This window comes from Mycobacterium sp. 1165196.3 (genome assembly GCF_001673415.1).
In the GTDB taxonomy this organism is placed as follows: domain Bacteria; phylum Actinomycetota; class Actinomycetes; order Mycobacteriales; family Mycobacteriaceae; genus Mycobacterium; species Mycobacterium europaeum_A.
Genome location: NZ_LZLU01000223.1, coordinates 1 through 56589 on the forward strand (window position 1 = coordinate 1; position 56589 = coordinate 56589).

The 56589-nt window shown below is 67.3% G+C and carries 53 protein-coding genes, 3 tRNA genes and 3 pseudogenes (1 of these 59 only partly in view); 32 read left to right on the forward strand and 27 right to left on the reverse strand.

Going from position 1 to position 56589, the window contains the following annotated elements; all coding sequences use genetic code 11:
• Nucleotides 1-70 precede the first annotated feature (70 nt).
• From A5659_RS22435 to A5659_RS22485, 11 genes and pseudogenes are all read left to right on the forward strand, one after another.
• Nucleotides 71-199, forward strand: a pseudogene (locus A5659_RS22435) (LLM class flavin-dependent oxidoreductase); the annotation flags it as partial.
• Nucleotides 196-1365, forward strand: coding sequence for a sulfotransferase (locus A5659_RS22440; protein ID WP_067184353.1), 1170 nt, complete (start codon nt 196-198; stop codon nt 1363-1365). The pseudogene A5659_RS22435 and the gene A5659_RS22440, both read left to right, overlap by 4 nt.
• Nucleotide 1366: 1 nt before the next feature.
• Complete coding sequence (locus A5659_RS22445; RefSeq protein ID WP_066861687.1) at nt 1367-2170, forward strand: sugar phosphate isomerase/epimerase; 804 nt, start codon at nt 1367-1369, stop codon at nt 2168-2170.
• Between the two features lie 2 nt (nt 2171-2172).
• Nucleotides 2173-3381, forward strand: coding sequence for a DUF1214 domain-containing protein (locus tag A5659_RS22450; protein ID WP_067184357.1), 1209 nt, complete (start codon nt 2173-2175; stop codon nt 3379-3381).
• A gap of 49 nt (nt 3382-3430) precedes the next feature.
• Nucleotides 3431-4345: an alpha/beta fold hydrolase gene (locus A5659_RS22455; protein ID WP_067184361.1), complete on the forward strand. Its 915-nt coding sequence runs from the start codon at nt 3431-3433 to the stop codon at nt 4343-4345.
• A gap of 15 nt (nt 4346-4360) precedes the next feature.
• A complete protein-coding gene (locus A5659_RS22460) occupies nt 4361-5173 on the forward strand; it encodes an LLM class F420-dependent oxidoreductase (RefSeq protein ID WP_067184365.1) in 813 nt (270 codons plus the stop codon).
• 120 nt (nt 5174-5293) lie between these two features.
• Nucleotides 5294-6035 (forward strand): annotated as a pseudogene (locus tag A5659_RS22465) (GntR family transcriptional regulator).
• 50 nt (nt 6036-6085) lie between these two features.
• Nucleotides 6086-7900, forward strand: a complete 1815-nt coding sequence (locus A5659_RS22470; RefSeq protein ID WP_067184367.1) for an ABC transporter substrate-binding protein/permease — start codon at nt 6086-6088, stop codon at nt 7898-7900.
• Nucleotides 7897-8646, forward strand: a complete 750-nt coding sequence (locus A5659_RS22475) for an amino acid ABC transporter ATP-binding protein (RefSeq protein ID WP_066861708.1) — start codon at nt 7897-7899, stop codon at nt 8644-8646. The genes A5659_RS22470 and A5659_RS22475 overlap by 4 nt, the downstream gene beginning before the upstream one ends.
• 64 nt (nt 8647-8710) lie before the next feature.
• On the forward strand, nt 8711-9214 hold the full coding sequence (locus A5659_RS22480; RefSeq protein ID WP_066861711.1) for a MarR family winged helix-turn-helix transcriptional regulator: 504 nt from the start codon (nt 8711-8713) through the stop codon (nt 9212-9214).
• A gap of 59 nt (nt 9215-9273) precedes the next feature.
• Nucleotides 9274-9945 (forward strand): SDR family oxidoreductase, encoded by a 672-nt coding sequence (locus A5659_RS22485; RefSeq protein ID WP_067184369.1) that lies wholly within the window; start codon nt 9274-9276, stop codon nt 9943-9945.
• A gap of 6 nt (nt 9946-9951) precedes the next feature.
• On the opposite strand, the gene leuS is transcribed toward A5659_RS22485, so the two are convergent.
• A complete protein-coding gene (gene leuS / locus A5659_RS22490) occupies nt 9952-12861 on the reverse strand; it encodes a leucine--tRNA ligase (RefSeq protein WP_067184373.1) in 2910 nt (969 codons plus the stop codon).
• A 183-nt stretch (nt 12862-13044) separates the two neighbouring features.
• Here leuS and A5659_RS22495 point away from each other — a divergent pair, with 183 nt between their 5' ends.
• Together A5659_RS22495 and A5659_RS22500 are read left to right on the forward strand one after the other, a co-directional pair.
• On the forward strand, nt 13045-14220 hold the full coding sequence (locus A5659_RS22495) for an LpqN/LpqT family lipoprotein (RefSeq protein WP_067184424.1): 1176 nt from the start codon (nt 13045-13047) through the stop codon (nt 14218-14220).
• A gap of 56 nt (nt 14221-14276) precedes the next feature.
• A complete protein-coding gene (locus A5659_RS22500) occupies nt 14277-14618 on the forward strand; it encodes a hypothetical protein (protein ID WP_066861720.1) in 342 nt (113 codons plus the stop codon).
• A gap of 21 nt (nt 14619-14639) precedes the next feature.
• Here the strand turns inward: A5659_RS22500 and A5659_RS22505 are convergent, their stop codons facing one another.
• Complete coding sequence (locus A5659_RS22505) at nt 14640-15248, reverse strand: YqgE/AlgH family protein (RefSeq protein ID WP_156748789.1); 609 nt, start codon at nt 15246-15248, stop codon at nt 14640-14642.
• Between the two features lie 97 nt (nt 15249-15345).
• Between A5659_RS22505 and A5659_RS22510 the strand changes: the two are divergent.
• Together A5659_RS22510 and A5659_RS22515 are read left to right on the forward strand one after the other, a co-directional pair.
• Nucleotides 15346-16678, forward strand: a pseudogene (locus tag A5659_RS22510) (MFS transporter).
• Nucleotides 16679-16728: 50 nt separating this feature from the next.
• On the forward strand, nt 16729-17502 hold the full coding sequence (locus A5659_RS22515) for a TIGR03084 family metal-binding protein (protein ID WP_067184377.1): 774 nt from the start codon (nt 16729-16731) through the stop codon (nt 17500-17502).
• A gap of 90 nt (nt 17503-17592) precedes the next feature.
• On the opposite strand, the gene A5659_RS22520 is transcribed toward A5659_RS22515, so the two are convergent.
• Both A5659_RS22520 and A5659_RS22525 read right to left on the reverse strand, forming a co-directional pair.
• Nucleotides 17593-17910: a DUF2710 family protein gene (locus A5659_RS22520; RefSeq protein WP_066861731.1), complete on the reverse strand. Its 318-nt coding sequence runs from the start codon at nt 17908-17910 to the stop codon at nt 17593-17595.
• Between the two features lie 75 nt (nt 17911-17985).
• Nucleotides 17986-19698 carry a DUF5632 domain-containing protein gene (locus tag A5659_RS22525; RefSeq protein WP_067184380.1) on the reverse strand — a complete coding sequence of 571 codons (1713 nt, stop codon included), beginning with the start codon at nt 19696-19698 and terminating at the stop codon, nt 17986-17988.
• An 82-nt stretch (nt 19699-19780) separates the two neighbouring features.
• Between A5659_RS22525 and A5659_RS28280 the strand changes: the two genes are divergently transcribed.
• Nucleotides 19781-19924, forward strand: a complete 144-nt coding sequence (locus A5659_RS28280) for a hypothetical protein (RefSeq protein WP_170880091.1) — start codon at nt 19781-19783, stop codon at nt 19922-19924.
• Between the two features lie 24 nt (nt 19925-19948).
• On the opposite strand, the gene A5659_RS22530 is transcribed toward A5659_RS28280, so the two are convergent.
• From A5659_RS22530 to A5659_RS22555, 6 genes are all read right to left on the reverse strand, one after another.
• A complete protein-coding gene (locus tag A5659_RS22530) occupies nt 19949-20260 on the reverse strand; it encodes a DUF2694 family protein (RefSeq protein WP_066861738.1) in 312 nt (103 codons plus the stop codon).
• Nucleotides 20257-20574, reverse strand: a complete 318-nt coding sequence (locus A5659_RS22535) for an ESX-1 secretion-associated protein (RefSeq protein WP_066861971.1) — start codon at nt 20572-20574, stop codon at nt 20257-20259. Before A5659_RS22535 ends, A5659_RS22530 begins: the two co-directional genes overlap by 4 nt.
• 50 nt (nt 20575-20624) lie before the next feature.
• Nucleotides 20625-22073: a DUF4226 domain-containing protein gene (locus tag A5659_RS22540; protein WP_067184385.1), complete on the reverse strand. Its 1449-nt coding sequence runs from the start codon at nt 22071-22073 to the stop codon at nt 20625-20627.
• A 135-nt stretch (nt 22074-22208) separates the two neighbouring features.
• Nucleotides 22209-22571: a DUF4226 domain-containing protein gene (locus A5659_RS22545; protein ID WP_066878880.1), complete on the reverse strand. Its 363-nt coding sequence runs from the start codon at nt 22569-22571 to the stop codon at nt 22209-22211.
• A 48-nt stretch (nt 22572-22619) separates the two neighbouring features.
• A complete protein-coding gene (locus A5659_RS22550; protein WP_067184389.1) occupies nt 22620-23444 on the reverse strand; it encodes a C40 family peptidase in 825 nt (274 codons plus the stop codon).
• Nucleotides 23437-24225, reverse strand: coding sequence for a helix-turn-helix domain-containing protein (locus tag A5659_RS22555; protein WP_066861754.1), 789 nt, complete (start codon nt 24223-24225; stop codon nt 23437-23439). Before A5659_RS22555 ends, A5659_RS22550 begins: the two co-directional genes overlap by 8 nt.
• A 143-nt stretch (nt 24226-24368) precedes the next feature.
• Here A5659_RS22555 and A5659_RS22560 point away from each other — a divergent pair, with 143 nt between their 5' ends.
• The 4 genes from A5659_RS22560 to A5659_RS22575 all read left to right on the forward strand — a co-directional run bounded on the left by A5659_RS22560 (nt 24369) and on the right by A5659_RS22575 (nt 27635).
• Complete coding sequence (locus A5659_RS22560; protein WP_067023793.1) at nt 24369-24785, forward strand: WhiB family transcriptional regulator; 417 nt, start codon at nt 24369-24371, stop codon at nt 24783-24785.
• A 93-nt stretch (nt 24786-24878) separates the two neighbouring features.
• Complete coding sequence (locus tag A5659_RS22565; protein WP_066861762.1) at nt 24879-26261, forward strand: acyl-CoA dehydrogenase family protein; 1383 nt, start codon at nt 24879-24881, stop codon at nt 26259-26261.
• A 62-nt stretch (nt 26262-26323) separates the two neighbouring features.
• A complete protein-coding gene (locus tag A5659_RS22570) occupies nt 26324-27319 on the forward strand; it encodes a pirin family protein (protein WP_067184392.1) in 996 nt (331 codons plus the stop codon).
• On the forward strand, nt 27306-27635 hold the full coding sequence (locus tag A5659_RS22575; RefSeq protein ID WP_067184395.1) for a GNAT family N-acetyltransferase: 330 nt from the start codon (nt 27306-27308) through the stop codon (nt 27633-27635). The genes A5659_RS22570 and A5659_RS22575 overlap by 14 nt, the downstream gene beginning before the upstream one ends.
• A 36-nt stretch (nt 27636-27671) precedes the next feature.
• Here A5659_RS22575 and A5659_RS28710 read toward each other — a convergent pair whose 3' ends face one another.
• From A5659_RS28710 to mbtM, 4 genes are all read right to left on the reverse strand, one after another.
• Nucleotides 27672-28148, reverse strand: coding sequence for a hypothetical protein (locus tag A5659_RS28710; protein ID WP_231997980.1), 477 nt, complete (start codon nt 28146-28148; stop codon nt 27672-27674).
• A complete protein-coding gene (locus A5659_RS22585) occupies nt 28148-30067 on the reverse strand; it encodes a glycohydrolase toxin TNT-related protein (protein WP_067184398.1) in 1920 nt (639 codons plus the stop codon). Before A5659_RS22585 ends, A5659_RS28710 begins: the two co-directional genes overlap by 1 nt.
• Before the next feature lie 193 nt (nt 30068-30260).
• Nucleotides 30261-30851: a GNAT family N-acetyltransferase gene (locus A5659_RS22590; protein WP_067139977.1), complete on the reverse strand. Its 591-nt coding sequence runs from the start codon at nt 30849-30851 to the stop codon at nt 30261-30263.
• Nucleotides 30852-30888: 37 nt separating this feature from the next.
• Entirely contained in the window at nt 30889-32451 is a 1563-nt protein-coding gene (gene mbtM / locus A5659_RS22595) for a long-chain-fatty acid--ACP ligase MbtM (protein WP_067139980.1), read from the reverse strand.
• Nucleotides 32452-32840: 389 nt separating this feature from the next.
• Here mbtM and A5659_RS22600 point away from each other — a divergent pair, with 389 nt between their 5' ends.
• A complete protein-coding gene (locus A5659_RS22600) occupies nt 32841-33299 on the forward strand; it encodes a DinB family protein (RefSeq protein ID WP_067184431.1) in 459 nt (152 codons plus the stop codon).
• A 115-nt stretch (nt 33300-33414) separates the two neighbouring features.
• On the opposite strand, the gene A5659_RS22605 is transcribed toward A5659_RS22600, so the two are convergent.
• Both A5659_RS22605 and A5659_RS22610 read right to left on the reverse strand, forming a co-directional pair.
• On the reverse strand, nt 33415-33852 hold the full coding sequence (locus A5659_RS22605; protein WP_067184401.1) for an Imm63 family immunity protein: 438 nt from the start codon (nt 33850-33852) through the stop codon (nt 33415-33417).
• A gap of 96 nt (nt 33853-33948) precedes the next feature.
• Nucleotides 33949-34031 (reverse strand) — tRNA-Leu (locus A5659_RS22610).
• Between the two features lie 252 nt (nt 34032-34283).
• Between A5659_RS22610 and A5659_RS22615 the strand changes: the two genes are divergently transcribed.
• From A5659_RS22615 to pknB, 7 genes are all read left to right on the forward strand, one after another.
• On the forward strand, nt 34284-35942 hold the full coding sequence (locus A5659_RS22615) for a DUF3662 and FHA domain-containing protein (RefSeq protein ID WP_066878896.1): 1659 nt from the start codon (nt 34284-34286) through the stop codon (nt 35940-35942).
• Between the two features lie 124 nt (nt 35943-36066).
• The gene (locus A5659_RS22620; protein WP_007771646.1) at nt 36067-36534 is read left to right on the forward strand and encodes an FHA domain-containing protein; all 468 of its coding nucleotides are present in this window, start codon (nt 36067-36069) and stop codon (nt 36532-36534) included.
• Nucleotides 36531-38036 (forward strand): PP2C family serine/threonine-protein phosphatase, encoded by a 1506-nt coding sequence (locus A5659_RS22625; protein WP_066861784.1) that lies wholly within the window; start codon nt 36531-36533, stop codon nt 38034-38036. Before A5659_RS22620 ends, A5659_RS22625 begins: the two co-directional genes overlap by 4 nt.
• A complete protein-coding gene (locus A5659_RS22630; RefSeq protein WP_066861786.1) occupies nt 38033-39442 on the forward strand; it encodes an FtsW/RodA/SpoVE family cell cycle protein in 1410 nt (469 codons plus the stop codon). The genes A5659_RS22625 and A5659_RS22630 overlap by 4 nt, the downstream gene beginning before the upstream one ends.
• Nucleotides 39439-40917 carry a D,D-transpeptidase PbpA gene (pbpA, locus tag A5659_RS22635; protein ID WP_066861789.1) on the forward strand — a complete coding sequence of 493 codons (1479 nt, stop codon included), beginning with the start codon at nt 39439-39441 and terminating at the stop codon, nt 40915-40917. Before A5659_RS22630 ends, pbpA begins: the two co-directional genes overlap by 4 nt.
• Nucleotides 40914-42197 carry a serine/threonine-protein kinase gene (locus A5659_RS22640; protein ID WP_066861792.1) on the forward strand — a complete coding sequence of 428 codons (1284 nt, stop codon included), beginning with the start codon at nt 40914-40916 and terminating at the stop codon, nt 42195-42197. Before pbpA ends, A5659_RS22640 begins: the two co-directional genes overlap by 4 nt.
• Entirely contained in the window at nt 42194-44074 is a 1881-nt protein-coding gene (pknB, locus tag A5659_RS22645; RefSeq protein WP_066861795.1) for a Stk1 family PASTA domain-containing Ser/Thr kinase, read from the forward strand. The genes A5659_RS22640 and pknB overlap by 4 nt, the downstream gene beginning before the upstream one ends.
• Here the strand turns inward: pknB and A5659_RS22650 are convergent.
• Nucleotides 44052-44738 (reverse strand): aminodeoxychorismate/anthranilate synthase component II, encoded by a 687-nt coding sequence (locus tag A5659_RS22650; protein WP_066861798.1) that lies wholly within the window; start codon nt 44736-44738, stop codon nt 44052-44054. The genes pknB and A5659_RS22650 overlap by 23 nt on opposite strands.
• A gap of 48 nt (nt 44739-44786) precedes the next feature.
• Nucleotides 44787-45530, reverse strand: a complete 744-nt coding sequence (locus A5659_RS22655; protein WP_067184404.1) for a DUF881 domain-containing protein — start codon at nt 45528-45530, stop codon at nt 44787-44789.
• 129 nt (nt 45531-45659) lie between these two features.
• Between A5659_RS22655 and crgA the strand changes: the two genes are divergently transcribed.
• Entirely contained in the window at nt 45660-45941 is a 282-nt protein-coding gene (gene crgA, locus A5659_RS22660; RefSeq protein WP_066861804.1) for a cell division protein CrgA, read from the forward strand.
• 155 nt (nt 45942-46096) lie between these two features.
• A complete protein-coding gene (locus tag A5659_RS22665; RefSeq protein WP_066861807.1) occupies nt 46097-46522 on the forward strand; it encodes a PH domain-containing protein in 426 nt (141 codons plus the stop codon).
• Between the two features lie 23 nt (nt 46523-46545).
• Here the strand turns inward: A5659_RS22665 and A5659_RS22670 are convergent, their stop codons facing one another.
• Nucleotides 46546-47094 (reverse strand): peptidylprolyl isomerase, encoded by a 549-nt coding sequence (locus A5659_RS22670; RefSeq protein WP_066861810.1) that lies wholly within the window; start codon nt 47092-47094, stop codon nt 46546-46548.
• A gap of 160 nt (nt 47095-47254) precedes the next feature.
• Here A5659_RS22670 and cwsA point away from each other — a divergent pair, with 160 nt between their 5' ends.
• Nucleotides 47255-47689 (forward strand): cell wall synthesis protein CwsA, encoded by a 435-nt coding sequence (gene cwsA / locus A5659_RS22675; protein ID WP_066861813.1) that lies wholly within the window; start codon nt 47255-47257, stop codon nt 47687-47689.
• A 1-nt stretch (nt 47690) separates the two neighbouring features.
• Here the strand turns inward: cwsA and A5659_RS22680 are convergent, their stop codons facing one another.
• Nucleotides 47691-48905, reverse strand: a complete 1215-nt coding sequence (locus A5659_RS22680; RefSeq protein WP_067184407.1) for a cytochrome P450 — start codon at nt 48903-48905, stop codon at nt 47691-47693.
• 196 nt (nt 48906-49101) lie between these two features.
• Here A5659_RS22680 and A5659_RS22685 point away from each other — a divergent pair, with 196 nt between their 5' ends.
• Nucleotides 49102-49665: a TetR/AcrR family transcriptional regulator gene (locus A5659_RS22685; RefSeq protein WP_066861819.1), complete on the forward strand. Its 564-nt coding sequence runs from the start codon at nt 49102-49104 to the stop codon at nt 49663-49665.
• A gap of 4 nt (nt 49666-49669) precedes the next feature.
• Here A5659_RS22685 and A5659_RS22690 read toward each other — a convergent pair.
• The 7 genes from A5659_RS22690 to recF all read right to left on the reverse strand — a co-directional run.
• A tRNA-Ala gene (locus tag A5659_RS22690) sits at nt 49670-49742 on the reverse strand.
• Between the two features lie 148 nt (nt 49743-49890).
• Nucleotides 49891-49964: transfer RNA gene (locus tag A5659_RS22695), tRNA-Ile, on the reverse strand.
• 71 nt (nt 49965-50035) lie between these two features.
• Nucleotides 50036-50929, reverse strand: coding sequence for a DUF3566 domain-containing protein (locus A5659_RS22700; protein WP_066878909.1), 894 nt, complete (start codon nt 50927-50929; stop codon nt 50036-50038).
• 78 nt (nt 50930-51007) lie between these two features.
• The gene (gene gyrA / locus A5659_RS22705; RefSeq protein WP_066861826.1) at nt 51008-53527 is read right to left on the reverse strand and encodes a DNA gyrase subunit A; all 2520 of its coding nucleotides are present in this window, start codon (nt 53525-53527) and stop codon (nt 51008-51010) included.
• Between the two features lie 50 nt (nt 53528-53577).
• Nucleotides 53578-55611, reverse strand: coding sequence for a DNA topoisomerase (ATP-hydrolyzing) subunit B (gyrB, locus tag A5659_RS22710; RefSeq protein WP_066861829.1), 2034 nt, complete (start codon nt 55609-55611; stop codon nt 53578-53580).
• 256 nt (nt 55612-55867) lie between these two features.
• Nucleotides 55868-56419 (reverse strand): DUF721 family protein, encoded by a 552-nt coding sequence (locus tag A5659_RS22715; protein WP_066861832.1) that lies wholly within the window; start codon nt 56417-56419, stop codon nt 55868-55870.
• On the reverse strand, nt 56416-56589 hold the 3' portion of the coding sequence (recF, locus tag A5659_RS22720; RefSeq protein WP_067184410.1) for a DNA replication/repair protein RecF. It continues 984 nt past the right edge of the window; only the last 174 of its 1158 coding nucleotides appear in the window; the start codon falls outside the window, past its right edge — the gene reads right to left on this strand; its stop codon occupies nt 56416-56418. The genes A5659_RS22715 and recF overlap by 4 nt, the downstream gene beginning before the upstream one ends.

The following is a 56589-nucleotide window of genomic DNA, read 5'->3' on the forward strand; positions in this document are numbered from 1 at the left end:
GTCCACGTAGGTCTTGACGATCTTGGCGACCTCTTTCGGTGTGCCATGCGGCACGACGGCCAGCACCATCTCGGGCCTGCGCGTGCCGAAAATACTCGACTACGGCGCCATGGCCGGGTTGAAATACGCACAGGCTTCGGCCGCGAATGTCCTTGCGGCCGAGGATGAGCTGGTGCGCCTCTGCGGAGGCCCGTCGTGACAGCACGTCTGGACGCCGCGGAGATGCTCGCCGCCGCCGAGGCCGAAACCGGGTTGCGCGACTACGGCGACCCCACCCTGCCGGAACGCTTCGCCGTGGCCGTCGACCACCTCAACGGCCTGGGCATGGATGCCGACGGCCGTTTCGAGGCCGCGCAGGTGTGTCGCTGGCTGCTGACGTCGCGCCTGGAGCTCATCGAGGACCGCAACCGCTACCCGATCGGCGCCGAAGTGATCGAGTCGCCGATGTTCGTCACCGGCGAACCACGCTCGGGGACAACGCTTATGCACGCCCTGATGTCGGTTGACCCGAACGCCCGCGCACTGCGCTTCTGGGAGGTGATGTACCCGTCACCGCCGCCGGGCCTAGCCGCGCCCGATGACGACCGCCGGGCGCGGGCCGACGCCGACTGGCGTGAGATCAACGCCAAGATGCCGAAATGGCTGCACAGTCACCCTTACAACGACATGCTGGGCGACGGGCTGCCCGAAGACGAACGAACCTGGGCGTTCGACTTTCGGGTGATGACCCCCACCGCGTGGTGGCGGGTGCCCATGCAGTCGCTGGTCGGCGGACTGGCCACCGACCCGGCCGCACAATACCGGTTACACAAGGCCATGCTGCAACAACTGCAGTACGCCCGCCCGCGAAAGTACTGGGTGCTGAAGGGTTTCCACGGATTCCGCCTCAAGGAGATGTTCGACACCTACCCCGACGCCACCCTGGTCTGGCTGCACCGCGACCCGGTTCAGGTCGCCGCATCGCGCACCATGATGATGGCCGACATCGCCGAGGGCATGGTCGGTCCCGTCGACCTGCACGCCTTGGCCAAGATGCACCTGGAGCTGACCCGCGCCAGCGTCGCCAACACGATGAGCAACCCCTGGGTCGACGACCCGCGCATCCTGCACGTCCGGTACACCGATTTCATTGCCGATCAGATTGCGACGGTGCAGCGCTACTACGCATTCGCCGGACGTCGGGTCACACCCGAAGCCGAATCCGCCATGCGCGACTGCCTGGCCCACAACCGCGGCGACCGATACGGCAAATTCCGCTACTCCACGCAACTGCTGACCGACATCGGCGAAGACCTCGATGCGCTGCACGCCGAATTCCGGCCCTTCCGTGAGCGATTCGGCGTCCAGATCGAGAACCGCGGCTGACATGGCGGCGACGCACAAACGGCTGTCGGTGCACAGCGTCACCTTCTACGGTGAGCCGCTGACCACGCTGGAGGCCCACTGGGCGGCGCTGGGAGTGTCGCGGCTGAGCATCCTGGACAGCCAGGTCCTTGATCCGCAACTTCCAAAGCTTCTGCAGCGCAACGACTATACGGTTGAGGCGGTCTGCCACATCTTCGGTGATGGCCGGCTGGACACCCGCGCAGAGGTGGCGCGCGACGCGCTGCTGACGGTGATCGACGCCGCGGCCGCGGTAGGGGCGCGCGTGATCTACATGTTGACCGGGGGTCGGGGCGCACTGGCCTGGCAGCACGCCGCCGATCGCTTCTGCGCCATGATCGCACCCTGCGTGGAGCACGCGAAGCAGGCGGGCGTGGCGCTGGCGATCGAGAACGCGTCGAGCCTCTACGCCGACATTCATCTCGCCCACACCCTGCGCGATACCGTCGCCCTGGCCGAGATGAGCGGGCTCGGCGTCTGCATCGAGCTGTTCCACTGCTGGGCGGAGGGCGATTTCGAGGCAATGGTGCAGCGGGCATTGCCACGAACCGAGCTCATCCAGCTCAGCGACTACGTGCTGGGCGACCGCGCGCTGCCGGGTCGCGCGGTGCCGGGCGACGGCGCGATTCCAATCGAAGCGTTCGTCGCCCAGGCGCTGGCCGGCGGCTATGCACATGGATTCGACCTGGAACTGATCGGTCCCCGCATCGAAGCGCAGGGCCGCCTGCAGTCCGCGCGACGAGCGTGCGACGTCATCGGGGCGATGCTGCAGAGATTGGGCGCGTGACAATGGGTTTCGGCGAAGGCTCCGACGACGCGGCGCTGCAATCGGCGTGGACCGATTTCTGCGCCCGGCTGCAACGCGCGGGCGAACAGGTCTTCAAAGACGCCAACCCCGCCGCCGCGCTGCAGCGCGTTGACGCCTACCGGTTCCTCACGCAGAACCTCGGCCAGGCCTTCGATCTGGCCCTCGAAACCCGCGACACCGGTTACCCGGTGCTGCACACCTTCTGCGGCCCGACCCGCAAGCTCGGCGGCGACTGCGCCGACTTCACCTATCAACAAGCCTGGATCGACGGGCAGTCGACCTATCGGCTGACCGGCACCCGCGGCACCTCGCGGTTTTTCAACGTCACCGTCCAAGGGCGGCGCACACCCGGCCCGGGCGTCTTGCACGAACCGTTCGGCGACACCCCACAGGCCAACCTGCTCGGCCATCAACTCGACGTCGGCGCCGACGGGCGATTCGAGCTGTACATCGGCGGCCCGGAGCGCGGGCCGAACTGGCTGCCGACCACGCCGGAGTCACGAAAGTTATTCATCCGGCAGGGTTTTGACCGCTGGGATGAGTCGCCGGCGCAGCTTCGCATCGAACGCGTCGACATGGACTCCCCTAAGCCGTTGCCCACGCCCGCCGACATGGTCGAGGCGATGAGCTGGGCCGGTGATTTCGTCACCGGCCTGATGTCCGATTGGCCCGAGTTCCCGTTCAAATACGGGGGTGTCGATGCCGAGCACCCGAACGCCTTCCCGCGTGTCGGAGCGACCGACGCCGACAGCAAGCGCGGGCGCGCCGCCGCCAACATGTATTGGGAGCTGGCGCCCGACGAGGCGCTGATCGTCGAATTCGCTGCGCACGACGGGCTGTGGATGTTCACCAACATGGGCGTCTTCTTCAACAGCATGGATTACCTATACCGGCCGGTGAGCTATACGCCGAGCCGCACCAAGATCGACCACGACGGCCGGATCCGGCTGGTTATGGCTCACCGTGATCCCGGCGTGCACAACTGGCTGGACACCCAGGGCTTCGAGCGCGGCAACCTGACCTACCGGCACATGCTCGAGGGCGAGCCCGCCGTGCTGGACACCCGGGTGGTCAAGCACGCCGACCTGCTCGGCGCCCTGCCCGTGGGCACCGCCATGGTGGGCGCATCGCAGCGCGCCGCCGCGATGTGGGAACGCTTCCACGGCATTCGCCGCCGTTACGTCCTCTAGCCCGGTGGTGGCGGCCCGCCCCTAGACGCCGGGTCTAGGGTCAAAGATCGTGACCGAGATCTCCGAAGACGAACTGGCCGGGCTTTCCGAATTCTCGCTGCTGTCCGAAAACGCCGAGCAGGCCGGGGTCTCCGGCCCGCTGCCCGACGGCGAGCGGGTCGAGTCCGGCACGGGCGAAGCCAGGATCAGCGCGCTGCGCTGGGGCAGCACCGCCCCGCGGATCGTGTTCCTGCACGGCGGCGGGCAGAACGCGCACACCTGGGACACCATCATCGTCGGCCTCGGCGAGCCCGCGCTGGCGGTCGACCTGCCCGGCCACGGCCACTCCGCCTGGCGCGAGGACGGCGACTACTCCCCGCAGCGCAACGCCGACGCCCTGCTGCCGATCCTGCACGAGCATGCGGCCTCCGCCGACCTCGTCGTCGGCATGTCGCTGGGCGGGCTGACGGCGATCCGGGTGGGCGCGGTGGCGCCCGAGCTGGTCGATGAGCTTGTGCTGATCGACGTCACTCCGTCGGCGCTGCAACGGCATTCCGAGATGACCAAGGAGCAGCAGGGCACCGTGGCGCTGATGCACGGGGAACGCGAGTTCCCCAGCTTCCAGGCCATGCTCGACTTGACGGTCGCCGCCGCGCCGCACCGCGAGGTGAAGGCGCTGCGCCGCGGCGTCTTTCACAACTCGCGCAAGCTGGACAACGGCAACTGGACGTGGCGCTACGACGCCATCCGCACCTTCCCCGACTTCGCCGGGCTGTGGGACGATGTCGACGCCTTGTCCGCGCCCGTGACGTTGGTGCGCGGTGGCTCATCGGGATTCGTCAGCGACGAGGACGCGGCCGAGCTTGCCCGTCGCGCAAGGCATTTCCGCTCGACGCACGTCGTGGAGAATTCGGGCCACTCCGTGCAGAGTGACCAGCCGCGCGCGCTGATCGACATCCTGCGTGGGGTGCTCGACGCGCGCTGAGCCTACGGTGGTCCCATGACCTCTGAGTTCGGAATCCGCATCGGTGTCCAGCTACAGCCGCAACACGCTCCCCAGTACGGCCAGATCCGCGACGCGGTGCGCCGCTGCGAGGACATCGGCGTCGACATCGCCTTCAACTGGGACCACTTCTTTCCGCTCTACGGCGACCCCGACGGCGCACACTTCGAATGCTGGACGATGCTCGGCGCCTGGGCCGAGCAGACCTCGCGCATTCAGATCGGCGCGCTGGTGACCTGCAACTCCTATCGGAATCCGGAGCTGCTGGCCGATATGGCCCGCACCGTCGACCACATTTCCGACGGCCGGCTCATCCTGGGTATCGGTTCGGGTTGGAAACAAAGGGACTACGACGAGTACGGCTACGAATTCGGCACCGCGGGCAGCCGCCTGGACGACCTGGCGACCGCACTGCCCCGGATCCAAAGTCGGCTGACCAAACTGAACCCGGCTCCCACCCGCGACATCCCGATCCTCATCGGCGGTAAGGGCCGGCGGAAGACCCTGCGGATGGTCGCGGAGTACGGCGACATCTGGCACGGCTTCACCACCGTCGACACCTACCCGGCGGCGGCCGCCGTGCTGGAAGAGCATTGCGCGGCCGTCGGGCGCGACCCGTCCACCATCGAGAGGTCGGCCGGCGTCGAGGACAACAGCGGAGTTCGTCGCGGCGAGGGCCTCGACGGGTTGATCGCCAACGCCGAAGGCCTCACCGCGCTGGGGGTAACCCTGCTGACCGTGGGCGTCAACGGCCCGGACTACGACCTGACCGCCGCCGAAGCGCTATGCAAGTGGCGCAATAGTCGTTAAACCGGCCGCGCCGCGTTCGCCCCAGGTTCATTGGCCAAACACCGAAACACGCGCGGCAATTCATGAGAAACTCTCACCGCCAGATGGTCAAACCCGGTGGGAAAGAGACGCAACAAAACGATGCCGAAGAAATACGGGGTCAAAGAAAAGGACCTGGTTGTTTCGCACATTCTCCACCTGTTGTTGACCGGAAAGCTGCGCAGCGGGGACCGCGTCGACCGCAACGAAATTGCACTGGGCCTCGGAGTGAGCCGGGTGCCCATTCAAGAGGCGTTGGTCCAACTCGAACACGACGGCATTGTGTCCACGCGTTACCACCGGAGGCGCCTTCGTCGAGAGGTTCGATGAAGCCACCGTCCTCGAGCATCACGAGCTCGACGGGCTGCTCAATGGGATTGCGTCCGCACGCGCGGCCACCAATCCCACGCCGCGGATCATCGGACAGCTGGATTCGCTCATGCGCTCGCTGCGCACCGCCAAGGATTCGCGCGCCTTCACCGACATCGCGGCCGAGTATCGGCGCACCGTCAACGACGAGTACGCCGGACCGCGTCTGCACGCCACCATCCGCGCCTCACAGAACCTCATCCCCCGCCTCTTTTGGACCACCTATCAGGGCGGGCGCGACGAGATGCTGCCGTTCTACGAGGATGAGACCTCGGCAATACACCGGCGTGACCCCGAAGCCGCGCGGGCGGCGTGCGTCGACCGTTCCTACCTGATGGCCCAGACCATGCTCGCCGAACTGTACCGGCGGCGGGTCTTCACACCACCCGACGATGTCAGCCGGGTCGTCGCCGGGCCACTGCAGGTAATCGCCGACGCCGACACGATCTGCGGCGAAGCGTCGCTGGCGCTGTAGAACCGACGCTGACCGGGCCGCGTCGCCGTTCAATCGTTACGGTGACACTGATGAGTTTGCGCGTGGTCCGGCACACCAAGCGCCGCGGAAGGGCCTTCGCCCTGGCCGCGACAATTCTCATGGTTTGCGGGCTCGCGCTGGCCGGACCGATGCCGCCCGCTGCCGCGGACTGGAATCAATGCGCGCCGGCCGGGGTGGAGAGCGCCCGGGCCCTGCCCAAGGACGTGACCGACAACCCGACCACCGGTGAGGACGACCGCGACACGACGGCGTCGGTCGAGCCACTCGGCGCGGTCGACGCCGGCGCCTTGGGCCTCGGGGTGCCGGGAGTACTGACGGTCGGCACGCTGTCGGACGCCCCACCCAACATCTGCATCAACCCCACCGGCGAGTTCAGCGGCTTCGACAACCAACTGCTGCGCGCCATCGCCGACAAGCTGGGTCTGCAGGTCCGCTTCGTCAGCACCGACTTCTCCGCGCTGCTGGCCCAGGTGGCGTCGCGGCGCTTCGACGTCGGTTCGGCAGCGGTGAAAGCCACCGACGCCCGGCGGCGCACGGTTTCGTTCACCAACGGCTACGACTTCGGCTTCTATTCGCTGGTGGTGCCGCCCGGGTCCGCCATCCATAAATTCACCGACCTCGCGGCTGGCCAACGCATCGGCGTCGTGCAGGGCACCGTCGAGGAGTCGTACGTCGTCGACGTCCTGCACCTGCAACCGGTGAAGTACCCCGGCTTCGCCACCTTGTACGCCAGCCTCAAGAGCCGCCAGATCGATGCGTGGGTGGCGCCGGGAACCCTCGCGGCGACCGTCATTCGCCCGGGCGATCCGGCGGTGGTCACCGCAAACACCTACAGCCCAGGCAATTTCGTGGCTTACGCGGTCGCTCAGGGCAACAAGCCATTGATCGACGCGCTCAATTCCGGGCTGGACGCCGTCATCGCCGACGGCACCTGGGCGCACCTGTACAGCCAGTGGGTGCCGCGGTCGCTGCCGCCCGGCTGGAAACCCGGCTCCAAAGCCGCGCCCCTCCCCCAGTTGCCGGACTTCGCCGCGATCGCCAAACAACACCGCTCATCGGCGGGGCCGCCCGCCCCGAAATCACCACTGGCCCAGCTGGGTGATTCGTTCTTCGACTGGGACATGTACCGGCAAGCGATCCCGATGTTGTTCACCACCGGGTTGCCCAACACCCTGATCCTGACCAACAGCGCCCTCGCGATCGGTCTGGTGTTCGGCATGGTGCTCGCGATGGCCGGAATCTCGCACCGGCGCTGGATGCGCTGGCCGGCGCGGGTGTACACCGACATCTTCCGCGGCCTGCCCGAAGTGGTGATCATCCTGCTCATCGGGATGGGCATCGGCCCATTGGTCAGCGGCCTGACCAACAAAAACCCGTACCCGCTCGGCATCGCCGCACTGGGACTGATGGCCGCCGCCTACATCGGCGAGATCCTGCGCTCCGGGATCCAAAGCGTCGACCCGGGACAACTGGAAGCGTCCCGGGCCCTTGGCTTCAGCTACGTCACCGCGATGCGGCTGGTGGTGGTACCGCAGGGAATCCGGCGCGTCCTGCCCGCCCTGGTCAATCAGGCCATCGGGTTGCTGAAGGCCTCCGCGCTGGTGTACTTCCTCGGCCTGATCGCCGATCAGCGAGAGCTGTTCCAGGTGGGACGGGATCTCAACGCCCAAACCGGCAGCCTGTCACCGTTGGTGGCCGCCGGCCTCTTCTACCTGCTATTGACCATTCCGCTAACGCATTTGGTCAACTACATCGACAACCGCCTTCGCCGCGGACGACGGGCCGCCGCGCCAGCAGACGATGCCGACATGCTCGTGACGACGTTCGGCCAGGAGATCACGTGACCTCCGGCATCCACGGGCGTGCGTCAGTGTCGCTGGCGGCCAACGACGTTCACCAAACTCTGGGCGGGAGCAAGGTGCTGCGCGGCGTCGACATCGAGGCACCCGCCGGCAGCACCGTGGCGATCATCGGGCCATCCGGCTCGGGCAAGTCGACACTGCTGCGCACGCTCAACCGCCTGTATGAGCCTGACAGCGGCGACATTCTGTTGGACGGCAGGTCGGTGCTGCGCGACGATCCCAACGAGCTCCGCCAGCGGATCGGCATGGTGTTCCAGCATTTCAACCTGTTCCCGCACCGCAGCGTGCTGGACAACGTGGCGATGGCGCCGCGGAAGTTGCGCCGCCTGCCCGCCGACGAGGCGCGCGATCTGGCGATGGCACAACTGGACCGAGTTGGCCTGAAGCACAAGGCCGCTGCACGCCCCAGCATGCTGTCCGGCGGCCAACAACAGCGGGTGGCGATCGCGCGCGCGTTGGCGATGGCTCCCCAGGTGATGTTTTTCGACGAGGCGACCTCGGCGCTGGATCCGGAAATGGTCAAAGGAATACTGCAACTCATTGCCGACCTCGGCGCCGATGGCATGACAATGGTTGTGGTAACCCACGAAATGGGTTTCGCGCGGTCGGCGTCCGACGCCGTGGTGTTTATGGATCACGGCAAGGTTGTGGAATCTGGACCGCCCGAGCAGATATTCGAAGCGGCCGAGACCCAACGGCTGCAGCGGTTTTTGTCCCAAGTGCTTTGATCCCACTAACTGGTGGGCAATAGCTCCCTCGTAAGCGCCTCATATCGGGATAGACTCCCGATTTATGGCGGACAGCGAAACGAACCCGGCCGAGGTAGCCGAGCTCGCCGAAGGTTTGCACCGGGCGCTGTCCAAATTATTTGCGATTCTCCGCCGCGGCGACCCCAGCGGCGCGGCCGCCGGCGAGCTGACCCTGGCGCAATTGTCGATCCTGGTGACCCTGCTCGACCAGGGCCCGATTCGAATGACCGATCTCGCCGCACACGAACGGGTGCGAACCCCCACCACGACCGTGGCGATCCGGCGCCTGGAAAAGATCGGGCTGGTCAAGCGTTCCCGCGACCCGTCCGACCTGCGAGCGGTGCTCGTGGACATCACGCCACGGGGGCGGGCCGTTCACGGCGAGTCGCTGGCCAATCGGCGCGCCAGCCTGGCCGCAATGCTGAGCCAGCTCCCGACCTCCGACCTCAACACCCTGATGCAGGCGCTGGCGCCGCTGGAACGGCTGGCCTCCGGCGATCCGACATCCGGACCCGCCGGCGTGCCGCCCGCGCGCAAAGAAGCCTGAAAAACTTTTCCTCTCAATGGTTTTCGCCTGCGATTGCGGCTGTCGGTAAACTGCCGGGCATGCCCAATGCACTCATCACCGGCGCCGGCGGCGGTATCGGTTCGGCCATCGCCGCGGCGCTGGCCCCCACCCACACCCTGCTGCTGGCCGGCCGACCCTCCGATCGGCTCGACGGGGTCGCCGAGCGGCTCGGCGCCACCACCTTTCCGCTGGACCTCACCGACTCCGGCGACATCGAAGCCGCCTGCGAAATCGTGGACGAACTCGACGTGCTGGTGCACAACGCCGGATTGGCCATACCCGGCAGCGTTTCGGACTCGCATATCGACGAGTGGCGTGCCACCTTCGCCGTGAACGTCTTTGGGCCGGTAGAACTTACGCTCGCGCTGCTGCCGGCGCTGCGACGGGCGCGCGGCCAGGTGGTGTTCATCAACTCCGGCGCCGGGCGCACCGCCTCGCGGGGCATGGCTTCCTATTCGGCCAGCAAGTTCGCGCTGCGCGCCTTCGCGGATTCGCTGCGCAGCGACGAACCGGAGTTGCGGGTGACGACGATCTATCCGGGCCGGACCGACAGCGATATGCAGCGCGAACTCGTCGAGTTCGAGGGCGGCAGCTACGACCCGGCCAACTTCGTGAAACCCGAAACGGTCGCGGCCGCCGTCGTCCATGCGGTGAACACCCCGCCCGACGGCCACGTCCACGAACTGATGCTGCGACCCACCGGGCGCTAGTCGGCGCTAGACGACCAGGTTGACCAGCCGGCCGGCGACCACGATCACCTTGCGCGGGGTGGCGCCCGCCAGGAACGCCTGGACCTTTTCATCGGCGAGCGCGGCGGCCTTCAGCGTGTCCTGATCGGCATCGGCGGCCACCATGACTCGGCCGCGGACCTTGCCGTTGACCTGGACCGGGTACTCCACGGTGTCGTCGACCAGAAAAGCGGGATCGGCGATCGGGAACGGACCGTGCGCCAGCGGGGTCTCGTGACCCAGGCGCAGCCACAGCTCCTCGGCCATATGCGGGGCCAAGGGCGCCAACATCAACACCAGCGGCTCGACCGCCGCGCGTGGCACCGCGTCGCGGTGCTCCTTGGTGAGATGGTTGGTGTATTCGATCAGTTTGGCCGCAGCGGTGTTATTCCGCAGTGCCGCATAGTCTTCCGCGACGCCGGCGATGGTCCGATGCAGCACTCGCAGCGTCCCGGTCGCCAACTCCTGGGCGGGCCCGTCGACCACGCGGGTGTCGCCGGTCTGCTCGTCGACGACCAGACGCCACACGCGCTGCAGGAAACGGTGGGCTCCGACGACGTCCTTGGTGGCCCAGGGCCGGGACGCCTCCAGCGGGCCCATCGACATCTCGTAGACCCGCAGGGTGTCGGCGCCGTAGTCGTCGCAGATCTCGTCGGGTGAGATCGAATTCTTCAGGCTCTTACCGATTTTGCCGAACTCTTGGAAGACTTCGACCTCTCCCCCGGGCCCCGGATAGACGAAACGGCCGTCCCGCTCGACCACCTCTTCGGCCGGCACGTACGACCCTCGCGCGTCGGTGTAGGCGAAGGCCTGGATGTAACCCTGGTTGACCAGCCGGCGATAGGGCTCGCGAGAGCTCACGTGGCCCAGGTCGTACAGGACCTTGTGCCAGAACCGCGCATACAGCAGATGCAGCACCGCGTGTTCGGCGCCGCCGACGTACAGGTCGACACCACCGGGATCCTGCGGCCCGTGCTCGGCCGGGCGCGGACCCATCCAGTAGGCCTCGTTTTCCAAGGCGGCGAACCGCTCCGAGTTGTGCGGATCGGTGTAACGCAGTTCGTACCAGGAGCTGCCGGCCCACTGCGGCATCACGTTGGTGTCCCGGGTGTAGGGCTTCAGGCCGTCGCCCAGATCCAGCTCGACGTGCACCCATTCGGTGGCCTTGGCCAGCGGCGGTGAGGGCTCGCTGTCGGCGTCATCGGGATCGAACAGCACGGGTGAGTAATCCGGCACGTCGGGCAGTTCGACCGGCAGTGCGGCCTCGTCGAGTGCGTGCGCACGCCCGTCGGCGTCGTAGACGATGGGGAACGGTTCGCCCCAGTACCGCTGGCGCGCGAAAAGCCAGTCGCGCAGCTTGAATTCGACGCGTGCCCAGCCGCGGCCTTCGGACTCCAGGCGTGCGGTGATCTTTTCCTTGGCCGCTGCCACATCCAGACCGTCGAGGTAGCCGGAGTTGACCAGCACCCCGTCACCGGCGTAGGCCGCCTCCGAAATATCGCCGCCCGCAATGACTTCCACGATGGGCAGGCCGAACTCGTGGGCGAAGTCCCAGTCGCGCTGGTCGTGACCCGGGACCGCCATGATGGCCCCGGTGCCGTACCCGGCCAGCACGTAGTCGGCGATGAAGATCGGCACCGGTTTGCCGTTGGTGGGGTTGGCGGCGTAGCTGCCCAGGAAGACACCGGTCTTCGCCTTGCTCTCCTGACGTTCGAGGTCTGACTTCGACCCGATCGCCTGCCGGTAGGCGGCGACGGCCGCACCGGGCGTCTCAGCGCCATACGTCCAGCGCGGGTCGGTGCCGTCCGGCCAGGCGGTGGCGACCAGCTCGTCGACCAGGTCGTGTTCGGGGGCCAGCACCAAGTAGGTGGCGCCGAACAACGTGTCGGGCCGGGTGGTGAACACCTCGATGTCGACCGTCTCGCCATCGGCCTTGGTCGCCGCGAACAGCGCCTTAGCACCGGTGGACCGGCCGATCCAGTTGCGCTGCATAGTCTTGACCGGCTCCGGCCAGTCCAGCACTTCGAGGTCGTCGAGCAACCGATCAGAGTAGGCGGTGATTCGCATCATCCACTGCCGCAACCGTTTCCGGAACACCGGGAAGTTGCCGCGGTCGCTGCGGCCGTCGGCGGTGACCTCTTCGTTGGCCAGCACGGTGCCCAGACCGGGGCACCAGTTCACCATCGAGTCGGCCCGGTAGACCAGCCGGTGGCCGTCGATCACGTCGGCCCGCTCCCCCGCCGAGAGCCCGGCCCAGTCTCGGCCGTCCTCGAGGCGGCGGGCCCCGGAATCGAACTCGGCGACCAGCTCCGCGATGGGACGGGCCTTGTTGGCGGCGGTGTCGAACCAGGCGTTGTAGATCTGCAAAAAGATCCACTGGGTCCACTTGTAGAACTCGACGTCGGTGGTGGAGAAGCTGCGCCTGCTGTCGTGAGCGAGACCCAGGCGTCCCAGCTGGCGCTTGAAGTTGACGACGTTGGCTTCGGTCCGGGTGCGCGGATGGGTGCCGGTCTGCACCGCGTACTGCTCTGCCGGCAGCCCGAAGGCGTCGAACCCCAACGCATGCAACACGTTACGGCCGGTCATCCGGAAATAGCGGGCGTACACGTCCGTCGCGATGTAACCGAGGGGGTGCCCGACGTGCAGGCCCTCCCCCGACGGGTACGGGAACATGTCCTGCACGAACAATTTGTCGTCCGGCACCGGGGATCCGTCTTCCGGCGCCAGCGAACCGACCGGGTTGGGCACGTTGAAGGTGCCGAGCTTCGCCCAGTTCTCCTGCCACACGCCCTCGATGCGACCCGCCAGCGCCGCCGTGTAGCGATATGGCGGCGCGTCGGAGTCGGGCGTGGCGGCGCCGGAGTTGCTTGCCGGCGAGGTGGTCGGGGAGTCGGTCACCTGAACAGGGTATAAGGGCGACACGGCGAGTACGCCGGCCACAGGTTGGTCTCGGTTCCGTTGCGCGCCGATCAGAGGTTCATCCCAGGTGTGTTTCGAGCCTATTCACCGCCTTTGACCTCTAGTTACAGTCAGCCCCTATCGACGGCTTCTGGTAGGCAGCCATTGGAAGGACCGACGCAGATGATTGAGATCGTCCCCGTCCACCGGGCACTCCTCGGCGGTATGGTCGCTGGCCTCATGGGCCTGGCGGTTGTTGCGGGCGGCACGGCATCGGCAGACCCGTTGCCCCCAGCGCCTGCGCCCGTCCCCGCGGTTCCCGCGCCGGCACCGCAGAACCTCGGGCCCGAGCTGGTGCCGCCGAGCAGATATCTCGCGGCCCCGCCCGCCGGCAACCAGATCGTCCCGCCGGCTACCGCCACGGCCCCCGGAACGACGGCCCCGGCGGTCACACCGGCGGCGCCGGCTCCGGCTCCCGCGACGTCGGGAACGATCCGCGAATTCCTGCAGTCCAAGGGCGTGAAGTTCGAGCCGCAGAAGCCGCAGGGCTTCAAGGCGCTCGACATCACCCTGCCGGTGCCCGCCCGCTGGACCCAGGTGCCCGATCCCAACGTGCCCGATGCGTTCGCGGTGATCGCCGACCGGCAGGGCAGCAGTATCTATTCCTCGAACGCGCAGGTCGTGGTGTACAAACTGGTCGGCGCCTTCGATCCGAGGGAGGCCATCACCCACGGTTACGTCGACAGCCAGAAGCTTCCGGCGTGGCAGCCGACCAACGCGGCGATGACCGACTTCGGCGGCTTCCCGTCGTCGATCGTCGAGGGCACGTACCGCGACGGTGACCTCACCCTCAACACGTCGCGGCGCCACGTCATCGCCACGTCGGGGCACGACAACTACCTCGTGTCGCTGGCGGTGACCACCGATCGCGCGGTGAGTGTCGCCGACGCACCGGCCACCGACGCCATCGTCAACGGATTCCGGGTGAGCGCACCCGGTGCGACCGCGCCGGCCCCGGCCCAGGCACCCGCCGCGTCGCCGGTGGGATTGCCGGCTCAGGCGCCCGCCGCCGCCCCGGTCGCTCCGGCACCGGTCGCGGCTCCCGTGGCCCCGGTCACCCCGGCGCCGGTCGCGGCTCCCGTGGCCCCGGTCGCCCCGGCACCGGTTACGGCTCCCGTGGCTCCGGTCGCTCCGGCGCCCGGCGCGGCGCCGCTGGTACCGCTCGCCCAGACCGCGCCGGCGGCTCCCGTCGGACTGCCCGCGCAAACGCCGACGTTGACCCAGCAGCACGCTCCCAGCCTGCTGGCCATGGTGCCGGGCCTGCCCCCGCTGCCGAACTTCTCGTTCCTGCAGCACTGAGGACGCCTCGCCGAGCCGGATTCGCGGGTCGGTCACCCGGCTCGTATTGTGACCCCATGCTGATTGCGGGCGTGCTGTGCATGTGTGCGGCGGTGGCCTCGGCGGGGTTCGGCACCTGGTCGCTGGCGCACAACCAAAACGTCGGTGCCACTGCGTTGGCGCTGCGCGCGATGGCGCCGACCCAGTTGGCGGCGGCGGTGATGTTGGCCGCCGGCGGCGCGGTCGCCATGGCCGCCGTCCCGGACACCGCACTGGTGGTACTCATCGTGTGCGTGGTGGGCGCGCTGGGAACGCTGGCCGCGGGCTCGTGGCAGAGCGCCCGCTTCGCGCTGCGTCAGGAAGCGGCGGCGCCCGCCTGCGCCGGCAGCTGCGTCGGCTGCACGCAGTCGTGCCCCTGAACGGAAACCGGGGGAGCGGCCCTAGTTGCGGCTGATGTCGATGGGGTGGGTAGCCAGCAGCGACAGCGGCAGCGGCTGGCGCCGCAACACCTGGCCCCACAGGTCGGACCTCGGTCCGACCAGTACGTCGGATGGCAAGGCGGACAACACAATCCAGTCGTCGCGTTCGATCTCGCCTTCGAGCTGACCGATAGTCCAGCCCGAGTAGCCTGCGAAGATCCGCACCCCTTCGACCAGCGGCGCGATCAGCTCGGGGTCGGCGTCCAGATCAACCATGACCACCCGGCCGTCCACGTGCCGCAAGCCCGGCACGTCCCCGGGATCGGCGCCGACGCGCAGCGTCGCCAGGCACAGCGCTGCGTCGCGCTTCACCGGTCCGCCGATGAACATCGTCTTCGGCTTGGCCGAGAGCTTCGTCCATTGCGGCAACACGTTGTAGACCGCGGTTTCGCTGGAGCGGTTGAGCACGACACCCAGCGTGCCTCCGTCGTTGTGCTCGACGATGTAGATCACGCTGCGCCGAAACGTCGGCTCGAGAAGATCGGTGTTGGCGAGCAGCAAAGTGCCCGCGCGCACCCGTTGCGCGGCGGGTGCTACGTAGTCCTCTGGATCCTCCTGCGGGGGCACCACACCATCATCGCATCCGGTGCATCGTGGCCCAGGGCAATCGCGGGGGTAGGCCCCGGAGATTTGTACTGTGGTTGGGACCGCTCTGATCGCGCGAGCTTTGCCAACCCCAATCCTGGAAGTCGGTTTCGGTGATCCCCACCCGGATGCAGTCCAGCGCACCCGTCGAGATTTGGCGGTCGGTGCGCGGTTTGCCCGATTTCTGGCGGCTGTTGCAGGTGCGCGTGGCGAGCCAGTTCGGCGACGGCTTGTTTCAGGCGGCGCTGGCCGGGGCGCTGCTGTTCAACCCGGACCGGGCCGCGGATCCGCTTTCCATCGCGCGCGCCTTCACGGTTCTGTTTCTGCCGTATTCGCTGCTGGGCCCGTTCGCCGGCGCGCTGATGGACCGTTGGGACCGGCGGCTGGTGCTGGTCGGCGCCAACATCGGCCGGCTGATCCTGATCGCCGCGATCGGCACCATCCTGGCGGTGCGCGCCGGTGACCTGCCGCTGTTGCTGGGTGCGCTGTTCGCCAACGGTTTGGCCCGGTTCGTCGGGTCGGGCCTGTCGGCGTCGTTGCCGCATGTGGTGCCGCGCGAGCAGGTGGTGACCATGAATTCGGTCGCCACCGCGTCCGGGGCCATCGCGGCCTTCTTCGGCGCGAACTTCATGCTGGTGCCCCGCTTCATCTTCGGCGCCAGCGACAAGGGCGCGTCGGCGATCGTGTTCATCACCGCGGTTCCGGTGTCGATCGCGCTGCTGCTGTCGTGGCGGTTCGGTGCCCGGGTGCTGGGCCCCGACGACACCTGGCGGGCGATCCACGGGCCGGTCATTTATGCGGTGACCACCGGTTGGCTGCACGGTGCGCGCACGGTGGCACAGCGCCCTACGGTCGCCGCCACCCTGTCCGGCCTGGCCGCCCACCGGATGGTCGTCGGCATCAACTCGCTGCTGGTGTTGTTGCTGGTCCATCACATGCCAAACCTCAAGGGCGGGGGATTCGGCACGGCCTTACTGTTCTTCGGCGCCGCGGGGCTGGGCGCCTTTCTGGCCAACGTCCTGACGCCGCCGGCGATACGCCGGTGGGGGCGCTACGCGACGGCCAACGGCGCGTTGGCGGCGTCGGCGATCATCGAGGTCGCCGGCGCCGAGCTATTGGTTCCGGTGATGGTCGCGTGCGGCTTCTTGCTCGGCGTCACCGGGCAGATGGTCAAGCTCTGCGCCGACACCGCGATCCAGATAGACGTCGACGACGCCCTTCGCGGGCACGTGTTCGCCGTGCAGGACGCGCTGTTCTGGGTCGCGTTCATCGTTTCGATCACGGTGGCCGGCATCTTGATTCCCGATGACGGGCACGCGCCCGCGTTCGCGCTGTTCGGCTCGGTGCTGTACCTGGTCGGGCTGGCCGTGCACGGCGTCATCGGGCGCCGCGGCGAGCAAGCGAACGATCGCTAAGGTACAGACGTGCTTTGTCCGACGGCCGTACCCGACAGTCTGCGGCTCCGATGACCGGCCCCGCGCCCATGGTCGACGACCTGCGTGCCGAAAGCGACGCGCTCGACGAGCTGGTGGCGCCGTTGCCGCCCGAACGCTGGGCCGATCCGACTCCAGCGCCCGGCTGGACCATCGCGCATCAGGTCGGCCACCTGCTGTGGACCGATCGAGTCGCGCTGATCGCGGTCACCGACGAGCCCGGCTTCACGGAGGTGTTGGCGGGCGCGGCCGCGGATCCGACGGGCTTCGTCGACAAAGGCGCCGAAGAACTGGCGGCCCTGACGCCCGCCGAACTGCTCGCCGACTGGCGGGTCACCCGGGGACGGCTGCACGAGGCGCTGCTCACGGTCGAAGCGGGCCGCAAACTTCCGTGGTTCGGCCCACCGATGAGTGCGGCATCGATGGCCACTGCGCGGCTGATGGAGACCTGGGCGCACGGCCTCGATGTCGCCGACGCGCTGAGCGTGACGAGGCCGGCGACTGAACGCCTGCGGTCGATCGCTCACCTGGGGGTCCGCACCCGCGATTTCGCCTTCGCCGTCAACAACTTGGCGCCGCCGCCCGAGCCGTTCCTGGTCGAGCTGCGCGGACCCGGCGGCGACACCTGGTCGTGGGGGCCGCCCGATGCCGAGCAGAGTGTCCGCGGGTCCGCTGAGGATTTCTGCTACCTGGTCACCCAACGACGCCCGCTGAGCGCGCTCGACATCACCGCCGAGGGCGACGACGCTCAGCGCTGGTTGCGAATAGCTCAGGCTTTCGCGGGTCCTCCCGGCGCCGGGCGATGAGCGCGTGAAACGCGCGAAGAGAGCCGGCGCCCATCAACCCAAGCGCCGGGCGATGAGCGCGTGAACTGGCCGATGAGCGCGTGAAACGCGTCAGTGCAGGGGACCGCCGTAACTCGCCTGGTTCTCCGCCTCGGCTTCCTCGCGCAGCGCGGTGATCGCGAGGTTCAGGCGTTCGGCCAGCTCTCCGTGGCCGTACCCGGTCATCACCCCGGGATGCAGAGTCAGCTCGAGCAGCCGGCCGTCGGAATTCGCGACCGCATAGACGTCGCCCAGGTCGACGCTGTAGGTGACGGCTTCGGCCTGCGCCACAAGGGCTTCCCACTTGTCGGCCGCCTCGCTCAGTTCCCGAAGAACCGATTCGACGAGATCCTTCTCGCTGAGATTCGCGCGACTGCCCGAACCCGCCACCCTGACAGTATCGTCGAGCCCTCCGACCAGCGTCAATTCAGACGCGGACAGCTGTGCAGCAGACCTGCCGGGCGGTCACGCGGCGAGCTTTTGGTACCACGCGAGGTGGTAATTCGCCGACACCGAGTCGCCGCTGGCAATGCCCTCGGTGGCGGCCATCAGGAGGCACTTGAGCAGAAGCGCGGGATTGACGTTCGGATACTGAACGAGGAGCTGGTAGCGGGCGGTATCGAGATGGACCCGCAGCACGTCGACCTCCTGGTCGACGACGACGGTTCCCGCGGCAGCGGCTTCCGCCAACCGGGGCACGATCTTGGGCAGGTCGTCACGCCCGCGCGTAGTCGCACTCAGCACGCTCGCCAGATCATCGATGACGGGCAGTGCCCGCGGCTCCCCCGACGATCGGGTGGCGGCGAAATCGACCGAGCGGCGCAATGAATCACCGGGAGTGTATGTGACGACGCGGACCGTTTCGCCGATCAGCGCGGCGACCCTGCCGCTGCGGCGCTCGGGTTCCAGCAGCCGAACTCCGGCGGGAAGGCTGATGCCTGAGGGTATCCATCCGTGAGCGAGATCGGTGACCAACACCGTCGTGCCGTCGGCGCGATCTCCGATCGCCCAATTCAGGCGTGGCTCCTGCCGCACCACGAATTCGAGCAGCCGGTTCAGCCGCTGGTCGTCGAATCCCTTTGGTGGTGAAGGCTTTTCGATGTGTGGCCGGGCCGCGCCGAAGGCGGCCGTCTCGGGCTCGACCTCGGCCGGGGTGGCATCGGCGGTTGCCGGGGTGGCATCGGCGGTTGCCGGGATGGCATCGGCGGCGGCCTCCCGCGGCGCCTCGGGCTCCGCGCTGGCGGTGACCGGCTCGTCGACGATCGCGTGGTGGCGGCCGGAGTCGGCCGGCTCGGGTGCCCGTTCGGGTGCACGCTGCACCGGCGCCCCGGGCGCCGGCTCCGCCTGCGTGATCACCGGAATGACCTGCGTCTGTTCGAGGTGGGATGCGTCGGTGGTCCCGACGGGCTCGTCGTCGGAAGTGGCCGGCTCGCTGGCCCCCTCCGGTTCGTCGCGAACGGCGGGCGGCTCGACCACCGCGTGATGGCGGCCGGAGTCGGCCTCGTCCGAAGGCGGCTCGGGTGCAGACCCCGGTGGCGCTGGCAGAACCGGCTCGGACCTGATCACCGGGATGACTTGTGTGTCGTCGAGGTGGGACGCGTCGGCGGGTTCCCGCCGAGCCGCCTGCGGCGATGCACTTTCGGCGACCGGGTCGGGCGCGGACTGGCGACGACGACGCCTTGGTGGTGTCGGATCTAGTCGACCCGGCGCGGGCGCTTCGGGGACGGCCCTGACCTCACGGATTGTGGGCAGCACCTGCGTCTTGTCCAGGTCCGCGCGGGGCGGCTCCGGCCGCGGTGGGGGAGGAGCGGGGGGTCGGGCTCCGCTCTTCACGGCATGCAGGTAGCGGGTCGTCGATTCGACTCGGCGCACGGCGCGAGCCCGGGCCTCCTCGATGACCCGCGCCTCGGCCGCCTGGCGCGACGGGTCGGTCATGCCCGCCCGCTTGAGTAACTTCAGTTCGTCGTTGGCGGCGTGCGCAATTCGTTGCAGGTCGGCCTTGAGATGTTCAGCGAGAGTTGCCGTTTCGGCCGTCACCGTCGACAACTCGGCAGGCCACAGCCCGCCTGTCACCCAAGGGGTGCAGTCGATAGGAGAGCTGAAAGCCGGCGTCGCCAGTGATTCCCGGGTAGCTCTCCGGAGGCGCTGGCGCGCCGACATCCGACCGAAGACCGCCACCGGCTAAGCGTACCGGGACCCAGCCGACGACTTGTGCGGTCAGTGAATTGTGCGTTCGCAGGGCCCTGGGTAGCGTGAGGACATGGCTGATTCTGCACTGCAGCAGCAACTCGACGAGGTCCGCACCTTGCTGGCTCGCGCACGAGAGTTGTTCGGCCCCAACCCGGTAGAGCCGCCGACCGGTATCGCGCCCGATCCCAGCGTCGCCAAGCCGTGGCTCCGCTAGGCCGGCGGCGCGCATGACGGCCCGCTAGATCGCGCCGTTGCGGCGACGCAGTTTGTGCGCCAGCAACTTTTCGATGGCCGCGTCGAGGTCGCGCGGGGTCGGAACCTCCGCGGAGGGCGTATGCCCGGCGGCGACGATCTCGTCGCGAATTTCCAGCAACGCTTTGAGGCATGAGACGTCGGCGGTCAGCAGAATGCCCTGCGCCAGCGTCTCGGCATCGGTTTCCATCGCCTCTTCGCTCAGCGCGACGCTGTGCATGTAGCCGCCGCGGCAGGAGCGGACGAGGATGTGTCCACTCGGGTGAACAGTGTCGAAAGCGGGATTCGCGTCGGTCATCGACCGCGGTCGACGATGTCGCCGAACTTCCCGGCCGCCTCCTGCTCGTGCTGTTCCCACATCGCCGCCGAATCGGTCAGCTTGTCAGCCAAATCGGCGTGGTCGGCAGCTTGCTGCTCGTAGCACTGGCGTCGAAGTTCCAGCAGCTCACGGCCCGCGTCACGCAGCTCGCTGAAGATCGGCCCGAGCGAATCGAGGCTCTCTTGGATCGCGGGGTGCGACGACGGGACGGTACGCAGGTACTCCGAGGTGTCCTGGTGGTGCGCGGCAGCCTGACGTAGGTGCGCAGGCACTACATGAATCGAATCTGCCATCCGCTGTCTCCTGTTGACGACCGCCGGCACTGCCGACGAGTTCATTTTTGTCAGGTGGTCGACGAGGTCGCCGGCCGGGTAGGTGTCGGTGGGTCAGGCTTGGCCGGCGTCGCTGGTGCCGCGGTCGCCGCCGGCGGATGCTCCCAGCCTAGGAAGCTCGGCCCGCTCACGGTGGCGATGCGTTGAATTTGGCCGTCGAGAAGCGCCTTGCCGGGGCTGAGGGCCAGCGCGTGACGATCGGTGAACATCCCGATATCGCCCGGCGTCACCTGCAGGGAATCGATGGGGCTCGGGACCGCGGTTCCCGGCGGGGGGATGATCATTCCCTGCTGTTGGAAGGCCTCCGCTATCGGGGTGCCGGCGACGGCGGCCTTGATCGCGGCGGCCAACTGCGGGCTCGCAGCGGTGACCGTTTCACCGTCCGGCAGGGTCACCGGTGTGGGGCCGGCCGTCGGCTCATCCGACGAGCCCGGCTGATCGTCGGTCCCGTCGCCGGCCTCGTTCGAGGCGTCCTGCGCGCCCGGATCCTGGTCTTGGGCGTCGGGCAGTTCGTCGTCGGCCGGTTCTTCCAGAGCCGGGTCGGTCCCGTCGGCACCGCGTAAGCCGGAAAGGCCGCCGGCCCCGTCCCAACCGGCCATGGATCCGGGCACCGAGCCCAGCCCCGGCAGGGACCCGCCACCAAAGGTGGGCATGGCCGGTGCGAACGGCTGTTGCGACGCGGGCGGGATCGCGGCGCCGGCGGTTGGATCCAGGCCGGGAACATCGCCGGGCAGCAGACCATCATCGTCGCCGAATAAGGAGTCCAGCAGCGGATCCCACTCGGCGTCGGGATCGTCGGGCGCTCCCGCCGCCGGCGCATCGCCAACGGCCACCGCCGCCCGCGGTTGTTCGCCGGCAGGCTTCGGGTCGCCCTTGGAGGCGTCGTACAGCGACGTCCAGGCGGCCATCAGCGCTGACTTCGACGTGTCGTCCAGGCTGGCGTTCAGGACGACCTCGCGGATATCGCGGAGCTTGCCGATGAGGAACCGCTGGAAGTCGCGCGCTCCCGCCGGTGTGTCCAGGTCTGACCTGGTCCGTACGGCTGCTTCGGTCTCTTGTTGCAGCCTGGTGAGCGCGTCTCTGCCGTCCACCGCCCGCAGGTGCGCGTTCAGGATGGCCGAGACCACCTGCATGTCCAGTTGGGAGCTGGCCGAGTTCTGTTGTGCCAGAGCGGCTTCGGCGTGTGCGATGGCATCGGCCGCCTCGCCCGATTCGCGATCCGGCGTGGTTTCGGCGGGCGGCCTGCCCACGGGCGGCTCGGGGGTTGCTCCCGCGCCGAAGACGCCTGGGTGCTGTTGGCGGATCTTGCGCAAGATCGCCTCAACCTGGTCGGGCCGGGTGGTCGGGGTGATCACGGCGGTCACTTCAGCAGGCGCCAAGCCCGTCTGCCATGCGTTCGGATCGCCGGTGCGGTCTCGCACGTATTTGACCGCGGCGAGCAGGTCGTCATACGCGGACATCAGCCGGGCGGGCGGCGGCGCAGCCCGCTCGAACGCTGCTGCCGGTAAACACGCGACCCCTCCATGTCGGGCGACGGTACTCACGGGCATGGTCGGTGACAATTCAGTGCGCTGGGCGGTGTGGACTAGTTCCGGTTAGCCGCTTTCGGCGGCGTACTGGTCCCGAAGACTCTGCAGCACAGCCTTTTTGGCCTGCCCGAATTCGCGCGCCTCGGCCACGACCGACGCGATCTCGCGTTGCTTGGCCAGCAGGAACTTCTGAAACTCACGCGCCCCCATGGGCGTATCGAGGGCGAGGTCCGCCTGGTGCACGGTCGCGTGGTCGATCTGTTCGGCGATGGAGTCCAGCCGCCTGACGCTCTCGCGCGCCGCATCGTGAGCGCTGGAAAGCACCTCGTTCAGCAAACGGTCGGCTTCGGACGCGGCGCCATGCTGACTCGCCAGTGCCGAGCGCCGCGCCTCGACGGCCTCTAACGAAGGTCCGGGTTGTTCCGGCATCGGCTCACCCTTCTCGTCGTGCCCGCGTCACCGGGCGCTCGTGTTCTGTCATATCGGTCGGCGGATCGCAACGTTGTTGCCCAGTCGGCTGATTCGCACCGAGGCACCCGAATAGGGCGCCTCCACAACGAGGTTGTTCCCGATGGCCAGCTGCACGTGACCGGCGTGCGGAAACACCAGATCCCCGGGCCGCACTTGCGTGCGGGCCACCGGGATACCGTCGTTGATCTGTTGATAGGTGGTGCGATCCAGGTGAATACCGGCCTGGGCGTAGCTCCACTGGACCAGGCCCGAACAGTCGAACTGGTCGGGTCCGGTCGCGCCCCACACGTACGGTCGGCCCAGTCGGGACAATGCCGCACGCACCGCCACCGCCGCTCGGTCGGCCGGCACGCCCCGCAGCCCCGAGATGCCCAGCCGCCGCAGCCGATAGCGCAAGGCGAGCAGTTCCGCATGGCGCCGTCGCGCGCGCAGGCGGGCCGACACGACGTGGGCCCGCTGCGCCCGTAGCCGAGTCGCGCGCCGCCGCAGCGCCTCTCGCTGGGCCAGCGGCGTCGACGGCGTCGTGGCGGCATCGGCGAGGGCCGCGTCCAGGACCGTCCTGGTCAGCTCGCGCGCCTGCGCCCGGTCGCGGTGCGCGCCGGCGATGATGTCGCCGGCCGCGGCGTCGGTGCCGGCTGCCGCCGTGAGGCGTTGCCGGCTGTGGTCGACCGCGAGTTGGTAACCGCCGTGCGCCATCGTGTTGCCCAACCGGGCGGCGCGCTGCAACACGTTGCGGTAATGCCCGGTCGCCGTATCCAGGGATGACGGCTGGGTACGGCCGGCGAACAGTTGATGGGCCCGGCTCAGCGCCTCGACGTCGGTGTCATTCACGATGTCCCCCGTCGTCGTCCTGGCTCGCACCTTCTGGTTGCGACTCGACGGCGTCGGTGAAGGCACGCACGCGGGGGAGGGCGCCCGGCGGGATCGCCCCCCGGTTGCGGATGTCCCACATCTCGTCGACATCAACGCCGACGAGTGCGGCGATGACGGTCTCCGGCAATGACGACTGCGTGCACGCCCGGTCGAAGCGGGCGCCCAGGCTGTTCGGCATCCGCTTCAACAGCGCTGCGCGGGTCGCCTCCAAGGCCCGCAAATGCTCCATCAACCGGCCGGTCGAGTCGGCCCCGGCACCCACCGCCACCCGCCAGGAGCTGGCGGCCAGCATCTCGGCCTTCACGCATTGCGCGATCACAGACAGAATATACGTCTCATATTCGTTTGATGTTGTCGCAGGCAGTCGATCGATGACGGATTTGAGGGCGTCGAGCTGTGCCTCGGCATAGCCTTCCAGCACTTCCGTGTCGCTGTGGCGGTCGACCACGACCGGCCCGCTGCGCCGCGCGGGCACCGGGGCGGGCGGCTGGGCGGCCATCAAACGCGCCAGCTCGGCCTCCGGATCGGCGGCCACCAGGAGCCGCGAATAGGTGCCCGGTGGCAGGCCAAGGCCGTTCTCGATCTTTTGAACTGTGCTTTTGTGCGGCTTGCGGGCGCCGCGCTCCAAAAAGCTCAGTCCCATGATGCTGACCCCGGTCGCGGCGGCGAGATCGGCTAGTGACCAATCGCGCGATTCACGCAACGCGCGGATAGCCGCACCAGCGGATTCACGGGTCACCGCACGCTCCGGCCATGGGCCGGATATTACACAGAGGCGGTGGTGGTTATCGGTTTATACGTTTCTGTCACGTTTCTCTTGCGCCGCGCTGCACCATGTGTATACGCTTCTGTCTACGTTTCACGCTCGACAAGGAGACCGACATGGGACACCCCTGCGCAGCCAACCCGGAACTTTGGTTCGGCTACCCCGACGACGACGGTGGTGACGGCGCCGCGAAGGCGCGCGCGTACGAGCGGTCGGCCACCGAGGCGCGAATCCAGTGCCTGCGCCGCTGCCCGCTGGCGCAGCAGCGTCGGTGCGCCGCACACGCCATCGCGCACCGCGAGGAGTACGGCGTGTGGGCGGGCGTGAAGCTACCGGGCGGCCAGTACCGCAAGCGGGAACAGCTCGCGCACGCCCACGAGGTCCTGCGACGCATCGCCTCCGGCGAGATCAGTGCCCGACAGCTGCCCGAGAACGCGGCGCTGCTGGCACGCCACGAACACGAGGCCGTCGCGGTGCCCGCGGTCGTGCTGCACCTGCCGTTGGCGCAAATCAAACCCCGTTCGGCCGCCTGACAATTCGGCGACACCCGGGGCAGCAGTTTGCTGAGCCGGTCAATGGGGTAGTCGGGGTCGGCAGAACCAGTCTGTCGACCCAGAGGCGCACCCATGACGTTCGACCTGACCCCGACGGCAGCACAGCACGACCTTGCCAGGCGCACACACGAGTTCGCCGAAGAATGCATCCGTCCGGTAGCGCTTGAGTATGACCAGCGCCAGGAGTTCCCGTGGCCGGTGCTCGAGGAGGCGGCTCGGCGCGGCTTTTACAGCCCGCTGTTTTACCGCGATCTGATCGGTGATCCGACCGGCATCTCCCTACCGATGTTCATGGAGGAGCTGTTTTGGGGTTGTGCCGGGATCGGTTTGGCGATTGTCATGCCGGCGCTGGCACTGTCGGCGATCGGGCAAGCCGCGTCTCCCGAGCAGATGCTGGAGTGGGCGCCCGAATGTTTCGGCACCCCAGGCGATCTCAAGCTCGCGGCACTGGCGATCTCGGAGCCCGAGGGCGGCAGCGATGTGCGCAACCTGCGTACCCACGCGCGTCGCGACGGTGACGACTGGATCATCGACGGCCATAAGATGTGGATCGGCAATGGCGGCATCGCCAACGTGCACGTGGTCAACGCCGTGGTCGACGAGGAGCTCGGCCACCGCGGTCAGGCCTTGTTCGTCGTGCCCGGTGGCACACCGGGCCTGAAGCTGGTGCGAAAGCTGGACAAGCTGGGTTGCCGGGCCTCCCATACCGCCGAGTTGCTCTTCGAAGGTGTGCGCGTTCCCGGAGCGAATCTGCTTGGCGGACAAGAGAAGCTAGAACACAAGCTTGCCAAGGCCAGGGAGGTGGTGGCTGGCGGCAAGCGGTCCGGTTCGGCGACGCTGGGCACCTTCGAGCAGACCCGGCCCATGGTCGCCGCCCAGGCCATCGGCATCGCGCGTGCGGCACTCGAATACGCCACCACGTACGCCACCGAGCGCGAGGCCTTCGGCGGGCCGATCATCGACAACCAGGGCATCGCCTTCCCGCTGGCGGAGCTGGCCACCCAGATCGACGCCGCGCGGCTGCTGACCTGGCGTGCGTCGTGGATGGCGGCCAACAACGTTCCCTTCGAGCGGGGAGAAGGTTCGATGTCGAAGATGGCCGCCAGCGAAGTCGCGGTGAAGGCCACCGAACGTGCCATCCAGACCATGGGCGGCTGGGGCTACATCACCGACCATCCCGTCGAGAAGTGGTATCGGGATGCCAAGCTGTACACCATCTTTGAAGGCACCAGCGAGATCCAGCGGATGGTCATCTCCAACGCGCTGGGCGCCGCCGTCGGGACCCCGCCGCTGCATGTGGTCCTCGAGCCGTCCGGGGGAGCGCTGAACCGGGTCTTCGGGCGCGGCACCCCGTTGCGGTCCCGGGCCGCCGATAGCGCGCTGTCGATGAAGGATCGGGTGCCCGAGCCTGTCATGCGGCTCGCCATGAAGGTGCTGCGGCCCCCGCGCAAGTAGGGACGCCGGGTACGGTCGCGGATGACGGCGCTGCGTGCGGGCCCCGCGACGGAGGATGGACGATGAGCAACCTGGAGGTCGCCCCGGCCGAACTCTCCTGTGCCGCTGCACAACACTCGGACACTCCCACGATGGTGGAAGTGCTGCATCCGCGCGAAGTGCCGTTGGGCGGCCCGAGGGCGATTCGGGTGCAACGCACGCTTCCGCAACGGCAGCGCTCACTCGTCGGCGCGTGGTGTTTCGTCGACCATTACGGGCCGGTGGCCGCGCGGATGGATGTGCCGCCGCACCCGCACACGGGACTACAAACCGTCAGCTGGTTGTTCAGTGGGGAAGTGGAGCACCGCGACAGCGCCGGCGTACTCGCGGCCGTTCGGCCCGGCGAGCTGAACCTGATGACCGCCGGGGCCGGCATTTGTCATTCGGAAGTGTCGGTGGATTCCGGCGCCCCCTTGCACGGTGTCCAGCTCTGGGTCGCGCTGCCCGCCTCCGACCGCGACACCGGGCGAGACTTCGCCCATTACACACCGCCGCCCGTGGCATTGCCGGGCGCGCGGGCGCGCGTCTTTCTCGGTGAGCTGGCCGGAAGCCGTTCGCCGGTACCAACATTCACACCGCTATTGGGCGCCCAGATCGAACTCGACCCCGGGACCACGCTGGACGTTGACGTCGACCCGACCTTCGAGCACGGGGTGCTCTGTGACTTAGGGACCGTGCGCGTGGACGGGACGGCCCTGACGATCGCCGACCTGGCGTATCGAAGCCCCGGGCCGGCGCAGCTGCACATGCACAACGCGGGGGAGGGGCCGGCACGAGTGCTGCTGCTCGGCGGCGCGCCCTTCACCGAAGAGCTGGTGATGTGGTGGAACTTCGTCGGGCGAAGCCACCAGGACATCGCCGAGTACCGCAGATTGTGGGAGGACGCCGACGATCGATTCGGCGCCGTCCAGGGCTACCGGGGAAACCCCGCCCGGCTACCCGCGCCACCGCTGCCGACCGTTCGGCTGCGGCCACGGCCAGTACCGCAAAGGAAGGGATACACAGATGACAACCGATAAGACCGGCGCCGAAGCCACGGTGCGCCTTGAGGACGGGAAGTACACGATCGCCGTCGAGGGTAAGACGGTCGGGCTGGCCGATTTCGCCGACCGTGGCGATCAGCGCGTCTTCTACCACACCGAAATCGACCCGGCGTACGGCGGACGTGGGCTGGCGACCATCCTGGTCGAGGAGGCGCTCAACGAGGCGCGCGACGAGGGTAAGCGCATTGTTCCGGTGTGCTCGATGATCGGCACGGTGCTCAAGAAGCATCCCGAATTCGATGACATCACCGATCCCGTCACTCCGGAGATCTCCCGGTGGGTGCGCTCGTAGGGGGTGAACCTCGACGAGCCCGTGATCACAGTCGCTCTAGCTGGCAGCTGCGGTGACCATCTGCTCGATCTCGACCACGGATTTATTCAAGAGGTGGCTGAAGATCGTGGCGTTTACTGCAGACAAAATCGCGCAATTCTCATGCGAACAGATCTTGTATTTGGTATCGACTTTCGATACGTCAACATTTGCGGCAAATCCCTGCTTGGCGAGATCAGCGCCCAACGGTCCGGATGCTAGGTCGGAGCGCACGGTCGTAGCCCAATCCCAGATGAGATACCTCTCTAGCAAGTCGAAGTTCGACAGCTTGGCGTCGCCGCTGCGCCGCTGTCCACGGTCGTTAACGGTATCCACAATCCACCAATTCGCATCTTCACGAAGATGGACCGAGTAGTCATCGGTTTTAAAGCAAATCACGCAGTCTTCACAGTCGGTGGTGATGTCTACATTTCCGCCGCCCAGTCCGGGCGCCCACCGGCGCCAATTAGCTGACAAGCGAGAAAAATCGGCCATTAGTTAATCCTTCTCAAGTAACCCCACCTGACGAGCTCCGACACATCACCGGTTTCTCCATTTTCATTGATGATGCGGAACTGCTGGCCGCCCCCAGGCTGATGAAACCACGGAGCTACCTCCGACTGCTCGATGTGCCAGCCCGGCGGGAGGCGAGACGGGTCGTTCACAACGTATTGGAAATAGGGTTTGGCTGCACTATCTGGTGGTAGCGCAAGTTCAGCAAATGGGGTTCCTTCGGGCGCTAAATAGCCCCCACCGGGATAGCCGAACCTGCCGACTACCGTCCCGGCCGGAAGTTCAGCGTCTGGAATGACAGTTCCCGGCACCGCATAAGGCTTGGTCGGCAGCATGTCGTCGGGATATCGCAGGCGGCCGTCAGGGTGGGTGAATTCCGGGCCAGGCTCAACCGGATGATATCCGTCGAACAAGGGGTGGTCGGGGGCAAGTGGTGGCGGCGGCGGGTGATCCGGCGGCAGCGGCGGTGGGCTGTCGGGCAATACAGGTGCGTGAGGCCCAGCTGGCGCATGTTCGACCGGTGCGTCAGCGGCCGGCGGAGCGTGCTCGACCGGAGGCGGCTCAAGAGGATGCGTGCCGGGGACGGGGTCACCTCCGACCCCAGGTGCACCGTGCGGGGGGAGATCCGCCTCGGCCAGGGCGCCACGCAATTCTGGCCCGGTCATGCCACTGGCCGTCAGACTTTCGGACGTCAGGCCCTCAAACGCTTCTCGACCGAATAGCGCCTTCGCGCCTTGTAAAAGCGCCTCCCCGCCGGCCTTCAGCCCCGGCCCCCCGACCGCCAGGGTGATGGCGGTCCATAGCGGTTCGGGGGTGGCTTCCACTTGCCCGGGATCCGGTGTGCGCATCCCGGTCAACTTGCCGCCGTTGAAGCTGTAATAGGTGCCGGTGGCCTGGTCGAAGAACTCGCCCGATCCGTTCTTGAGCTGGCCGATTACCTGTACGGGCTGTCCCTTGTCGTTGTAAGTGAACATGAAATGCCCGTCGGGGGTGATGCTCACCGACGCGGGATCGATGCCGGTGTAGTCGGGTATCTTGCGCAGGTCGTCGAGAGCCTTCGCAAGATCGTCCTTGAGCTTGGGCAGCCTGGCATTGGCGGCCTCGGCCTCGGGCGACCCTGGGCCGTGGGTGTACGCGTCGGCCGCGGCCTTATTGAGAGCGTCCCGCGCAGCCCGTACCTTGGCCAGCTGGTCCGCCACCGCCTGTTTGGTGACTTGGCGGATCTCCGCCAGCGCGGCTTGTTGGGCGGGAGACGGCGGGGCGACACCGTCAGCGTCGGCGCCGTGGAGGGGCGCGCCGTCATACCCTTCGGCGTGAAGGCTATCCAGCGACTTCTTAAGGCCGTCGGAGTAGCCGTTGCGAATTGACTGCAGTGCGGCGAGCGCCGCCTTGGTGTCCCGGACGGCGTCGTCTTCACACGTGTTGATGAACGCATGCACTGCGTCCTTGTCGGCGGCGGTGAGGCTTTTGTCGTTGTTCAACAGGTTGACGGCCTGCACAACCGAGTCCGAGATGCTCTTCAACTGCGCGTCCAGAGCAGCGATCCGCGCCGCGCCGGCCTTCTGTGCGTCGGCCAACGCCGCGGCGATGTTCTCTAGGTCCGCTCCGATCTTGGGTAGCTGCAACGACTGCGCTCCAAGAGATTTCACCACCCGCTGGACTTCTTCGGAGTCGTTGATCGGATGACCGCCGTCCTGGTGGTTCCAGGCGGCTTCGAAGCGGCTGCGGGCTTGCTGGAAGGCGTTGTCAGACTCCGCGGTGCATCGGCCCGCGCGATGAAAGGCAGCGGCTAGATTCGAGATGTGCAACGGGCTGCCCGCCTGCAGGCTTGCATTAATCGCCCAGGGGTCGCCGCCAGCCTCGGCGACAAGCGCCTTCTCATCTATATAGGGAAGTCCCATGACACCGTCGATGACTCGCTTGCTTTAGGCAGCTCATCGCGGACAGAATCTCCACCCCGTACTGAGCTGTGAATAAGCGTACTAATGCGGACACCGAGGTCAATTCACTACGCGCCGCCGGGGCGCGATACCAGGGAATGTGCCGATAAGCGTTCCGTCCGTACGTTCTTTTCGTGACGGTGGAAGCCGAGATCTAATGAGCCGTTGTCCGCTCCAGCGCGTACAGCGCCATGCGCCGGTTCGGCATGTCGTGTTCACCGAGGAATTCGCAACCCAGAAACTCGCAGAGCCGACGCACCGTCGTGTTGCGATGGTCCGGGTCGAACATAATCCGTTGGCACGCAGGGTCATTGACGATGATGCTGGCGATCACCCTGCGAAGTATCAGAGGGCCCAGGCCGCGGTTCACCATCTCCTCGTCCGCGATCGCCCCGTGCAGCCCCAGATCATGTGGCTGGCTGGGGTAACACCGGGCGATGGAGTCCTTGGCGGCCCGGTAGATCTCCAGGTATGCGCGATCCACACCCTTGATGCTGAGGATGAGCGGCCGCGAGTATGCGCCCTCGACCTGGGCGCGCAGATGGGTACGCCAACGGGCCACCGGCCAGTCGTACTCCCAGGTGGTGGCCAGATGCGGCCGGTTCATCCACTCCGCCACCATTTCCGCGTCCGGACCGTCGGGGTCGGCAACGCGAATCGTGTTGGGCCACGCCAATTCCGGTATCGGCGGGGGAGGAGCCTTGCGGACCGCCTCGCTGATGTCCGTGAGCTCCCGCGGGAGCACAGCCCCTGGGAGGCCGGTCGTCATGAAACCGCCGGCCTCAGGTGGCAAGCTGCCGGCCCACCTCGAGTCGCCGGAGCTTGCCCGAGGAGGTACGCGGCAGCGAGCCTGGCGGCATCAAAACGACGTCGGCCGGGGTCACACCGCACACCGAGATGACCCGCTTGATAACGGCGCTGCGGGTCACATCATGGTCTGAACCCAGGAACTCCGCAGCGATGAGCAACCGGGACTGGGCGGCCCCGGACTCGGACCCGACCGCCACCACCGCGCCTTGCCGCACGCCCTCGACTTGTCCGGCGACCTGTTCGATTTCGGTGGGAAAGATATTGCGGCCGGCGATGGTGATGACCTCCTTGGAACGACCACAGATCGTCAGCTCGCCGTCCACCAGATAGCCGATGTCTCCCGTGCGAAACCACTGCGTGTCGAGACCCGCGGCGGAGCCGGCGTCGCCGAAATAGCCGTCCATCATGGAGGTTCCACGGATCTCGACTTCTCCGATCCGATCGTCCGGCGTGTTCTCGGCTGGGCGTATCCGTAGCTCCATGCCAGGGATCGGCCGGCCCAGCAGGGCATATTTCTGGCGGGTCCCGGACTCGGTGCGCTCGTCGATGCGCAATCCCGTTGCGGGTTCGGGCATCGTGACGGCGCAGGTCGACTCGGCCATCCCGTAGGCCGGGGTGGCCGCCGACGCCCGGAAACCGAAGGGCGCCATGGCCGTTGCGAACTGGTCGAATCCCGCGCAGTCGACGGGTTCTCCGCCGTTGATCGCAATCCGAAGCGGTCCCAGGTCGACGTCCGACACCCGGCCCGAGAAGCGGCCGAGCGTGGCATACCCGAAGTTCGGTCCGGCGGTGAACGTCGCCGCGCTGGCCGAAAGCCATTCCGCCCAGCGCAGCGGTGCGGCGGAGAACGCGCCCGTCGGCGCCTGCCATAACGGCATCCCCCTCAGCGCGCAGCTGAGGAGGAAGGCCAAGCCCATGTCGTGATAGATCGGCAGCCACGAACAGCCGCGATCCGACGAGCCGTCGAGCTGGAGCCGGTCGGCGATGCCGCGCATGTTGTTCAACACGGCGGCAGGCGATAAGACGGCCGTGCGCGGATCGCCGGTCGAGCCGGCCGTCCCCTGCAGGATCGCGTGATTCGAATCCGCCTGTCCGTGAGGGCTGTTCGATGTTCGGGCGCGGGCGGCCTCGCGGAGGTCGCAGACGGTCAAGGCGGACTCGGCATCGCCGAGAAGGCGCAACGTGGACCCGTGGCTGAGGACCATGCTGACCCCGACTCCGCTGAACCGAGTCATCGTGCTGTGCGCCCAGTCAGCCGGGTCGGCGCCACGTCGGGGGCGCGGGAGGATCGATACCGCCGCGCCCGCCAGCCACGCGCCCTGAATGGCGGCGACCAGCTCGACGGTCGGCTCGCCGACCAGCCCCACGGCCCCGACGTGATCCTGCTGCAGCAGCCGCGTAGCAATGCGTTCGGCCATCCCGTGGACTTCGGGCCACGGGTACGCCGTCCATTGGTCGGCCTCTTTGTCCAGGACCACCAAGTCGTGCGGTGACCGGGTCATCGCCTCACGCATCGCGGCGGCAAGGACGTTCATGCGCGGGGTCCCGCGCCGGTCAAATCGTTTGTGACCGTGACGGATTCGCGATTCAGGGGGCGGTCATCATGGCGGATACTGACCAACTGATCTTCGAGGGTGCGGGGCACAGGGGGATTGGAGAAGGTCATATGCGGGGACCATACCGCGCTGATTTAGGTAAGGCTACCCTCACCACAAAGTGTGGGTTGTGTCACCGTCGTCGCCGGCGCCCGCCAGAATGAGCTGCGACCCCGTCGCGACGCTTCCTATTACTCACGGCGACAACGCTTTTACGCCCGGTCGCGTAGCTCCTGCCGGGGTGGCTATTTTGCCCGAATGCCCCGGAGCCGGTCTGAAATGATGGTCTTGTGGCAGACCCCTGCGCCCACTGTGGATTCACCTACGACCTGCGGTGCGCCGTAACCGCCGCCGACGACACGCGCGGCCGCGCGGCCGAAGTTGTTGCGCTTCTGTGTAATAACGGCGTCGACGTGCGGCGGCGTCCGTGGCCGGACGTATGGTCTCCGCTGGAGTACGCGTGTCATCTGCGAGATGTGCTGCTCGTGCAGCGCGAACGGGTGCTTGCAGCCCGGCGCGTCAACGGCGCCGACTGCGCGCCCATGGGTCGCGAGGAGCGCGCGGAGCACGAGGGGTACAACGAGCAGGACCCCACCGCGGTCGCCCGCCAACTCACCGACGCCGCAGCACTATTCGGCAATGTGCTGACGCGGCTCTCCGCCGCGGACTGGGATCGCACGGTCGTCTATCACTATCCCGAGACCAGTGAGCGGTCGTTGCGCTGGGTCGCCGTGCACACCGTGCACGAACTGCAGCACCACCTCCTCGACATCCGGCGCCAATTCTGAGCCCCGGCGGGCAGGAAACCCGCTGGGCCGCCGAATCGCCCGGTTCTACGGTGCAGTAAGGACGCGTTGCGGCGGTACTGGGCCGAGGCGGACCGGTCACGATCTAGCGGCTTTATCAACCGTTTCGTTCGGGGATGTCGGGCAACAGCTCGACATCTGCATAGAGTCCCCAACCCCGGAGTTCTGCCGCGGTTTCACGCACGCAGCGCTTGGCCCAGCGTGGGTTGAGTCGGTTCAGCAGCTCAAACTGCTTTGCCCACAGCAATCTGCGGGAGTCCTGCTGAGGGGCGCTGTGCCGGGCGGCGAAGAATCCGCCGACATCGAAGGCGGCATCTTTGGCGAACCAATAGAGCGCCTCGTCGATGTCACCGACACGGTCGAATTTTTGCCTACCGCGCTCCCAGTAGTCGTAGTGATACCGGCCGTCGTCATCGACGTAGATGTTGCGGTCGTCGTTCTTCAACTCGATGCCGACCTCGATTGCTGGAGCGTTCAGCATCGCTGCGAGGCGATTGACCTCGGCCTGCAATCGGGCAATCCTGCCATCGCCCATGGCGCCCGACTTTACGTCGCGCCAGCACATCCACCCCCACGCACGAAAAAAGTCACGACCTCTTGCGAGGCCGTGACTTTTCGTCGAACCGCTCTGTGGGCGAAGGGGGACTTGAACCCCCACGTCCCGAAGGACACTGGCACCTGAAGCCAGCGCGTCTGCCATTCCGCCACTCGCCCGGAAAAACAACCGATGGACCATATCACTCTAATGGCCCGATCCCCGAACCGCCGCAGCGGGCCCGCACAACGTCCCGCGCGCGCACCCGTTCGCCGGGAATGCGCTGAGCTGGGCCGATGCAGTTCTCACGATTTCGAAAGTGCCGCGGCGGCACGATGTCCCGATACCATGCGGGAGTGATCCAGCACCGGGGTGATTCGTTTGCCGTCCACCGGCAATACCTCATGGCAAGTGCACGCGAACGGTAGGACATGAGTAGCCAACGGGGGCTGGTTGCGCGGATCGAGCGCAAACTCGAGGCGACGGTAGACAATGCCTTCGCCCGGGTATTCGGTGGATCGATCGTTCCGCAAGAGGTCGAAGCCCTGTTATGCCGCGAAGCGCGCGATGGGGTGCAGAAGCTCCACGGAAATCGCCTTTTGGCCCCCAACGAATACATCATTACCCTCGGTATGCACGACTTCGAGAAGGTGAGCGCCGATCCGGATCTCACGTCGAGCGCTTTCGCGAGGTACTTGGCTGACTACATCCACGAACAGGGGTGGCAAACGTATGGTGAGGTGGTCGTCCGGTTCGAGCAGTCGACGAACCTGCACACCGGCCAGTACCGCGCCCGTGGTGCTGTCAACCCTGATGTTCAGCCCCGCCCGACGGTCGACGACCCCGTCCGGCCACAATCAAATAACGCGTTCGGCGAAGAACGAGGAGTAGCAGCAATGACTGACAATTCTGGCTACCGCGGGGCTCAGGGGCCGGGGCGGCCCGGCGACGAGTACTACGACGACCGCTACGGGCGTCCCCAGGACGAGGCGCGCGGTGGCCCGGACCAGCAGGGCGCACCCGACCAGCGGGGTGGATACCCGCCCGAGCAGGGGGGCGGCTATCCACCCCAGCAGGGCTACCCGCCGCCCCGGCATCCCGAGCAGGGCGGCTACCCGGACCAGGGCGGCTACCCCGATCAGGGGCATGGTGGCTACCCGCCTCAGCAGGGTTACCCAGACCAGCGCGGCTACCCCGACCACCAGGGTCAGGGCGGCTATCCCCCTCAGCAGGGTTACCCAGACCAGCGCGGCTACGCCGAACAGGGACAGGGCGGTTACCCGCAGTCCTATGAGCAGCGTCCGCCCGCCCCCGGCGGCTACGGCGGCCAAGGCTACGACCAGGGGTATCGGCAGGGCGGCGGCTACGGCCCGCCCGGCGGTCCGCAGGGCGGCGGTCAGCAGGGCTACGGCGGATACGGCGATTACGGTCGGGGTCCGGCCCGCCAGGACGAGGGCGGCTACGCCCCGCCGGAGCAGCGCCCGGCCTACCCCGAGCAGGGCGGTGGCTACGACCAGGGCTACCAGCAGGGCGGCGGATACGGCCGCCAGGACTACGGCTCGAGCGAGTACACCCAGTACTCCGAACCCGTGCAGGGCGGCACGTACGGCGGTCAGGGCGGCGGCTACCCCGAGGCGGCCAGCCCCGAGTACGAGTACGGCCAACAGGCGGAGTACGGCCAGCCGGCGGAATACGGCCAGCAGGCCGACTATGGGCAGCAGGCCGACTACGGCCAGCCCGCCGACTACGGCCAAGCCGCGGGCGGTTACGGCGGCTACGGCCAGGGCGGCTACGGCGCCGGCGGGACCACGATCACCCTGCAGCTCGACGACGGCAGCGGTCGCACCTATCAGCTTCGCGAGGGCTCCAACATCGTGGGCCGCGGCCAGGACGCTCAGTTCCGGTTGCCCGACACCGGCGTGTCACGCCGTCACCTCGAGATCCGCTGGGACGGACAGGTCGCGCTGCTCTCGGATCTGAATTCGACCAACGGCACCACGGTGAACAACGCACCGATCCAGGAGTGGCAGCTCGCCGACGGCGACGTGATCCGCTTGGGCCATTCGGAGATCATCGTCCGGATCCACTAAGCCACTGGGCTTAACGCTGCCGTGCTTCGCCCCGTGTCGACCGCCGTCCAAGTATCGTGACGTAGCCGATGTGCTCGGAGTCACGGGCACCAGGGATGCGACGTTAGGACGGAAAGGACGCCAGATGCAGGGACTGGTACTGCAGCTGACGCGCGCCGGATTTTTGATGCTGCTGTGGGTATTCATCTGGTCCGTGCTGCGGATCCTTCGGACAGACATCTACGCGCCCACCGGTGCTGTCATGGTGCGACGGGGATTGGCTTTGCGCAGCACGCTGCTACCTTCTCGTCAGCGCCGGCATGCGGCCCGTTATCTGGTGGTCACCGAAGGGGCGCTGGCAGGCGGGCGCATCACACTGAGCGGACAGCCGGTACTGATCGGACGGGCCGACGACTCCACGCTGGTGCTCACCGACGACTACGCCTCGACGCGGCACGCCCGGCTGTCTCAGCGCGGCTCGGAGTGGTACGTCGAGGATCTAGGATCGACCAACGGTACTTACCTTGACAGGGCGAAGGTGACGACTGCGGTACGAGTTCCAATCGGAACGCCGATTCGGATCGGCAAAACGGCGATCGAGTTGCGCCCGTGACACTGGTTCTGCGATACGCCGCGCGCAGTGATCGCGGCCTGGTCCGCGCCAACAACGAAGACTCGGTCTATGCCGGCGCGCGACTGCTCGCGCTGGCCGACGGCATGGGTGGTCACGCCGCCGGGGAGGTGGCGTCCCAGCTGGTCATCGCCGCGCTGGCCCACCTCGACGACGACGAGCCGGGCGGCGACCTGCTGGCCAAGCTCGACCATGCGGTCCGCTCCGGCAACGCGGCCATCGCCGCGCAGGTCGAAGCCGAACCAGAGCTGGAGGGGATGGGCACCACCCTCACCGCCATCCTGTTCGCCGGCGACCGCATCGGGTTGGTGCACATCGGCGACTCGCGTGGCTACCTGCTGCGCGACGGTGAGCTCACCCAGATCACCAAGGACGACACGTTCGTCCAGACCTTGGTCGACGAAGGCCGGATCACCCGGGAAGAGGCCCACAGCCACCCGCAGCGGTCGTTGATCATGCGGGCGCTGACCGGTCACGAGGTGGAGCCGACGTTGACCATGCGCGAGGCGCGCGCCGGCGACCGTTATCTGTTGTGCTCCGACGGGTTATCGGATCCAGTCAGCGACGAGACCATCCTCGAGGCGCTGCAGATCCCCGACGTCGCCGAGGCCGCCTACCGCCTCATCGAGTTGGCGTTGCGCGGCGGCGGCCCGGACAACGTGACGGTGGTGGTCGCCGACGTGGTCGACTACGACTACGGGCAGACCCAGCCGATCCTCGCCGGGGCGGTGTCGGGCGACGAGGATCAGATGACCCTGCCCAACACCTCCGCCGGACGCGCCTCGGCGATCCGGCCGCGCGACGAGTCTGCCAAACGCGTTGCGCCGCAACCGGAAACACCGAATCGGCCGCGTTGGTCGCGCCGGAAGATGTTCCTGGCGGTCGGGCTGGCGGTGCTGTTGGTATTCGCCGGCCTCACCGTTGGATGGTGGGTCATCCAGCGCAACTACTACGTCGCGGAATACAGCGGCAAAATCTCCATCGTCCGCGGGATCCAGGGCACCCTGTTGGGCGTCCCGTTGCAGCAGCCCTACCTGGTGGGCTGCCTCAACACCCGCAACGAGCTGTCCCTGGTCAGCTACGGCCAATCCGGCCACTCCAACTGCCAGCTGATGACGCTGCAAGACCTGCGCCGCCCGGGACAGGTGCAGGTGCAAACCGGGCTGCCGGGCGGCAGCCTGGACCAGGCCGAATCGCAACTGCGGCAACTGCTGGCGGAATATCTGCTGCCGATCTGTCCGCCCCCGCGCGCCACGTCGCCGCCCGGATCGCCGGCCCCCCGCAGCGGAACACCAGAATCCGGCACCACCGCATCACCAGCACCGCCGACCTCCAGCTCTTCGAGCGCCAGCCCCCCACCGAGCACGAGCGCCAACGGCCCCGCGAACTCTGCGCCGGCAGGTCCGACGACCACGTCGCAGACAGTCACCGCGCTTCCCGGGCCGCCACTTCAACCAGGCATCGATTGCCGGACGGTGGCATGACGACACAGCTTCAGCCGCCGGTCGCGGTCACCCCCCCGTTGCCCACCCGGCGCAACGCCGAGTTGCTGCTGCTGGGCTTCGCCGCACTGATCACCGTCGCCGCGCTGCTGATAGTCGAAGCCAACCAAGAGCGCGACCTGCACTGGACCGCCATCAGCTACGGGCTGGTGTTCCTTGTCGTCTTCGGGTCCGCACACATGGCCATCCGGCGCTTCGCGCCCTACACCGACCCGCTGCTGTTGCCAATTGTGGCGTTACTCAACGGTCTTGGCCTAGTGATGATTCACCGCCTCGATCTGGTCACCAATCAGCTCAGCGGCCGGCACCACCCCAGCGCGACCCAGCAGATGCTGTGGACCCTGATCGGCGTGGTGACCTTCTCCCTGGTGGTCACGTTCTTGAAGGACCATCGGCAACTGGCGCGCTACGGCTACATCTGCGGACTGGTCGGCCTGATCTTTTTGGTGATCCCCGCCCTGTTGCCGGCATCGCTGTCCGAACAGAACGGCGCCAAGATCTGGATTCGCTTGCCCGGCTTCTCAATTCAGCCCGCCGAGTTCTCCAAGATTCTGCTGCTCATCTTCTTCTCCGCAGTGCTGATCGCCAAGCGCGGCCTGTTCACCAGCGTCGGTAAGCATTTCATGGGTTTGACGCTGCCCCGCCCCCGCGACCTCGCGCCCCTGCTGGCGGCGTGGGTGATCTCCGTCGGCGTGATGGCCTTCGAAAAGGACCTCGGCACTTCGCTATTGCTGTACACGTCGTTTCTGGTGGTGGTGTACCTGGCCACCCAGCGCTTCAGTTGGGTGGGCATCGGCCTGGTCCTGTTCGTCGCGGGAAGCGTTGTCGCGTATTACATTTTCGCCCACGTTCGGGTGCGGGTGCAGATGTGGTGGGACCCGTTCTCCGACCCCGACGGCAGCGGCTACCAGATCGTCCAGTCGCTGTTCAGTTTTGCCACCGGCGGCATCTTCGGCACCGGCCTCGGTAACGGCCAGCCGGACACCGTGCCCGCCGCCTCAACCGACTTCATCATCGCCGCGTTCGGCGAAGAGCTCGGGCTGGTGGGCCTGGCCAGCATTCTGATGCTCTACACCATCGTCATCGTGCGGGGGCTGCGCACGGCCATCGCCACCCGCGACAGCTTCGGCAAGCTGTTGGCCGCAGGTCTGGCGTCGACGCTGGCGCTTCAGCTGTTCATCGTCGTCGGCGGCGTAACCCAGCTCATTCCGCTGACCGGGTTGACCACCCCGTGGATGTCCTACGGCGGCTCGTCCTTGCTGGCGAACTACGTGCTGCTGGCAATCCTGGTGCGCATCTCGCACAGCGCCCGTCGTCCCTTGCGCACCCGCGCACGCAACCAGCCGTCGATCGCGGCGGCCGGCACCGAGGTGATCGAGAAAGTATGAACGCCTCCCTGCGCCGGATCTCGGTGACCGTGATGGCGTTGATCGTGTTGCTTCTGATCAACGCCACGATGACGCAGGTCTTCGCCGCCGATTCGCTGCGTGCCGACCCGCGCAACCAGCGGGTCCTACTCGACGAGTATTCACGCCAGCGCGGCCAGATCGTGGCCGGCGGCCAGCTGTTGGCCTACTCGGCCGCCACCGATAACCGCTACCGCTTCCTGCGCGTCTACCCCAACCCCGCGGTGTACGCGCCGGTCACCGGTTTCTACTCGCTGCGCTATTCCAGCACCGGTCTGGAACGCGCCGAGGATCCGCTGCTGAACGGCTCCGACGAGCGGCTGTTCGGGCGCAGGCTGGCCGATTTCTTCACCGGGCGCGATCCACGCGGCGCAAACGTCGACACCACGATCAAGCCGCGGGTCCAGCAGACCGCCTGGGACGCGATGCAACAGGGCTGCGGCGGTCCGCCCTGCAAGGGCGCCGTGGTCGCCCTCGAGCCGTCGACCGGCCGGATCTTGGCGATGGTGTCGTCGCCGTCGTACGACCCCAACCTGCTGTCGTCGCACGATCCCGAGGTGCAGGCGCAGGCCTGGCAGAAGTTGCGGGACGACCCGGACAATCCGCTGGCCAATCGGGCCATCTCGGAGACCTACCCGCCCGGGTCCACCTTCAAAGTGATCACCACCGCGGCCGCGCTGCAGGCCGGTGCCTCCGACACCGAGCAGCTGACCGCCGCCCGTTCGATTCCGCTACCCAACAGCACCGCCACTTTGGAGAACTACGGTGGGGAGTCGTGCGGAAACGAGCCGACGGTGTCGCTGCAGCAGGCGTTCGCCCTGTCCTGCAACACCGCCTTTGTCCAGCTCGGGCTCCTCACCGGATCCGACGCGCTGCGCAACATGGCGCACTCGTTCGGGCTGGACAGCACGCCCAGCGTCATCCCACTGCAGGTCGCGGAGTCGACCATCGGGATCATTCCGGACGCCGCGGCGCTGGGCATGACGAGCATCGGGCAGAAGGATGTCGCTATGACACCCCTGCAAAACGCCGAGATCGCCGCGACCATCGCGAACGATGGGGTGACGATGCAGCCCTACCTGATCGACAGCCTCAAGGGGCCCGACCTGACCACCATCAGCACCACAGCACCCTATGAGCAGCGGCGCGCCGTGTCGCCGCAGGTCGCCGCTAAGCTAACAGAGCTGATGGTCGGCGCCGAGAAGGTCGCACAGCAGAAAGGGGCCATTCCCGGCGTGCAGATCGCATCGAAGACTGGTACCGCAGAGCATGGCAGCGATCCGCGGCACACCCCGCCGCACGCGTGGTACATCGCGTTCGCGCCCGCGCAGACCCCGAAGGTCGCCGTTGCGGTGTTGGTGGAGAATGGCGCCGACCGCCTGTCCGCGACGGGGGGTGCACTCGCCGCGCCGATCGGACGGGCTGTGATCCAGGCTGCGCTACAGGGAGGACCATGAGCCCGCGAGTTGGTGTGACGCTGTCTGGCAGATACCGCCTTCAGCGCCTGATCGCCACCGGCGGCATGGGTCAGGTGTGGGAGGCGGTGGACAGCCGGTTGGGCCGGCGCGTCGCGGTCAAAGTCCTCAAGCAGGAGTTCTCCCAGGACCCGGAGTTCATCGAGCGGTTCCGCGCCGAAGCGCGCACCACCGCGATGCTCAACCACCCCGGCATTGCCGCCGTCCACGACTACGGCGAGAGCCAGCTCGACGGGGAAGGCCGGACCGCCTACCTGGTGATGGAGCTGGTCAACGGTGAGCCGCTGAACTCGGTGCTCAAGCGCACCGGGCGACTGTCGCTGCGGCACGCGCTGGACATGCTCGAGCAGACCGGTCGGGCCCTGCAGGTTGCGCACGCGGCCGGCCTGGTGCACCGCGACGTCAAACCCGGAAACATCCTGATCACCCCCACCGGCCAGGTGAAGATCACCGACTTCGGTATCGCCAAGGCCGTCGACGCCGCACCGGTGACCCAGACCGGGATGGTGATGGGGACCGCCCAGTACATCGCGCCCGAACAGGCCCTGGGTCACGACGCCACCCCGTCCAGCGACGTGTACTCGCTGGGAGTCGTTGGCTACGAGGTTGTTTCGGGCAAGCGGCCGTTCACCGGCGACGGCGCCCTGACCGTGGCGATGAAGCACATCAAGGAACCGCCGCCGCCGCTGCCCGCGGAGCTGCCGCCCAACGTGCGCGAACTGATCGAGATCACGCTGGTGAAGAACCCCGCGATGCGCTATCGCAGCGGGGGGCCGTTCGCCGACGCCGTGGCCGCGGTGCGCGCCGGCCGTCGGCCGCCGCGGCCCAGCCAGTCACCGCCTCCGGGCCGCGCATCGCCGGCGGCCATTCCGTCCAGCCCCACCACCCGCGCCGCCGCGGTGTCGCCGGGCCGCAGTGCCGCACCCCGCCGGTCGCGGCCGACCACGGGCGGCCATCGCCCGCCGCCGGCCCGGCGGACCTTCTCGTCGGGCCAGCGGGCCCTGCTGTGGGCCGCCGGGGTGCTCGGCGCGCTCGCGATCATCATCGCGGTGCTCATCGTCATCAACTCGCGGGCGGACCAGCAGCAACAGCCGCCGACCGTGACCGATACCGGAACCCCGCCCGCGTCCGCGCCGCCGGCGAGCAAGACGCCGAGCGGTTCGGGGGCACAGCCCGGCATGCGGCTCAATTGGCCGGATAACGGGACAATAGGGACTTCCGGCTTCCACCACGCGCCGGCCCGACACGGAACACCGCAATGACCACGCCGCAGCACCTGTCCGACCGCTATGAACTGGGCGAAATCCTCGGCTTCGGGGGTATGTCCGAGGTTCACCTGGCCCGCGACGTCCGCTTGCATCGCGATGTCGCGGTCAAGGTGCTGCGCGCGGATCTGGCCCGCGACCCCAGCTTCTACCTTCGCTTCCGGCGCGAGGCGCAAAACGCCGCCGCGTTGAATCACCCGTCGATCGTCGCCGTCTACGACACCGGCGAGGCCGAGACGCCCACCGGGCCGCTGCCCTACATCGTGATGGAGTACGTCGACGGCGTCACCCTGCGCGACATCGTGCACACCGATGGGCCGCTGCCGCCGCGGCGGGCCATCGAGATCATCGCCGACGCGTGCCAGGCGCTGAACTTCAGCCACCAGAACGGCATCATCCACCGCGACGTCAAGCCGGCCAACATCATGATCAGCACCACCAACGCGGTCAAGGTGATGGACTTCGGCATCGCCCGCGCGATCGCCGACAGCGGCAACAGCGTCACCCAGACCGCCGCGGTGATCGGAACCGCGCAGTACCTGTCCCCCGAACAGGCCCGCGGCGATACGGTCGACGCGCGTTCCGACGTGTACTCCCTGGGCTGCGTTCTCTACGAAATCCTCACGGGTGAACCGCCTTTCACCGGGGACTCGCCCGTTGCCGTTGCCTACCAACATGTTCGGGAAGACCCGGTCCCCCCCTCGCAGCGGCACGACGGCATCTCCGCCGACCTCGACGCCGTGGTGCTCAAGGCGCTGGCCAAGAATCCCGACAACCGCTATCAGACGGCGGCGGAGATGCGGGCCGATCTGATCCGGGTGCACAACGGCGAGAGGCCCGAAGCTCCCAAGGTGCTCACCGACGCCGACCGCAGCTCGCTGCTGTCCTCGGGGCCCGCCGGCGGCGGCCCGACGCGCACCGACCCGCTGCCGCGTCAGGTTCTCGCCGACGCGGGCGAGGACCGCAGCGTCGGTTCGGTCGGCCGCTGGATTGTCGCGGTGGCCGCGTTGGCCGTCCTGACGATCGTCGTCGTCATTGCTTTCAACACCTTTGGGGGCAGCGCCCGGGACGTGCAGGTGCCCGACGTGCGTGGGCAGGTGTCCGCCGATGCCATCGCGGCGCTGCAGAACCGGGGGTTCAAGACCCGCACATTGCAGAAGCCGGATTCGACGATCCCGCCCGATCACGTCATCGGGACCGACCCGGGCGCCAACGCGTCGGTCAATGCGGGCGACGAGATCACCATCAATGTCTCCACCGGCCCCGAACAGCGCGAGGTGCCCGACGTGTCCTCGCTGAGCTACGCCGACGCGGTCGCCAAGCTGAAGGCCGCGGGCTTCAGCAAGTTCAAGCAGGCCAACTCGCCGTCGACCCCGGAATTGCTGGGCAAGGTGATCGGGACCAACCCGCCGGCCAACCAGACGTCGGCGATCACCAATGTCGTCACCCTCATCGTCGGCTCCGGGCCCGAGACAAAGCAGGTCCCCGACATCGCCGGCCAGACCGTGGACATCGCGCAGAAGAACCTGACCGTCTACGGCTTCAGCAAGGTCACCCAGGTGCAGGTGGACAGTACTCGCCCGGCCGGCGAGGTGATCGGCACCAATCCGCCCAAGGGCCAGATGATTCCGGTGGACTCGGTGATCGAGCTGCAGGTGTCCAAGGGCAACCAGTTCGTCATGCCCGACCTGTCCGGCATGTTCTGGACGGACGCCGAACCGCGGCTACGGGCGCTGGGCTGGACGGGCATCCTGGACAAGGGCGCCGACGTCGACGCCGGCAGCTCCCAATCGCATCGGGTGGTGTATCAGAACCCTCCGGCGGGCGCCGGGGTCAACCGCGACGGCATCATCACGCTGAAGTTCGGTCAGTAGCCGTCGGATCGGCCGGGAAATACGGCCGCACCGCGGCGTGCACGTCATTCTCGAGCCGGCGCACCAACGTGTCGTCGCGCTCCCACCCGCAATCGGCGAGCCAGTTCGCCAGCATGCGGTGGCCGCCCTCGGTGAGGATCGACTCTGGGTGGAACTGGACGCCGTGGATCGGTAGATCGGTGTGCCGCACGCCCATGATCACGCCGCTCGGGGTGTGGGCCGTAACCTGCAGCACCGGCGGCAGCGACTCGGGCAGGATGGTCAGCGAGTGGTAGCGGGTTGCGGTGAATGGATCCGGAAGACCTTGCAGCACACCGGCATTGGTGTGATGGACGCTGCTGGTCTTACCGTGCAGCAGTTCGGGGGCGCGGTCGACGGTGGCGCCGAATGCGACGCCGATGGCCTGGTGCCCCAGGCAGACCCCGAGCAGCGGCGTCCGCTCGGCGGCGCAGGCACGAACCATCGGAATCGAGGCGCCCGCGCGTTCCGGGGTGCCCGGCCCCGGACTGAGCAGCACCCCGTCGAACTGCCGGGCGACGGCGGCCTGATCGGCGAGCCGGGTGTCGTCGTTGCGCCAGACTTCGGCGTCCACACCCAGCTGACCGAGGTACTGCACCAGGTTGAACACGAAGCTGTCGTAGTTGTCGACAACCAAGATCCGCATCGTGTCAGGTTACCGTCCGCGGCCGCCGGTGTAGCTGGTCAGTGGACGTCAGTAGCCGATGGGGCCGTTGGGCTGCGCGAAATGCAGCCGGTCGGGCTCGGCATGACCGACGACCTGCACGTCGGACTTCACCTGTTCGTCGTAGCCGAGGCCGAAGCGGACCACGTATTGCTTGTACAGGAGCACCAGGGGAGCGGCTGCCAGGGCGGCTTGCATGGCCGCCGCGTTGCCGATCGCCGTGATCGTGTACGGCGGGCTGTAGGTCCGCCCGTTGAGCAGCAGCGTGTTGCCGACGCAGCGCGGCACCGACGTGGCGATGATCCGCTGGTCTTGCATCTGGATCGCCTCGGCGCCGGCGCTCCACAGCGCGTTGAGCACGGCCTCGATGTCTTGCTGATGCACCACCAAGTCGTCGGGGGAGGCGTCGCGCGGGAAGCGACCGTTGGCGTCGCGCTGGGCGTCGGCCAGCGTGACCACCAGGCCCGGCCCGTGCACCGGGCTCATCCCCGCCTCGCCCGCGAGTTGCGTGGAACGCCGCAGCATGGCCGACAGTGCGGCGTCCGAGGAGCGGCCGTGCGCGGCATCGATCTTGGCGGTCAGTTGCTCGCGTTGGGCGCTGAGACGGTTCACCGACGACTGCGTCTCACGGACCAGGTCCACCAGGCGCGGGGCGTCGCTGCGGCGGATTTCGGCGCCGCCGGAGACTCCGTGGGTTGCGGCGAGCAACAGGCCGGCCAGCAGACACACCACCGGGACGCCGAAGCGCCATGGCGACGGGCGCGTCTGGATCATCGAGTCTCCATTTCCTGGTCACCGTCCCAGGTGAGTTAGTCTCGTAGCCAAGCTATGGGTGCGACTGCACTGTTTATCGTTGCACCCCGTCCCGCTCACCGTGTCGTTGAGGTAATCCGCGAGGTAATCATGCCCAAGTCCAAGGTCCGCAAGAAGAACGACTTCACCGTCGGCGCGGTCAGCCGCACGCCGGTGAAAGTCAAGGTCGGGCCGTCGAGCGTGTGGTTCGTCGCGCTGTTCATCGGTCTCATGCTGATCGGCCTCGTCTGGCTGATGGTGTTCCAGCTGGCCGCCGTCGGGAGCCAGGCCCCGGCCGCCCTGAACTGGATGGCGCAGCTGGGTCCGTGGAACTACGCGATCGCGTTCGCTTTCATGATCACCGGTTTGTTGCTCACGATGCGCTGGCACTGAGCGGGACGGTCGGTGTATTGAATTCATTTCCGGGTTGATTTGGTACGGCGTCAGCAACTTTCCGGCCACCCAATCACACGCGTGTGATTTATCCCCACTGTTGATAGCTGATGTGGATAACTGCATAGCCGGTGGTGGGAGGGGTTAAGGACCGCATGCAGCAAACACAATGGCAGCCGCACACGGCGGGAATCGCTGGTTGTGGAGCCGCGGGCGTTTTGATGGCTATCGCGGCTGTGACCGTGGTCACAGACCCGCCCGGGCGGATTCTGGCGGGCGTTGCCGCGGCGGGTCTGCTCTTGTTTGCCGGCGTGTCGTGGCACGCGCGTCCCAAGCTGGCAATCACAACCGGCGGGCTGATGCTGCGCGGCTGGTTCCGAACGCAGGTATTGCAGCATTCCGACATCAAGATCATCCGCATCATGGAGTTCCGCCGCTACGGGCGCAAGGTGCGGTTACTCGAGGTCGAGACCGCCGACGGCGACCTGGTGCTGTTCTCCCGATGGGACCTCGGGACGGACCCGGTGGAGGTGCTCGACGCGCTCACCGAAGCCGGCTACGCGGGCCGCCAGCAGCCCTGAGCGGCCCGCGGCTGGTGCCGGGTTCAGGAGATGGTGATCGACTCGATGACGACCGGCTCGGTCGGACGGTCGTTGCCGTCGGTGCTCGTCGTGGAGATGGCGTCGACGACCTTTTGCGACTCCGGATCGGTCACTTCGCCGAAGATCGTGTGGCGCCGGTTCAGGTGCGGGGTCTGCCCGACGGTGATGAAGAACTGCGAGCCGTTGGTGCCGGGGCCCGCGTTGGCCATCGCCAGCAGGTAGGGCTTGTCGAATTGCAGTTCGGGGTGGAACTCGTCGGCGAACTTGTAACCCGGGCCGCCGCGACCGGTTCCGGTCGGGTCGCCACCCTGAATCATGAAGCCCCGGATCACCCGGTGGAAGACCGCGCCGTCATAGAAGGGGCCCGAAGAGCCTCCCGATGCGTTCTGCGTCGAGTACTCCTTGGTGCCCTGCGCCAGGCCAACGAAGTTGGCGACGGTCTTGGGCGCGTGGTTTCCGAAGAGGGCGACCTTGATGTCGCCGCGGTTGGTGTGGAGCGTCGCGGTAGCAGTCTGAAAGGGGCTGTTGGTCACGGCATGAGAGTCTGCCACTACGGGTGGGCGTTGCCGCACGCGGTGTCACCCAACGCGGACCGTCATCGAAATCGCCGCGCGCACGCACGACCGACGACGACGTCCCTATGCTGGCAGTCTGTTCAGTTACCCGGTCGGTGTCACGGCCGGCTCGTTCCACGGGACAGAAAGGCGACAGATGAGCGCGAAGGCGGATTCCCGGCTGACGCCGCGGCAGCGATTGGCCCGCGGCCTGAGCTATTCGGCGCAGGGACCGGTAGACCTCACCCGTGGGGTGGTCGGCCTGAGTGTCCAGTCCGCGCAATCGACCGCGGCGCAGCTGCGCCGCCGGTATCAAGAGGGGCGGCTGGCCCGGGACCTCGCCGCGGCCCAGGAGACCCTTGCCCAGGAGCTGGCCGCCGCACAGGAAGTGGTGACGAGCCTGCCCCAGGCCCTGCAGGACGCACGGCGCGCGCAGCGTCGTGGCAAGCGCCCCTTGGTCTTGGCGGGCGTCGCCGTCGCCGTCCTCGCCGGCGGCGCCGCGGCGTTCAGCATCATCCGGCGCTCGGTGCGGGCGAAGCCCCAGGATCCCCAGTCGCGGCCGCCCAGCGTCGAGGTGCAGCCGCGGCCCTAGATCACCGCACAGCCAGCTGAAGCCGTTCGCGGCGACGGACCAGGACGCTCGGCAGCCATTCGCCGACGTCGGTCGCATCGATCCATGAAGTGCGCTCGAGCAGCATCCGCAGCACGATGTGGGCCTCCAAGCGGGCCAGCGCGGCACCCACGCAGAAATGCACGCCCTTACCGAAACTCACGTGGCCCTTGGCGGACGCGCGATCGAGCCGAAACTCGTTCGGATCCACGAAGTGGGTCGGGTCGCGGTTCGCCGCTCCCCACATCAGTAACAAGTGCGCGCCGGCCGGCACCTCGACCCCACCCAGCGTGGTGTCGCGCCACACGTGGCGGTAATGGCCGCGAAACGGCGACTCAAAGCGCAGCGTCTCTTCGATGAAACTACTTAGCAATTGCGGGTTTTCGCGAAGTTGTTGTTGGATCCCGGGGCGATCGGCAAGTATCCAGGCCGCGCTGCCGAGCAGCGACGCCGTCGATTCTCCCGCGGCACTGAAGAGGGTGAGCATGATGCCGAGCGCTGGCAGCTGTTCAAGTTCACCCGATGTGCAGCGCGCTGCCAGATCGGCGATCAGACCGTCTTCACTGTTGTCGCTTGCTTTTTCGAAGTGCTCAAGGACATAGCCGGAGAGTTCCATTGCGGCGACTCCGGCCGCTGTGAGCTGGTCGCGTGTGACGATCCCGTCGAGCAACGTGGTGGTGGCGTAGCCGAGCCGAATGAGCCTGTCGACATCATCGTCGGGCAGACCCAACAGCTTGCAGACCACCATCATCGGCAACCGGTTGGCGACCGCGCTCATCCACTCGATCTGACCATCGCGCAGGTTCCCCTCCCAGAGAAGGTCCGCGGTCTGTGCGGCGAATTCTTCAATGATCCGAACACGTTTGGCCGACAAATGGGGTAGCAGGATCTTCCGGTGCATCGCATGAATTGGGTCGTCCGCGGTGGCCAATGTATGCATCGAGGCTCCCGGCGGTCCCATATCGAACGGTGTAACGCTGCCGTCCTCGTGAAACACCATGGTCGCCGTGAGGTTCGACGAAAAGTCTCCTACCCGATCGACGGCCTCAAGAACCGCGTCCCAACCGCATACCGCGTAAAAGACGGAGTCGCCGATGCGGTGCACCGGCGCCTCGGCGCGCATCCGGTCATACAGCGGGTACGGGTCCTGGATCGCCTCGCTGCCGAAGAATCGGATCGCCTTGTCCAACACGGCCATGCGTTTCAGGCTCGATGCAGCTCACCGGCGGGTCAATGGCATGCGGGAAAGTTGAGGAACGTTCGCGGCTCGCGGCCGAACGCCGCTGGCGGCGCCCACCAGTCGCCAGCAGCAACTTCGGCTGAGAAATCTGCGTAGTGAATTCTCGGCCTGAGAAAAGCGTTTCCGTAGCCCGCAGGCGGTGCAGCATGGACGGATGACTGGGAGTGATTGGTTGGTGGGCCGCGACCGCGGTAGCGAAGCCGCCGAACGGATCTATACCGCGGCGGCCGACCTCATCGCCCGCCGGGGATACGAGGATTTCTCGATCGAAGCCCTGGCCGCCCGGGTGCATTGCTCACCGGCGACGATCTATCGCCATGCCGGCGGCAAGGCGACGATCCGCGACGCCGTGATCCGCATCCAGGCCGCCCGCATCGTGGACACCACCCGTGACGCCATCGAGGACCTTCGAGGCCCCCAGCGGGTCGTGACCGCCACCATCATGGCGCTCGAACGGCTGCGCTCCGATCCGCTGGCCCAGCTCATGCGCTCGATCCACGCCGCCCCGGTCAGCGACTGGGTCATCAACTCACCGATCGTGACGGCCCTGGCCGCCGAGATGCTGGGGCCCGGGCACGACGATCCGCTGGCGGCGCAGTGGCTGATCCGCGTTTTCCTGGCGCTGTGGGGCTGGCCGCTCAAAGATGCCGCCGCCGAGCGGGCCCTGGTGGAACGCTTTCTCGGCTCGTCCTACGCGGGAGCCGGGGAAGGGGCGTGACTTGTGGAGCCTAGGGGAATCGAACCCCTGACACCCGCCTTGCAAAGGCGGTGCTCTACCAACTGAGCTAAGGCCCCTCATCGTGACTGGGTGGTTGACCTTGGTCATCCACAGCCACGTGCCAGACCTCGACTCCGCGTCGGGACCACGCCACCGCTGCCAATACGGCGATAAGTCCCAGCGGCAGTGCGAGTCTTACGCAATGTCTTGACGGGCACATGGTTGTGGGCCTAGGAGGACTCGAACCTCCGACCTCTTCGTTATCAGCGAAGCGCTCTAACCGCCTGAGCTATAGGCCCGTACTCGCGTACGGCCGAGCGACGAGATTACCGCACTCCCCGCCCGACTCCCAAAAACGCAGCGTCCACTGCTAGTCCCGATCCGCCAACGTCACCTCGACACCGCCGATCAGATCGGTGGTCAGGTTGTAGACGAACGCAGCGATGGTGGCCATCGCGGTCAGCAACACGATGTTGACCAGCCCGATCAGGACCGCGCCGCCGAAAATCGTGCCGCTGGACACCAGTTCGCCGCTGCTGCCGCTGGTGTTGTTGAGCAGGTCACCGACGTTGCTGTTCAACTTCGACCACACGCCCATGCCGCCGAGCACCAGGTAGAGGAACGCGACGGCGATCATCCAGACGAAGAACAGCGCCACCGAGAGCAGCAGCGACACCTTCAGGGTGCTCCACGGATCGATGCGGCGGATCTGCATGCTGGCCCGCACCGGGCCCCGCGTTCGCCGTGACACCTGCACCCGGTTGTCCCGGTTATCCCGGCCTTCCCGGCTTTCGGCGGTGGCCGACCGTCCGGACCCCGACGCGCTCGGCGACTCGGCGGGGCGCTCGGGCGCGGGTTTGCGGTGCGGGCCGCGCGGCACTCCACCGGACAGGTCCGGCAACTCGCTCGCGTAGGCCTCGGTCGCAGAGGTCTCGGCGCGGGCGGGCGCGGGCTCAGGCTCCTTGGCGTGCGCCGGAGCGCCGGCGCCGGGCGCCGCGGTGCCGGAGATGAAGCGGTTCAGCCGGGCCTCGACGCCGCCGGCCTGGCCCGAGGGCCGCTTCTCGGTGGGCGGTTCGTTATGCCGAGGCCCCGGCTGCTGGGGTCGGGTGCCGCCGCGCTGCCACGGTGGCCCGTCCCCACCGTCTTGGGCGCGGCCACCCGGTGCCGGTGGCGCCGCGCGGCGCACACCGGCTCGCTCAACCGAACCATCCCCGTTGGGGGCATCCCCCTTTTTGGGGGCGCCCGGCTCGTTCGGTGAGGTCACCCCGACTCCTTAGGTCTCCTACTCGGCCCGCCACGCGGCCCGACCGTCATCGGGCTGAGTCTAGTGGCTCGCTACCGACTAGCTGTCCGACTCCGTGGCACCGTCGATTTCCTCGACGACTTCGTCCGCGTTCGCCTCGGCGTTGCGGGCGATGGCCAGCAGCGTGTTCTCTTCACCGAGGTTCATCAGGCGCACGCCCTTGGTCTGCCGTCCCGCCTTGCGGACCTGGCCCGCTGCGGTGCGGATGACGCCGCCTCCCGAGGTGATCGCGTACAGCTCGCTGTCCTCATCGACAATCAACGCACCAACCAGCCTGCCACGCCGGCGGTCGTACATCACCGTCAGGACGCCCTTGCCGCCGCGGCCCTGCACCGGATATTCCTCGATCGCGGTGCGCTTGGCATACCCACCAGACGTTGCCACCAGCAGATAGGTTCCCTCGCGGACCACGTTGAGCGACAACAGGTAGTCGTCAGCGTTGAACCGCATGCCCTGCACACCCGAGGTGGCTCGGCCCATCGGCCGCAGCGCATCGTCGGTCGCCGAGAACCGGATGGACTGGCCGTTGGCCGAGACCAACAGCAGGTCCTCGTCGGCGGAGCAGAGCACCGCGCCGACGAGCTCGTCGTTGTCGCGCAGGTTGATCGCCACGATTCCGCCCGAGCGGTTGGAGTCGAAGTCGGTCAGCTTGGTCTTCTTCACCAGCCCGTTGCGGGTGGCCAGCACCAGGTACGGGGCATCCTCGTAACCGCGGATCTGGATGACCTGGGCGATCCGCTCCTCCGGCTGGAAGGCCAGCAGGTTGGCGACGTGCTGACCGCGCGCCGTTCGCGACGCCTCCGGCAGTTCGTACGCCTTGGCCCGGTAGACCCGGCCCTGGGTGGTGAAAAACAGGATCCAGTCGTGCGTGGAGCACACGAAGAAGTGCCGCACGATGTCGTCCTGCTTCAGGCCGGCGCCCTGCACACCCTTGCCGCCGCGTTTCTGACTGCGGTACAGGTCGGTCTTGGTGCGTTTGGCGTAACCGGTCTCGGTGATGGTGACGACGACGTCCTCGCGGGCGATCAGGTCCTCGTCGTTGACGTCGCCGTCGGCGGCGATGATCCGGGTCCGGCGCTCGTCGCCGTGCTTGTCGACGATCTCGGCGAGCTCGTCGTGCACGATGCGGCGCTGCCGCTCCGGCTTGGCCAGGATGTCTTCCAGGTCCGCGATCTCGGCTTCGATCTTGGCCAGGTCGTCGACGATGCGCTGGCGCTCCAGGGCGGCCAGCCGGCGCAGCTGCATGTCCAGGATCGCCTGGGCCTGGATTTCGTCGATGTCCAGCAGCTCGATCAGGCCGGCCCGGGCGATCTCCACGGTCTCCGACGCGCGGATCAGAGCGATCACCTCGTCGAGCGCGTCGAGCGCTTTGACCAGACCGCGCAAGATGTGCGCGCGCTCGTTGGCCTTGCGCAACCGGTAGGTGGTGCGCCGGACGATCACGTCGAGTTGATGCGCGACGTAGTGGCGGATCATCTGGTCGAGGCGCAGCGTGCGCGGCACCCCGTCGACGATCGACAACATGTTCGCCCCGAAGCTGGTCTGCAGCTGGGTGTGCTTGTAGAGGTTGTTCAGCACCACCTTGGCGACGGCGTCGCGCTTGATCTCCACCACGATGCGCAGGCCGACGCGGTCGCTGGACTGGTCTTCGATGTTGGAGATGCCGGCCAACTTGCCGTCGCGCACCTGCTCGGCGATCGAGGTGATGAAGTTGTCGTGGTTCACCTGGTAGGGCAACTCGGTGATCACCAGCGAGGTGCGTCCGCGTGAATCCTCTTCTACCTCAACGACTCCGCGCATCCGGATCGACCCGCGGCCGGTGGTGTACGCATCGTGGATGCCTTGTGATCCGACGATCAGACCGTGGGTGGGGAAGTCCGGACCCTTGACCCGCTCGCAGACCGCGGCCAGCGTCGCCTCTTCGTCGGCTTCGTGATTGTCCAGGCACCAGTAGACGGCTTCGGCCAGCTCGCGCAGGTTGTGCGGCGGGATGTTGGTCGCCATGCCCACGGCGATACCGCCCGAGCCGTTGGCCAGCAGGTTGGGGAACCGGCTCGGCAGCACGGTCGGCTCCTGCACACGACCGTCGTAGTTGGGAATGAAATCGACTGTCTCCTCGTCGATTTCGCGCAGCATCTCCATCGCGAGCGGGGTCAGTCGCGCCTCGGTGTACCGCATGGCGGCCGGCGGGTCGTTGCCGGGCGAGCCGAAGTTGCCCTGGCCGTCGACGAGCGGATAGCGCAGCGACCACGGCTGTGCCATGCGCACCAGGGTGTCGTAGATCGACGCGTCGCCGTGCGGGTGATAGTTACCCATCGTCTCGGCGACCGACCGCGCCGACTTCGCGTGGCTGCGATCCGGGCGGAACCCGGAGTCGTACATCGCATAGAGCACCCGGCGGTGCACCGGCTTGAGACCGTCGCGCACCTCGGGCAGCGCACGCCCGACGATCACGCTCATCGCGTAATCGATGTAGCTGCGCTGCATCTCCTGCTGGATGTCGACCGGTTGGATCCGGTCGACGGAGTCGTCGCCAGGCGGCAGCGTGGTGTCAGTCATGAATTCCTCGTTGGTCGGTCAACGGTGGCCGGTCTGAATCGCTCAGCCGTCTAGACATCTAAGAAGCGAACGTCCTTGGCATTACGGGTGATAAAGCTGCGGCGCGCGTCGACGTCCTCGCCCATCAGGATGGAGAACAGCTCGTCGGCGGCCGCGGCGTCGTCGAGTGTGACTTGGCGCAGCACTCGGACGCTGGGATCCATTGTGGTTTCCCACAATTCCTTGGCGTCCATTTCGCCAAGACCCTTGTAACGCTGGATACCGTCGTCCTTGTTGATCTTCTTGCCCGCCTTCTGGCCGGCCTCCAGCAAGCCGTCGCGCTCGCGGTCGGAGTAGGCGAATTCGGGATCGCTGCGTTGCCATTTCAGCTTGTACAGCGGCGGCTGCGCCAAGAACACGTGCCCGTGTTCGATCAGCGGTCGCATGAAACGGAACAGCAGCGTCAGCAGCAATGTCGAGATGTGCTGGCCGTCGACATCCGCGTCGGCCATCAGCACGATCTTGTGGTAGCGCAGCTTGGCGATGTCGAACTCGTCGTGGATGCCGGTGCCCAGCGCGGTGATGATCGCCTGGACCTCGGTGTTCTTCAGAACCCGGTCAATGCGGGCCTTTTCGACGTTGATGATCTTGCCGCGCAGCGGCAGGATGGCCTGGAACATCGAGTCGCGGCCGCTCTTGGCCGAGCCGCCCGCCGAGTCGCCCTCCACCACATACAGTTCCGACTTGCGTGGATCGGTGGAGCGGCAGTCGGCGAGCTTGCCGGGCAGCCCGCCGAGATCCGTTGCGCTCTTGCGGCGCACCAACTCTCGTGCTTTGCGGGCGGCGATGCGGGCCTGCGCCGACGACACCGCCTTGTTGACCACGACCTTGGCGTCGGCGGGGTTGGCTTCGAACCAGTGCGTGAGTTGCTCGTTGCAGACCTTCTGCACGAAGGACTTCACCTCGGTGTTGCCCAGCTTGGTCTTGGTCTGCCCCTCGAACTGCGGCTCGCTGACCTTGACCGAGATCACCGCGGCCAGGCCTTCGCGGATGTCATCGCCGGTGAGGTTGGGGTCCTTGTCCTTGAGCAGCTTCTTGTCTTTGGCGTACTTGTTGACCACTGTCGTCAGCGCGCTGCGGAAGCCCTCCTCGTGCGTGCCGCCCTCGTGGGTGTTGATGGTGTTGGCGAAGGTGTGCACCGACTCCGAGTAGCCGCCGTTCCACTGCATCGCGATCTCGACCTCGTGGCCGGGACCCTTGCCGTCGAAGTCGATGATGCTCTGCTGGATCGGGCTCTTGGTGCGGTTGATGTGTTTGACGAAGTCGACCAGGCCACCGGGGTAGTGGAAGGTGCGGTGCTTAACCTTATGTGGCGCAGTGGATTCCGCGGCCTTCTCCTCCGCCGACTTGGGCGCTTCGGCGGTGTCGCTGACGACCTCGTCGACCACCTCTTCGTTGCTCACCCGTTCGTCGGTGAGGTTGATGGTCAAACCCTTGTTGAGGAAGGCCATTTCCTGCAGCCGGCGCGCCACCGTCTCGAAGTCGTATTCGGTGGTCTCGAAGATTTCCGGGTCGGCCCAGAACCGGATCGTGGTGCCGGTGCGCTTGGTCGCCTCGCCCTGTTTGAGGGTGCCGGGGACCGCGCGGTCGTAATACTGCGACCATTCGTGGCCGTCGCGGGCGATGTCGACCTCGAGCCGGGTCGAGAGCGCGTTGACCACCGACACACCGACGCCGTGCAGACCACCACTGACGTTGTAGCCGCTGTTCTCGCCGCCGAATTTGCCGCCCGCATGCAGCTGCGTCATCACGACGTCGACGGTGGGGGCACCGGTGGCGTGCATCGCGACCGGAATACCGCGCCCGTTGTCGGAGACCTCTACGCTGCCGTCGTCGAGAATCCGGACGTCGACCTTGTCGGCGTAGCCGGCCATCGCCTCGTCGACCGAGTTGTCCACCACCTCCCAGATGAGGTGGTGCAGACCACGCTCACCCGTGGACCCGATGTACATACCGGGGCGTTTGCGGACGGCCTCGAGGCCCTCGAGCACGGTGATCGCTGAAGCGCCGTAATCGTCTTGTGCCTTCTTCTTCTGGGCAGCCACGGTCGGAATGCTCTCCTTGGGGTTTCATGCGGGCGGTTCCAGTCACCGCAACAGTCGCATCCTGCCAGTCTAGCGTGAACAGGCATCCGCACCGATTTTCTGGCCGCGTTTCTACCCAGCTAACCGCGCCGTGCGCACGATTTCTTTATTCTCGCCGCGTCCCGACGTGCGTCGAGGGGGTCCGCGTCGTCCTGGCGGATTTCAGCGGCCTGTGGACGAAGCGTGATCTGGGGATGCGGGGTCGCCGCCAACCTCCCTAGCCGTACGTGTCGCGCGGCCCTCGTCCAGCGATGTGACGCGGCCCCTTGCGCCAGGAGGGCGCTGCCGGGCCGGTGATCTTCAACGACGTCACCACGCCGTTGCCGACGGCGGCGGCGATCTTGGCCAATAACTGCGATTGAATCATTCGCAGCTGGGTCGCCCACGCCGTCGATTCGGCGGCCACGCTCAGCACACCGTCGTTCAGCGCGGTCGGCACCGCGTGGTCGGCGATCTGATGGCCGACGACGGTCGCCCAGTTGCCCAGCACCGTGCCCTCGGCGACCTGCGCGGACCACCCACGTTTTCTCGCCAGGTCGCGCGCCAGGCTACCCAGCGGCTGCGGGTCGCGTGCGTCAGGTCCCGGCCCCGACCAACTGCGCCGCTGACCCGCGACCCGGCGCGGGGCGGGGGCCGCCGCCCGGCCGCGGCCGGCGTCTTTACCCTGAGCCCGCGCCGCGGCCCGGGCCTCCTCGAGGGTGCGGCGGACCAGATCGATGCCACTCAGGGCATTCGACGGGGCCCGGGGTCCCTCATCAGCACCGGTCATGAGTGCATCTTCGACACCCGGCCCGAGTCGCTGTCACGCAAATCGACGTGCACCTGGCGGGCGTCCCAGCCGGCCGGGATATCTTCCAGCACCGCCGCGGTGACCAGCACCTGTTCGGCGGATTCGGCGACCGTGGCCAGCGCGCGGCGCCGGGCGGCGTCGAGTTCGGC

Excerpts from the sequence above, each read along its gene's own strand:
- A5659_RS22565 (WP_066861762.1), top strand. The coding sequence starts at position 24,879 with ATGACGTTCGACCTGACCCCGACGGCAGCACAGCACGACCTTGCCAGG.
- A5659_RS22570 (WP_067184392.1), top strand. The coding sequence starts at position 26,324 with ATGAGCAACCTGGAGGTCGCCCCGGCCGAACTCTCCTGTGCCGCTGCA.
- A5659_RS28710 (WP_231997980.1), bottom strand. The coding sequence starts at position 28,148 with ATGGCCGATTTTTCTCGCTTGTCAGCTAATTGGCGCCGGTGGGCGCCC.
- A5659_RS22630 (WP_066861786.1), top strand. The coding sequence starts at position 38,033 with ATGACGACACAGCTTCAGCCGCCGGTCGCGGTCACCCCCCCGTTGCCC.
- A5659_RS22535 (WP_066861971.1), bottom strand. The coding sequence starts at position 20,574 with ATGGCAGATTCGATTCATGTAGTGCCTGCGCACCTACGTCAGGCTGCC.
- A5659_RS22495 (WP_067184424.1), top strand. The coding sequence starts at position 13,045 with ATGATTGAGATCGTCCCCGTCCACCGGGCACTCCTCGGCGGTATGGTC.
- crgA (WP_066861804.1), top strand. The coding sequence starts at position 45,660 with ATGCCCAAGTCCAAGGTCCGCAAGAAGAACGACTTCACCGTCGGCGCG.
- A5659_RS22500 (WP_066861720.1), top strand. The coding sequence starts at position 14,277 with ATGCTGATTGCGGGCGTGCTGTGCATGTGTGCGGCGGTGGCCTCGGCG.
- A5659_RS22685 (WP_066861819.1), top strand. The coding sequence starts at position 49,102 with ATGACTGGGAGTGATTGGTTGGTGGGCCGCGACCGCGGTAGCGAAGCC.
- pbpA (WP_066861789.1), top strand. The coding sequence starts at position 39,439 with ATGAACGCCTCCCTGCGCCGGATCTCGGTGACCGTGATGGCGTTGATC.
- A5659_RS22540 (WP_067184385.1), bottom strand. The coding sequence starts at position 22,073 with ATGTCCGCGTATGACGACCTGCTCGCCGCGGTCAAATACGTGCGAGAC.
- mbtM (WP_067139980.1), bottom strand. The coding sequence starts at position 32,451 with ATGAACGTCCTTGCCGCCGCGATGCGTGAGGCGATGACCCGGTCACCG.
- A5659_RS22715 (WP_066861832.1), bottom strand. The coding sequence starts at position 56,419 with ATGACCGGTGCTGATGAGGGACCCCGGGCCCCGTCGAATGCCCTGAGT.
- A5659_RS22545 (WP_066878880.1), bottom strand. The coding sequence starts at position 22,571 with ATGCCGGAACAACCCGGACCTTCGTTAGAGGCCGTCGAGGCGCGGCGC.
- A5659_RS22530 (WP_066861738.1), bottom strand. The coding sequence starts at position 20,260 with ATGACCGACGCGAATCCCGCTTTCGACACTGTTCACCCGAGTGGACAC.
- A5659_RS22445 (WP_066861687.1), top strand. The coding sequence starts at position 1,367 with ATGGCGGCGACGCACAAACGGCTGTCGGTGCACAGCGTCACCTTCTAC.
- A5659_RS22615 (WP_066878896.1), top strand. The coding sequence starts at position 34,284 with ATGAGTAGCCAACGGGGGCTGGTTGCGCGGATCGAGCGCAAACTCGAG.
- A5659_RS22680 (WP_067184407.1), bottom strand. The coding sequence starts at position 48,905 with ATGGCCGTGTTGGACAAGGCGATCCGATTCTTCGGCAGCGAGGCGATC.
- gyrA (WP_066861826.1), bottom strand. The coding sequence starts at position 53,527 with ATGACTGACACCACGCTGCCGCCTGGCGACGACTCCGTCGACCGGATC.
- A5659_RS22560 (WP_067023793.1), top strand. The coding sequence starts at position 24,369 with ATGGGACACCCCTGCGCAGCCAACCCGGAACTTTGGTTCGGCTACCCC.
- A5659_RS28280 (WP_170880091.1), top strand. The coding sequence starts at position 19,781 with ATGGCTGATTCTGCACTGCAGCAGCAACTCGACGAGGTCCGCACCTTG.
- A5659_RS22450 (WP_067184357.1), top strand. The coding sequence starts at position 2,173 with ATGGGTTTCGGCGAAGGCTCCGACGACGCGGCGCTGCAATCGGCGTGG.
- A5659_RS22605 (WP_067184401.1), bottom strand. The coding sequence starts at position 33,852 with ATGGGCGATGGCAGGATTGCCCGATTGCAGGCCGAGGTCAATCGCCTC.
- A5659_RS22655 (WP_067184404.1), bottom strand. The coding sequence starts at position 45,530 with ATGATCCAGACGCGCCCGTCGCCATGGCGCTTCGGCGTCCCGGTGGTG.
- A5659_RS22485 (WP_067184369.1), top strand. The coding sequence starts at position 9,274 with ATGCCCAATGCACTCATCACCGGCGCCGGCGGCGGTATCGGTTCGGCC.
- pknB (WP_066861795.1), top strand. The coding sequence starts at position 42,194 with ATGACCACGCCGCAGCACCTGTCCGACCGCTATGAACTGGGCGAAATC.
- A5659_RS22665 (WP_066861807.1), top strand. The coding sequence starts at position 46,097 with ATGCAGCAAACACAATGGCAGCCGCACACGGCGGGAATCGCTGGTTGT.
- A5659_RS22650 (WP_066861798.1), bottom strand. The coding sequence starts at position 44,738 with ATGCGGATCTTGGTTGTCGACAACTACGACAGCTTCGTGTTCAACCTG.
- A5659_RS22585 (WP_067184398.1), bottom strand. The coding sequence starts at position 30,067 with ATGGGACTTCCCTATATAGATGAGAAGGCGCTTGTCGCCGAGGCTGGC.
- A5659_RS22480 (WP_066861711.1), top strand. The coding sequence starts at position 8,711 with ATGGCGGACAGCGAAACGAACCCGGCCGAGGTAGCCGAGCTCGCCGAA.
- A5659_RS22515 (WP_067184377.1), top strand. The coding sequence starts at position 16,729 with ATGACCGGCCCCGCGCCCATGGTCGACGACCTGCGTGCCGAAAGCGAC.
- A5659_RS22470 (WP_067184367.1), top strand. The coding sequence starts at position 6,086 with ATGAGTTTGCGCGTGGTCCGGCACACCAAGCGCCGCGGAAGGGCCTTC.
- cwsA (WP_066861813.1), top strand. The coding sequence starts at position 47,255 with ATGAGCGCGAAGGCGGATTCCCGGCTGACGCCGCGGCAGCGATTGGCC.
- A5659_RS22575 (WP_067184395.1), top strand. The coding sequence starts at position 27,306 with ATGACAACCGATAAGACCGGCGCCGAAGCCACGGTGCGCCTTGAGGAC.
- A5659_RS22620 (WP_007771646.1), top strand. The coding sequence starts at position 36,067 with ATGCAGGGACTGGTACTGCAGCTGACGCGCGCCGGATTTTTGATGCTG.
- A5659_RS22460 (WP_067184365.1), top strand. The coding sequence starts at position 4,361 with ATGACCTCTGAGTTCGGAATCCGCATCGGTGTCCAGCTACAGCCGCAA.
- A5659_RS22640 (WP_066861792.1), top strand. The coding sequence starts at position 40,914 with ATGAGCCCGCGAGTTGGTGTGACGCTGTCTGGCAGATACCGCCTTCAG.